Origin of the sequence: Bradyrhizobium sp. R2.2-H, assembly GCF_004346455.1 — a bacterium.
In the GTDB taxonomy this organism is placed as follows: Bacteria; Pseudomonadota; Alphaproteobacteria; order Rhizobiales; family Xanthobacteraceae; genus Bradyrhizobium; species Bradyrhizobium diversitatis.
Genome location: NZ_SMBR01000002.1, coordinates 503,385 through 560,466, shown reverse-complemented (window position 1 = coordinate 560,466; position 57,082 = coordinate 503,385). Strand labels below are relative to the sequence as shown.

Here is a 57,082-nt window from a genome sequence, read left to right as displayed (position 1 = left end):
GCTTTGCGCTGCACCAACGGTGGCTTGCTGCGATCTCGCGGTTGATTGCAGATTGAGTGCCAACAACTCTTGTGAGAGACTTTCGGAGATCGGTCGCGCAAGCAATGACGCGCCGACGACAAAATACATGGGAGCGAGCGATGTCCGGGACGAAAGATTTCTCGACGACGAGGCGCGATCTTCTCCAGGCGGCAGCGACCGCCGGCGCCGCAACTGCCATCCTCGGCAGCATGGGCATAAACCCCGCACTGGCAGCCGCGGTCGGACGCAGCGAGAAGCCGCTGAAGGCGGCGTTCTCTAACGCGGGCCTGCAGGCGACCTGGTGCGCGCAAGGCAAGCAGGCCGCGGAATTCTGGGGCAAGCTGTTCAACGTAGAGGTGACCTGGTTCGACGGCCAGCTCGACGCCGTGAAGCAACGCGCGGCGATCGACAATATGGCCTCGCAGAAATGGGATTTCGTCGCGATCCAGGCCTTCGGCATCGGCACCCTCACCCAGCCGGTGCAGAAGATGATCGACGCCGGCACGCCGGTGATCGACATGGACACGCTGATCGCGCCGCTCGACCAGATCAACGTGCACTCCTTCCTCGCGCCCGACAACGAGTTCATGGGCGCCTCGGTGACGCAGGCGCTGTGCAACGCCATGGGCGGCAAGGGCAAGATCATCATGACGCAGGGCGCGCTCGGGCATACCGGCGCACAAGGACGGGCCAAGGGCTTCAACTCGGTGGTCAAGCAGTTCCCCGGCATCGAGGTGCTCGACACCCAGCCGGCCGACTGGGACGTCTCCAAGACCGCCCGCCTCTGGGAAACCTACCTGACGAAATATCCGCAGATCGACGCGGCCTTCTTCCACAATGACGACATGGCGCTCGCCGCCGCCAACATCATGAAGGCGCGGGGCCGCACCAACATCCTGATCGGCGGCGTCGACGCCATGCCGCCGGCGATCCAGGCGGTGAGCGAGGGCCGCATGTTCGCCACGGTGCGCAATCCCTCCTGCCGCATCCATGGCGGCGCCATCATTGCAGGCGTGTCGGCCGTGGTCGGCGGCGAGAAGAGCGGACAGGGTATCCCGAAGAACGTCGTCACCGACGGCCCGGTCGTGACCAAGGCCAACGCCGCCGGCATGCAGTGGATGCAGGATCACTTCCTGATCTGAGCCTCCAGATTTTTCATGAGCGTGGGACAAAAGCCCATCCTGGAACTGCAGGGCATCACGAAGAGCTTCGGCGGGGTCGAAGCGCTTCGTGGTGTCGACTTCGCGCTTTATCCCGGCGAGATCCATGGTCTCGTCGGCGAGAACGGCGCCGGGAAAAGCACGCTGATGAAGATCATCGCCGGCGTGCACACCGAATTCTCCGGCCGCTTCCTAGTCGACGGGAAGGAGATGCATTTCCGCTCGGCCCGCGATGCGCACGCCGCCGGCATCGCCATGGTGCATCAGGAGCTCAGCGTTGCGCCCGACCTGACGGTCGCGGAGAACGTCTTCCTGGGCAACCAGCCGACCAACGCACTTGGCCTCGTGCAATGGCGGCGGATGGCGCGGGAAGCGGGCGAGCAGCTCGCCCGTTTCGGCATCGACGTCGACCCGATGGCGCGGCTCGGCGATCTCCCGATCGGGCTGCAGCAGTTGATCGAGATCGCACGCGTGCTGTTCTCCGGCGCGCGCATCGTCATCCTGGACGAGCCGACCTCCGCCCTCTCCCCGCCCGAGGTCGAGCGGCTGTTCGCCACGCTCAAGCGGCTGCGCGAGGGCGGCACTGCCATCGTCTTCATCTCGCATTTCATCGAGGATATCTTGCGCGTCTCCGACACGGTGACCGTGTTCCGCAACGGGCGGAAGGTTGCGGAGACGGCGAGCGCCGCGACCAGCAAGGGCGCGCTGATCGAGGCCATGATCGGCCGCGGCGGCGAGGCGCTCGAGCATAGCTACACCGACGATCTGATGCTGCCGCAGCCGAGCGACGGCAAGGTCGTTCTCAAGGTCGATCAGCTGTCGCTGTCCCGCAGCCTTCAGGACATCTCGTTCGAAGCGCGCGCCGGCGAGGTGCTCGGCATCTACGGCTTCATGGGCTGCGGCCAGCAGGAGCTGTCGCGTATCCTGTTCGGCAAGCTGAAGCCGGACGGCGGCACGCTTGCCGTCGAGGGCACGCCCAAGTCCTTCGCCAGCACGGCAGCAGCGCGGCGCGCCGGCGTGGCGCTGGTGCCGGAGAGCCGGCGCGACATGCTGTTTCACCAGGAGCCGGTCTACAAGAACATCTCGATCAGCATTCTCGATCGCATCTCGACGCTGCTGCTCAAGCCGGCGCGGGAGCGCGACATCGCCAAGCGCCAGGTCGAGCAATTGCAGATCCGGCCGCCGGTGGTCGGCCTCGATCTCGGCATGCTCTCGGGCGGCAACCAGCAGAAGGTCGCCCTCGCAAAATGGCTGACCTATCCGCCCAAGCTCCTGGTGCTGTGCGAGCCGACCCGCGGCATGGATGTCGGCGCCAAGAACGACGTCATCAACATCGTCCGCGACCTCCGCGCCAGGGGGCTCGCCATCATCGTGCTGTCGACCGAGCCGGAAACGGTGCTGTCGCTGGCCGATCGCATCCTCGTGCTCAAGCGCGGCACAGTGGTGCGGGAATTCAAGAACGAGCCGGTCAGCAAGGACCGCCTGCTGGAAGCGGCGTGACGGAGAAGCACATGAGCAGCGAGACGGCTTTGGCGGCGGGACGGAGGGCGCGGGGCCTTGCACCCTTCCTGCGCTCGCAGATGCGCAACATCGCCCCCTTCCTGACGCTGATCTTCCTGACCGCCTTCTTCGCCTTCGCCAGCCCCTCCTTCGCGACGCTCGACAATCTCGGCAACATCCTCACGCAGGTGTCGATCACCGGCATCATCGCCGTGGGCCTCACTTTCGTGATCCTCTGCGCCGAGATCGACCTGTCGATCGCCGCCATCGCCAACGTCACCGGCATCGCGGTCGCCTACTTCACGCTGCAGGAGTCCTACGTCAACATCGCCAACGTCCCGCTGCCCGGCGCGGTCGCGATCATCCTGTCGATCCTGCTCTGCGCCCTGCTCGGCCTCGTCAACGCGCTGGGGCTGACCGTGATCGGCATCCCCTCCTTCATCATGACCCTGGCGATGATGCAGATCGCCGCCGGCATCTCGGCGCTGCTGGTGCGCGGCCAGATCGCCTACAAGGTGCCGAGCCTGATCACGACGCTCGGCTCGGGCTCGATCGGTGGCATCCCCTGGATCGTCATCGTCGCAGCCATCATGCTGCTCGGCGGCCATCTGGTGCTGACCTACACGCGCTTCGGCCGCTACGTCTACATGGTCGGGGGCAACCGCGAGGCGGCGGAATATTCCGGCCTCAACGTCAAGCTCATCCTTGGCGCCGTCATGGTGATCTCCGCGGTGTGCTCCGGCATCGGCGGCATGCTCGGCGTCGCCCATTTCGGCAGCGCGCAGCAGAACGAGTTCGACACCTATCTGCTCGACTCCATCGCCGCCGTCGTCGTCGGCGGCACCAGCCTGTTCGGCGGCCGCGGCGGCATCGGCAACACCATCGTCGGCCTGTTCGTGCTAGGCGTCCTCAACAACGGCCTCGACCACGTCAACATCGACAGCTTCCTGAAGATCCTGATCCGCGGCCTGATCCTGCTGGCCGCGCTGGTCATCAACGTCTACGCGCAGCGCTTGAGGGAAAAAGCGGCGGAGTAGACGGCCGCCAAAGCAAAAATACGAAAACAACCCCATGCACAGTAGCCGGGGCCAGCGGAATCAATGGCTTATCGGTGACCTCGCAAAATTACGGATTTTGCGAAGTCAATTTTGACTCGTCGGGCAAAACAGGGGTATGTTGACATGATGGCGGCGGCGTCGATCGGTCGCCGCTTCCCCCTCATTGCTGACCAACGTATTGCGAGTGTTCGACCGCCTCGTCCAACATGTCCCTTCACTCCGATTTCCAGCATCGCGCCTTATTGCATTTAGGAACCACTTGGTCTATATTGCCTGAATGATGGCTACCAATTCTCAACTCCCCGTCGGTCGCCCCCGTGAGTTCGATCTCGACGATGCGGTAAGGCGCGCGATGCAGGTCTTCTGGGATCGCGGCTATCACGATGCATCGTTGTCCGACCTCCTTGCCGGAATGGAGCTTTCGAAGGGCAGCTTCTACAAGGCTTTCGGCGACAAGAAATCTGTCTTCCTGCACGCCCTCAAGCTCTATACCGACGAGGGTGTGCGGAACGTCCAGGAGGTTCTTCGATCGGATCCTTCGCCAAAGGAGGCAATCCGCAACGCTCTCGTACGGTATGCGGATTTGTCTTCTGGAAGCAAAGGTATTCGCGGGTGTTTCGCTGTCTTGACCGCCGCTGAGATGTTGCCGGGAGATCCGGAGATCGCAGACCTGATCAAGCGTCTTTTCGCCAGGCTTCAAGATCTGTTCGCCGCCACCGTCGCGAAAGGGCAAGCTGCCGGCGAAATCAGGGATGGTCGCGACCCCCGTGTTATCGCGCACTTCATCGTCGCCCATGCGCAGGGCATGAGGGTTCTTGGAAAAGTTGGATCACGTCGCGACGACATGCTGAAAAATATCGATCTCCTGATGGAGACCGTTTTTTAAAGCCAAATAGGGAACCGATCGGTTCCTATCGCAGTTATACCGAAGGCCCGCTTTGCGACCTAGGAGGTTCAATGCTCGAAGATCTCGAGAGCCGCCGGCCCGACCGCGGCACTGGCTCGAGCCGATTGGGATTTTGCCGGGCGTGTATTTGTCACAACCGGATTCCGTATCGTCAACTTGGCTTTGCCTTCCTTTCGAGAGGATTTCGAAGCTTCGGCGTTGCTCATGCAGCTCGTCATATCCGGTCAGACGGGCATAGGTTCAGGAATTGATATGACGAACTCACACGCAAGGCACTTTGCACGCATCGCAGTGATCGGCGCAATAACAGTCCTGCTGTCGGGTTGCGCCAGCAACAGGGGTCTGGTTCAGGCAGATTTCAGCCGCACGCCTGCCGAGTACACGCAGCTAACCGACGGACTTCACACAATACCAGCAGTCGACATATCCGCCATTGATCCAGAAATGTTGCGCCAGCGCGTGGACTACCCGACGGGTGAGCCGGTCGGAACGATCGTCGTAGATACGGCAGCTCGTCATCTCTACTTGGTGGAGGGAGACGGGAAGGCGATGCGTTACGGCATTGGCGTTGGCAAAGAGGGTCTTGCCTTTGCGGGCACGGCCATCATCAAGCGAAAGGCAGAATGGCCGCATGGGAGCCCAACCAAGAACATGATGGATCGGGAACCTGCGCGGTATCGACATCTCGCCAGCGGGATGGTGGGCGGCCTTGGCAATCCGCTCGGTCCCCGCGCTCTATACCTCTATCAGGGCGATCGGGACACATTGTTCCGGATTCATGGAACGACTGAGCCTGAGACAATCGGCGGCGCCGTTTCAAGCGGATGCATTCGACTGATCAACCAAGACATCATCGATCTCTATAGCCGCGTCAAGATTGGAAGTCGTGTCGTCGTGATTCAGCGCAGCCGGGGGTTGGATTCTTGAGCGCGACTTCGACAGCAAAGACTTGGCCTGACCATCAGGCATCAGGTCGGGGTGGCTCGTCGCCAACCGTTGCCCCGATCTTGTCGAGGACGGCTGTGCCGATCCAGCCGACGGGACCGCTCCAACGAGGACTTCGAAGATGATTACGATGCTGGTGACCTATGCGGGCGATGAGCAAACGCCGTTCGACCGCGACCATTGGACTGAATTGCACTTGCCGCTCGTGCGCGAAAGCTGGGGACCTTATGGGCTGGTCAGCGCCGGCGGGTTTTTTCCGCGAGGCGATGGCGCTGGGCTCATCGCGGTTGCTGTCGTCAACTTTCGCGACGAAGCCGCCATGGAAGCGGCGCTCAATTCGCCGGAGACCGCACGGGTCATGGCTGACGTCGACATCGTCACCGCCGTTAAGCCGCAGCGCAGCATCGTGAAGCCGCTCTGACGGATTCGTGGCGGCAATAGCTTGGCATCCTGAGAGGCAACCCGGAGAAAAGCTCATGAAAACTTGGCTCATCACAGGCTGCTCGAGCGGCTTCGGCCAGCGGCTCGCGCTCGCTGCAGCACAGCGCGGCGATCGGGTCATCGCGACGGCCCGCAATGTCAAGACAATCGAGGACATGGCCGAGCCTTTCGGCGGCCGCATGATCACTTTGCCACTCGACGTGACCGATGGGGCGGCAGCCAAGGCGGCGGTCGCAAAGGCGGTCGAGACCTTTGGAGGGTTTGACGTGCTCGTGAACAATGCCGGCTACGGACTGTTCGGCGCGATCGAGGAAGGCACGCCCGAGGAATACCGGCCGATGTTCGAGGTGAACGTCTTCGGTCTGATCGAAACCACCAGAGCCGCTCTGCCCGTCCTGCGACGTTCGGGCGGAACGATCGTCAACATGTCGTCCGGCGCGGGCATCGCGGGTGGCGGCGGCGGAGGTTATTACAACGCCGCCAAGTTTGCCGTGGAAGGGATTTCCGAAGCGCTCGCCGGCGAGCTGCAGCCCTTTGGCATACGCGTGCTGATCGTCGAACCCGGGCCGTTTCGCACCGATTTCCTCGGCCGTTCGATCACGATGGCGGCCAACGAGATGCCGGAATACGCCACGAGCTCGCGCAGGCATTATCGCGAAACCAACAACGGCAGTCAGGCGGGCGATCCCGACAAGGCGATCGCGGTCATCCTGCAGGCCGTCGACGCCGATGACGCCCCGCTTCATCTGCCTCTCGGCCCGGTCGCGCACGCGATCGCCGAGCGAAAGCTGGCTGCCTTCCGCAGCGATATCGACGCCTGGCGTGACGTCTCGATCGCCACCGATTTCGACCAGCCCTGAACGCTGGAAGCGAGCTCTGTCTGAACGTCAACATCCGACTGGAAAGCGATCATGATCGCAACTTTGAAGGGGTTTACCCAGCAGCTGGTGCCGGTGAACGGCATCAAGATCAACGCCGTCACGGGGGGGTCAGGCCCGCCAATCCTTCTGCTTCACGGCTGGCCTGAAACATGGTGGGAATGGCACAAGGTGATGCCGCTGCTGGCCGGGCATTTCAGCGTGGTGGCCATGGACCTGCGCGGCGCGGGCTTTTCCGACTGCCCGCAGAGCGGATATGACAAGGCGACGATGGCGCGCGACGCGCACGACGTGATGGTTGCCCTTGGGCATGAACGCTACGCCGTGTGCGGACACGACATCGGCGGAATGGTCGCCTTGCCGCAGTCCGCCATCTATCGGGAGGCTGTTACCCACTTGGCCGTCCTCGACGTTCCGCTTCCCGGTTGGACCGGATGGGAGGCGACGGCCGCAAGACTCTGGCACTTCGGCTTCCATATGAACCGGGACCTACCCGAGCGCCTGATTCATGGCCGCGAATATGACTATGTTTCGACCTTCATGGCCGAACGGTTCTACGATCACAGCAGCTTCAATCCGGCGGACATCGAGATCTACGCCAAGGCAATGGCGCTTCCTGGCCGCACGCGCGGCGGCATGGAATGGTATCGCGCCTTCACCGCCGATCATGCGACTGCGCTCGAGTACAAGAAGCAACCGCTCGAGATACCGGTGCTTGGCCTGGGTGGGGAGCATCGTTTCGGTGCACAGATGGTGCCGATGCTCAAGGAGTTCGCCACCCATGTGAGGGGCGGCTCGATCGCGCGGTGCAGCCACTATGTCGCGGACGAGCAGCCAGATGAAGTCGCAGCCGCGCTGATCGAGTTCCTCGAGGCCAATTGAAACTCCGCGCCCGCGCCGTCGCAGGTCCGGCGGCTTGCGAGGGTGCGGGCGATTGCGCCGCAGAAGCGCGATGAATCGAACAAACAGCAAAGGAGACTGTCATGACCACACCCGTCATTCGCGGCGTCAATCATATCGGCATCACCGTGCCCGACATCGAGGCAGCAAAATCGTTCCTGGTGGAAGCTTTCGGCGGCCAGGTGATCTACCAGTCCTTCGGACCGCAGGATCCGCCGCGGCAGGGACCCGAATTCGAACGGGCCGTCGGCGCTTTTCCCGGAACGGTCGTGCGTGCGCAGGCGATGGTCAAGATCGGAACCGGACCCGATATCGAGCTCTTCGAGATGCACAGTCCCGAGCAAGCCGAGCCAATCCGTGCCAGTGACTTCGGCATCACGCACTTTGCTCTCTGCACCGACGACATCGACGCATCGGTCGCGCGCTTCGAGAAGGCGGGAGGCACACCCCTCACCGCGCCGCGCGCCATTCCCTATGCAACCGAGAAAGGTCCTGGAAACAAGGTCTGCTACTGCCGCATGCCCTGGGGCACGACGATGGAATTCATCACCACGCCGGACCGCATGGCCTATCATGACCAGACGGATCTGCGCAGGTGGCAGGACGAGGACTGAGCAGGGCGCGAAAAAGAATGCGCGTCAGTTAAGTCGCGGCGTCGGGCCGCAGCCGCGAGAAGCGGAAATTGCAGTGGCTGGCGCCGCCGGCCAGCGTCTGTGTCCTTTCCAGGCGGATGCCTCGCGCGGCGTAGGCGACGAAGTCGAGGCCGCAGATGTTCGGCAGGATCTCCGTGTCGCCGCGGCGCGCCGCGAGCTTACAGAAGCCGCAGGCCTTGTAGTCGACGCCGAATTCGAAGCTGTCTTGCGGACCCGGCTCGACGAAATCGTAGACGAAATCTTCCGGAAACTCGGTTTGGTGAGCCTTTGTCACGCTCCTTGCCGCCTGTTCGCGCATCAGGGCCCGGTTCTCCGGCGACATGAACTGACGCCCTGCGGCGAGACGCTCGGCTTCGGGAATCGTCAGCAGTTGCGCCTTGTAGGTTTCCCGCTCGATCTCGCCGATCACGGGCACCGGCACGCCGTGGCGCCGCAGCACGCGACTGATGGCCATGAAGCCGGTCAACCGCATGAAGAAATCGCTCATTCGGCTTGCGGCGCCGCCGACATAGGGCATCTGAGTGAGGACGACCGCGAATTCGTCCATCACCTCCCGCCTGATTGCGTCGATATCGGAAAGATGCGCACGCTCACGGAGCATCGCTTCGGCAAGGTCTATTCGCTCGTGCATGGCGGCTTCCATCGCTTGCCGGTAGGTCTGGTAGAACGGATGAATTGCGGCCATTGGACACCCGATATGATTGGCTCATTGCAACGTCGACGACGCCGCTCATTCCGCGGCGATCGCCTCGATCTCCAGCAGCCATTTGCTGTCGACGGTCTCGACGACGACAACGGTCAGCGCCGGCTGATGCTCCCCGAGCACTGCGCGCCGTATGACGCGGTTGGCGACAACTTGACTGCGGTCGGTCAGGAAGGTGTTGACCTTGACCAGGTGCTCGATCCCGAGACCTGTCGCGGCGAGCACTTCCCTGACATTGCGCCAGGCCTGCTCGCATTGCGCCTCGAAGCCGTCAGGCACGGTGCCGTCGGGCTTTTGAGGCACCTGGCCGCTGATGAACAGCAGGCGGCGATGCTGCTGCAGCTCGAGTCCCATGCAGTAGCCGCCGGCGGGCGGGTGAACCGTTGCGGGATTGTGGCTGACGATGTGAGCTGGTGACATGGCGTTCCTCCGGATTTGCGCGCAGACCGTAGCCGGCGGCATCACGCTAGCGCAAAGCATCATTGCTGCGGTTCAGCCCAAGAAAATCTATTGCAAGGGCGCGGCCTATCGGTGTCAAAGTGCAGTTGCGATGACCTACGCCCTTCCCCCGCTCAACGCGCTCCGCGCCTTCGAGGCCGCCGCGCGCCATCTCAGCTTCAAGCTCGCCGCGCACGAACTGCACGTCACGCCCGCGGCGGTGGGGCAGCAAGTGAAAGCGCTGGAGGCGCGGCTCGGCGTGCAGCTGTTCGAGCGGCTGCATAAACAGCTCATCCTGACCGAGGCCGGCCAAGCCTATCTGCCCGGGGTCTCCGAAGGCTTTCGCCACATTGCCGAGGCGACCTCGCAGCTGAAGCCGGCGGGTGCGGTGCTGTTGCAAGCGGGGGTCCACGGCAGCATCGACCTGCGCCGCCTCGAACTTGCGGCGTTTCGCAGCGCACATGCAGAGATTGGTTTGCGCGTGCTGCAACCGGCCGGCCTGCACGAGCTCGTCGAGGGCAAGGTGGACGTGCTGATCGCCCGCGGCGAAACCGCTCGCAAATCGCCGCCCGCGTCTGGTCGGCGACGTCGGGAGTTGACGGGCCCAACATTGCGGGCCGAGGCCCAAGGCTGCGTTCAACTCACCGCATCCTTACCCGTACAGAGAAAAATCGTGGTGAACTTCCAGGGCGCGTCATCGTAAACTCGCGCCCCAGTTGGAACGCGGATGAGGTCCGCTCAGCTCCCGATAGCCGCGCAGAAGCCGGCCTCACCAGACGTCGGAGTTGGGCCAAGAGCTGACATCTTGCGTAAGCACGTCTGGTAGCACATAACGTGATGAAACGTCTCTTGGTTGCGCGCGGAGATTGAGTTAGCCTAACCCGGGATCGCCGAATGGGTAGTTCGGGTCATGCCGCAAATCGCTTCAAGCCTTGCGATAGCAATCGGGGTATTGGTCGCGGCCTTGACGGCGATCGATTGGTTTCTCCTGAAGCACCACAAAGAATGGATCAGAGGAAAAGCCAGCACATTGTGGATTTGGCTTTCGTATCAACAAGCTCTTCCGATGCTGAGGCATATAGAGAGCAATCGAACATTCGTCGGAGCGGCAATTCTTGGCTTCTGCCTACCTATAGTCGGCAACGTCCTCCTCCTTATCCTTTTAGAAGTAGACCCGACTTTCGCAGTAACATTTCTCATAGTCGGGACAATTGGATGTGGGGTATTATTCCTAATATTCAGAGGCGTGATTTTCGCCATTTGGAATCGGTTGTTTACCGATGGACAAACGGGCAAGTATATCCTGAGGGCAATAGTCTGCGCTGCCATTTCGTTTGGTGCGGCTTTTCTGCTTTCCGAGATATTGGCTGATCAGATAGAAAAAGCTTCGAGAAGGCCGCTTTTCGAAGGCCTTTGGTTCCTTCTCATTGCAATGATCGGGGACTATATTGCAGTTACATTGGCATGGATGGCAGTCGTGGTACTGCTGTACGCTGCGTTTATCTACTCGCTGATAGTCTGTTATAAAATATTGCAATTCATCACGCTGAGGATAGTTGAGAAGGAAAATGGTCCGGTCTTAGCACTAGCTGGCCTTCTGACAGCGCTCGGCGCAATCGCCAAGGCTCTTATGCCAGCTTCGCCTTGAGGTCACGTTGCAATGTCGAGTTCGGCTTCGGGTCATTAGCGGCGGTCAGCGCAACCCTGATGCCATGTCCGCTGTCCCGTAGAAAGCCGATATGCCGGCGACTCGTCTCTGGTCAGCTTGGGGCACATCCGAAGTAATGGTTTGGGCTGTTCGGCGCAACTGGACGCCGGTTGATCTGATCCGATGGTTCGCGGCGGCTGAGAAATCAACCAACGCGAGTCGCCTCCTATCCCCCGGCCAACTTAGCTTTCTGTGCCTCTTCGATATGCCGCCGCTGATCGAGAAACGCCTGGCTGGACCGCGTCTTGTACAAATCCAGATTCTCGGTCTCGTCGGCCTGCAGCGTGATCGCCGCATCGACATAGGCGAGCCGGTGCGGATCCGACTTGACCTTGCGCGCCAGCCGGTGGAGGCGCAGCGCGAGCGAGGCCCATTGTACGGCCTTCACGGCGGTGTCCGCGGCAAAGCGAGGATAAAACGACCAGGCCGGCTCGACCGGCAGATGCGGACGGCGCTCGTCGCGGCTCTTGAGCCGCAGCACTCCCCCTTCGAGCGGGTGGACGCGCTCGATGGGATGGTAGCCTTTGAAATAGAGCGCGTAGGTGCCGATCTTGCCGACATTATTGCCCGTCGCCGCGGCACGCCGCATCAGCGTCTCGATGTGCTCCCAGCTGTAATAGGTGCTCCAGGCGAGCTCGTAGGCCCGCTCCCAGTCCGCCTTGGACATGGCGAGGTGGTCCGTCGTGACGTGATCCAGGTCGTATTTGTTGAGGTCCGCATCCATCGCGACACCCTTCAAATAGAGCGTCTTGTGGTCTTCCGAGCCCGGCAGCGGCGTCAGGAAGAAGAACTCCAGCATGTCGATCGGCAGCTCATGCTTGATGATCTCGATGTCGCGGACGATCGATTCCGGTGTGTCGTTGGGAAAGCCAATAATGTAGCCGCCGATGGTCATGATCCTGGCCCTCTTCCAGGCCAGCATCATCTCGCGATAGTCGGTGATCTTGTTCTGCCGCTTCTTGGCGCCGAGCAGACTGTCCGGGTTGATGTTTTCGAGGCCGATGAAGCATCGCCGGACGCCGGCCTTGGCGCATTTCTCGATGAAGTTGGGCAGCTTGTGGCAGAGCGTGTCGACCTGGATCGTGAAACGGAGGTCCCAGCCCTCCTTCTCGCGCAGCGCGATGATCCGGTCGAGCAAACTTTCCCAATCCTTGTTGCGCGCAAAATTGTCGTCGGTGAGAAAGAAGGCGAAGACGCCCTGAGCGACGTTGGCCCGGATCACGGCCTCGATGTCGTCGGCGCTGCGGCGTCGCGACTTGCGGCCCTGCACGTTGATGATGGTGCAGAACGAGCACTGGAACGGGCAGCCGCGCCCCGCGTCGAAGCTTGTGGTGTGGCCGATGACCCGTCCGATCTGCTGGCGGGGAATGATCGGCAAAGGCTGGCTCTCCAGGTCCGGCAGATCGTCGATGTAGTTGTAGAGAGGCTGCAATCGCCCGGCGACCGCATCCTGCAACAGCCCATCGAGCCGTCCCTCGGCTTCGCCTGCGAAGACCGACACACCGAGGTCCATCATCTCCTGAACGCCGGCATCGCGCTCCGGCAACATCGAGAGTGTGCCGGACACATGGAAGCCGCCGATCGCAACTTGGATTCCGAGCTTGCGAAACTGTCTCGCCAGATCGAGCGATCGGGGAAACTGGTTGGACTGGACCCCGACCAGCATCACCATGCCGGCCTCCGCGGCCTTGATCGCGCGCGCCAGATCCGCGACACGCACCTTCCAGTTGGTCTCATCGATGGCGTCGATCTCGATGTTGCAATCGGGCCCGAGAACCCCGCGTTCACGACAATCGAGCGCGATGCCGTAAAGGCAGGCTAGTGAATTCGAAGGCAGGCCGCCGCGCCACCATCGAATGACATAGCCTTCGTCGTCGTAATGTGACGGCTTGATCAGAACAAGCCGGAAAGTCTTGCTCTTCCTCATGAGCAAGGGTAGCTTGATCTCGGTCAAAGGCCAACCGGTTTCCGTCAGCTCCTCGCAAAAGACGACGAGCTGTGGCACGAAAACATCCGGTCAGCTAACCGCAGACGGGCGCTATAGCATGTTCGGCACAAATGGGGCTGCATCCTCGCCAGCTAAAGCATGATCCGGAAAAGTGCGAAGCGGTTTTCCGGAAAGATCATGCGTAAACAACAACCTGAAGCGCGATGACGATTCATCCAAATGTCATCGCGCTTTAGTGCGCAAGACGTCCGCTCCGGGGCACGTGCGATAATGCTCTGATTGATCCCAAGATTCCCCTGACATATTCGCCTTTTGTGAGTACACGCCGTGGTGGAATAGACGCGACTTTCCCCTTTGGCGCATCAGCCCGGCGCCCGGGCGCATCGAGCGAGCATGCCGACGGGACCCCTGATGGGCCCGGAGAAGCTCCGTCTCAGCCGGACAATTCCGGCTGCCAATCCCGCAATTTTCGCGCAGCGCCGGTGACGTCGGCGATCGTCCGAAACGCTGCCGTCTCCACCATCATCGCCCGCGCCAGCCGCACGGCACGCGCCTCGCTCATTGCGCGCCTCCGCGGGTCCTCGATCAGCTCGAAGTCGATGTTGTGGGCGAGGCCGAAGATGCGGCGGATGATCTTGGCGGCGGCGAAGCCGACCATGTCGGCGAACAGGCGCTGCATGTAGGCGTGGCGCTCGGCCTCGAGACGTGCGGCGCCCTGCTCACCGGCGAAGAGGGAGACGGGATAGGCGTCGCCGGCGGCCCCACCGCGCCAGAGGTCGAGGAATTTGCGCGCGAACTCATTCCAGACCTGCGCGACCGTCTCCAGCATCCAGCCTTCGAATGCCTGCCGCTCGCCCGGTGCGCGCTCATGACCGGCGGATGCAAAGTAGGCCATCAAGAGGTTGGCCAGCACCGCGCCGGCGTCGAATCCCATCGGACCGTAGAAAGCAAACTCCGGGTCGATCACCCGCGTCTCGTTCTCCGTCACCATGATCGAGCCGGTGTGGAGATCGCCGTGGATCAGCGCCTCGGGGCTCGCCATGAACTTCAGCTTCAGCCGCGAGATCGCGACGTGAAGGTCAAGGTCCTCGCGCAAGGCCGCGGCCAGACCATCGAGATATGGCTCGGTCCAGCGGTTCTGCTCCGCGATGCGGTAGGGATCTGTGAAGATCAGATCCTCCGTGATCTTGCACAGGGCGTGGTTGCCGGCAAAGGCCGCGATGCCCTCCTTCTTCTGGGCGGCGGAGAGCGCGAGGTCGGAGGTGAAGAACAAGGTCCTTGCCATGAACGTGGTGATGTCGTCCACGAAGCGCGGATATCGCGTTCCGGCGACCAGCCCCTTGCGCATGATGATGTGAGGTTCGAGCAGCTCCATCACCGTCAGCGCCAGCCCGTCGTTGTGATGCAGCACGGCCGGCACGAGGCTGGGCGCGAGTTCAGCCTGCCGCGTCAGCGCGAGATATTCGTAGTGAGCGCGGGACAGCGGCAGCGGCCAGCTTTCTCCGACGAGACGGACATAGGGCAGCGCCTGCTTCACCGCGATGCCGCCGCGCGCACCCTTCACGATGAAGACGAGATTGAGATTGCCGTCGCCAACCTCGGTGATCGCCCAGGAGGACGGTTCACCACCAAGTCCGGCCGCAAGCGCGGGAACTCGGGCGACGTAATCCCGCAGGTCGGGTTCATGGAGAATTCGATAGTCTCCCTGCCCCGGATCAGCCAATGGTCGGTGCGCTGAACTCATGCCGGTCCCCCCGTGCCGGCGCTGGAGCAGTTGTCCACTCCCGTTTCAGGAACTCAAGCCGGCCTGTTCTTTGACCGCCATCTTATCCATAAGGGGCGACCGGCCGCTAGCGCGACTCCTGCCGCGACTTGCCGCAGCGTCTCAAAGGCGCTGCGCCAGCCAGATGGTGTGCCCACCGCAATCGGGGTCCTCGACCACATGCGACACGACGCGGAATCCATTCCGATCCAGCAGCGAACGATATTCGGCCGGATCGAGGCTGGCATGATACAGCGGCTCGCCGCCGAACGCTCCGATCGCCTCGCCCTGGGCCGGGCCGCTCGTGAACATCAGCGCCGCATCCGGCCTCGCATGGTCGCGAAAGATCGGGAACATGCGGCGCTGGTCGTCAAAACAGAGGTGGAAGAAGCTGTCCCAGGCAAGGATGCCGCCAAATTGCCGTCCCAACGCAAGCCGGCGCATATCGGCAACGATCCATTCCAGCTTCGGAAAACGCTGTCGGCACGCATCGATCATCGCCGGCGAGGAATCCACCCCCGTCACGGCATGATCGAGCCCGATCAGGTATCCCGCCATTGGCTCTGCCGAGCCGCAGCCGAGATCGAGGACGGAGCCGGCAGGCGGCAGCAGCGCACGGAAACGGTCGAGCCAGGCCTGCTCGAACAGCCCGCTCCGGGCACGGCTCTCGATCCAGTCCGATGCCTTGCGCTGATAGAGATCGATGATGTGGTCGGCGGCGTCCGATGCCATTCGAGAACTCACGCGCTTCGCTCGCGACTGGAGCATGATCCGGAAAAGTGTGCAGCGGTTTTCCGAAAAGATCGTGCTCAAACAACAACATAAAGCGCGATGACGATTCATCCCAATCGCATCGCGCTTTAGAAGGTTTCCCGCTCCAGGAAGCTGGAGCCGATGTCGGCCTTCCTTTTGATCGGATCGAAATCACAATAGACGCCGTCCGCCACCAGTGTGTAGCTGGCGCTGACGTTGTATTTATCGAGCTTGACCGAACTCAGGCCGATCACCGAGGTGCTCTTGCCTCCGTTCCACCTGAACGGCGTCGAGCTCTTGGCCTGCTCGCAGGCCATCACCGCTTCGTTGAAGACAGAGCCCTCGACGAACGCCTTCAGGGTGCGGACCTGCACGGCCATCCTCCATTCGAAATAGCCGACGGCACCAAGGCCGGCGACGATCAGCACCAGAAGCGCGACGACAATACGTTGAAAAGTCATTCGATGTCCCCCCGGGCGCACCCCAATCACGGATGTTCTGCAAAGCACAAAAGGGTAGCAGAAATCCAGCCTGCTGCCAGACCGCTGCACAAGGGAGACAAATCCCAGGGGGCGCGCCGACGCGGCGTGCCCCCTTGGCTGCACTGTTCACCGGGGCACGAGGCCCCTCTATCCGCTCACGCCGCGTGCGGGAGGAAGAGTTGAGGCTGAGCCTGATCTACGGGATTGGTGATGATCGAGCCACCGTGGCCATCCGCCGCAAGCGCGAAATCCGCGGCACTGTACTGTCCGAGTAGCTGCAGCGACGCGCTATGGATGCCGTCGGTGATCGTCAGCGTGCCCCCGGTGTTGCCTTCGTTGGCGGTGTAGCCAAGGGAAGTCGCTTCGCTGAAGGCGATGTCGCCGAGCTCGAGCTCCACGCCATCCTGCCATCCCGAGATGGTCCCGCTGAATGCCGACGACTGGTCGAGAACGAGCTTTCCGGAAGCGCCACCGAACGTCACGTCGGTGAGCGTACCGCCAGTATGGACGTATTCGAGCCCGTGCGCACCGATCATGGTGCGAACAGCATTGCCTCCTGCGCCGACATGCTGCGTGCCGGACACGATGGTGGTGTCGCTCGCTGTGCCCCACACATACTGCGCGCCGCCATCGATGATCGTACCGGTGGCGTTGCCCCAATCGATCTGCACGCTGCCGGCCTTGAGGATGGTGCCGCTCACCAGGCCGCCTGCGTAGACGAGTTGCTCGCCGCCATCGTTCACGGTGGTGTGCGAGGCTGTGCCATGGACGGCTTGCACCCCGCCACTGCCGATCACGGTCAGGTCGGCGCTGCCATCATAGACGATCTGCTTCCCGCCCTCAATCGAGGTGCCGGCAACGGTCCCACCGGTGTAGATGTCCTGTTCGCCGCCCGCGAGGATCGTGGTCGTCATGGCGGTGCCGCCGTTTCCGATCACCTGGAGACCTGCGATCCTGGAGCCGCTGGCCGTGCCGTAGACGTAATCCGAAGCGCCGCTCGCCACGGTGCTGCCCTGCTCCGTCCCCCAGTTGATCTGCGCACTGCCGGCCTCAAGCCTGATGTCGACGACCGTGCCGCCCGCGTAGACTTGCATCTGCGCGCCGCTTCCGATGACGTAGTCCGTCGCCGTCCCGTAGACGTATTGATGGCTGCCGGCGTCAAACGTCCGTCCCCCCGCAGACCCGAACACGTAGTTCGACACGCCGGTGTTGCCGGCCGCATCGGTGACTACGAGATCGACGGCGGTGTTGAATTGCTCCCAGGACAGGCCAGCGCTCCAGGCACCGCTGCTGTCGACCGTCGTCGTCGTGCTCCAGCCGCCTGCCGACGTTCCGTCGCGCAGCGTGAGAGTCTGGCCCGCCGCGTCGGCATCCACCGAGCCGGTGACTGTGGCAGTCCACGGGCTCGCCGACGACACGGCTGACAACACCGGCACCGGCCTGATGGTATCGACCGAGAAGACCTGCGCCTTGACTTCGGCGCCGCTGGCGTCCTGCCAGGTCACGACGAAGCGACCATCGGCATATCCGGCGATCGAGGGATGCGACTGATCGGAGGCCGTGCTGGTGTTTACCAGTTGTTCGCTTCCGACCTTCCGCCCATCCGCGGTGAACACCTGCAACTTGATGCTGCTGCCGCTGGCGTCCCCGCCCGTACCGCTCCAATCCTGCCAAGCGATGGCAAAGTCGCCGTTGCTGAGAGCGGTAACCGTCGGCGTGAACTGCGAGTTGGCGGTCGTCGTGTTGACGAGGAACTCGCCCCCGATCTTGCTGCCCTCGGCGGTGTAGAGCTGCGCCTTGATGGCGCCGCCGCTGCTGTCGCCGCCCACCTGGCTGAAATCGTACCAGGTCACGACGAAGCCGCCGTTGGGCAGCGCGGAGATCGTTGGCTTCAACTGGTCAGAAGCGGTCGCCGTATTGACCAGTTGTTCGGAGCCGACCTTGCTTCCATCCGCCGCGAAGATCTGAGCCTTGATGCTGGTGCCGGCGGCGTCGCCCAGCGTGCCGCTGGAATCTTCCCACGTCACCACGAAGCCGCCATTGGCGAGACCGGTCACCGTCGCATTGGCCTGATCGCCGCCGGTCTCGGAATTGACGAGCAATTCGGGACCCGACTTGCTCCCATCGGCCGCGAAGACCTGCAGCTTGATGCTGGTGCCTTCGTCGTCCCCGCCCTCACCGCTGTCGTCTGTCCAGGCGACGGCGAAGCCGCCATTGGCCAGTGCGGACACAGTCGGCGAGAACTGCGAATAGGCCGTCGCGGTATTGACGAGCGTCTCCGATCCAACCTGCGCACCGTCGGCGCCAAACACCTGGGCCTTGATGCTGGTGCCCTCGCCGTCGCCGAGCGTCTGGCTGTTGTCGAACCAGGACACGACGAACCCGCCGGTAGACAGGCCCGTGATCACGGGCGCGAGCTGGTCTGCGTCGGTCTCGGTGTTGATGCGGAATTCGGACCCGATCTTGCTGCCGTCGGCGGCATAGATCTGCGCCTTGATGCTGGTGCCACTGGTATCTCCCAGCACCCCGCTGGAATCATCCCAGGTCACCACGAAGCCGCCGTTGACGAGGCCGGTGACGGTGGGCGCCTGCTGGGCGCCGGTCGCGTTGGTGTTCACAGAGAATTCGGAGCCGACTTTTACAACGGGAGCAGCCATAGGACTGGATCGCTTTCATTCAAACGGGGCCGGCTGCGGACAACGCAGCGCGGCAACAGGTTGCGAGAGCGTTCGTATTGCATCGCAGCTTATCATATTTTTGATGATATGTTATGTTTTGTGTGAACAAGTCGTCGTCGTCCAAGACCGCGCCGGATTCTGACTTCAGCTCGTACGATTGGCGCGAGAGACGGAGACGCCGCCATTTTTCGCGAGCCGCGTCCTTTCCAGGAAAATCAAAGGCCGCGCTCCGACGGCGGAATCGCCGTCGAAAGACGCGGCCCTGCGAAGCGGAGTTCGCACCAGCGAACTCCGCGCAGTGACGGCTCGAGATGGTGTCGTCAGGTCCGCCGAGCGGTCAGCCATTCGCTGCGCTCGATCGGACGGTAGACCATGCGGATCTCGCCGACAGCACCGAAGAAGCCGTCGGCCAGAACGCCGTTCCACCAGCCTGCACCGAGGATCCAGGGCTGAGGCGAGTTCTGCGAGCGCAAGCCGATCGCCGCGTTGCCCACGTTGCGCAGCACCGGCGCGCCGTCGATGTACATCGTGGTGGTGAGCGTGGCGGGATCGTTCACGATCGCGAGGTGATACCAGGTATCGCGAATGATCTCGCCCGACCAGTTCGTCTGCGCATAATGCGAGACGGAGGCAGGCACCACCTCCCACTGCACTTCACGCAGGTTCGAAATGGCGAACAGAACGCTCGACGCCTCCGGATCTCCGCCCCAATAATTGCCGGGAACGTTGCCGCGGTTCCCGACGCGGCCGAGGATGTTGCCCCATTTGTGCAGGTTCGCGGTCCACCCGGCCGGTATCTTCACGAAGGCCTCGACCGTATAGCCGTTCCAGAAGCTCCGGCCGTTCAGCGATGCACCTGCCGCCGTAAGGAAGGCGTTGAAGCGACCGACCGTATTGTCGGTGTTGAGAAACACCACGCTGCCCGCGGCCGAGGACAGACGATGCTTGTCGGTGGTCCACACGACGTCGCCGAGTTGCGCCGAGGCGATGAGCGCGGCGCGGGCCAGATTGTTGCCGCCCGCCACGTCGGGGATGATCCCACCGACCGGAATGGCCTGTCCGTCGACGATCGTGGACGGGACGCGCCAGTGCGCCACCGTGTCGGCGACATGCGGATAGTCCTCGGTGTCCGCAGGCGGCACCACGGCGGGCGTCGGCGGTTCGACATAGCCGGCCAGCAGGTCGGCGCGCACGGTGGGCAGAATTGCCGGACCAGTCAGCGTCTTGCTCGGACTGAACCGGGTGAATTTGGCGAAACGGTTCTTGAAGTTGATCGGGATGGAGAAGCTGTTGTTCACGCTCGTGAGTTCGGCATGATCGAACTGGTTGAGCGTGTTCTTCGGCTTCTGCACCACCCAGGGCGAAAACGACATCACGTCGATCTTGTTGTTGGTGAAATCGACCTCGTACAGGCGCATCATGGCGTTGCCGCCCTGATAGTCCATCTGATAGTCGACGACCATCTGGTGGACCGGATTGCCGAAATTGTTGATCTTCGCAAGATACGCAGCGCCATGGTGATGGCCGTTCAGCGTCATGAAGATCTGGTCCTTGTCGCGGATCAGCTTTTCCCACAGCATCTTGCCGTAGTCGGTCTCCAGCGGGGAAAGGCCGTCGCTGTCAATGGCAAGCAGCTGGTGGTTCGACAGAATCACGGGCAGCGTCGGATTGCGATCGATCACGTCGCGGGCCCAGGCGATGGCGCCGTCCGATGCGCGCCAGGACAGCGAGAGCACCATGAACTTCACGCCGTTGGCCTGGAAGATGTGATACTCGTGAAATCCGCTGCTGTCGCGCTCGCGGAACGTCGACTGCTGCGCGGCCCTGCTGCTCGGGAACCACTTCAGATAGGGTTCGGCATTGAGGCTGCGCTGGGCATCGGTGCCTGAGTTCTGGTCCCACGGATTGTGATAGTCGTAGTCGGCAACGACGTCGTGATTGCCGGCGAGGATCGAATACGGCACTTTTGCGTTTTCGAGTTTCGTCATCGCGGCGTCGGCGACAATCCACTGGTTCGGCTTGCCCTGCTGGTCGACCACGTCACCGAGATGGATGACGAAGCGGATGCCGTATTTCGCCGCATTGTCGGCGATCCACTGGGTCTGGGCGTCGAAGGGCGTCGAACCGTAGGTCTTCTGGAATTGCTGGCTCTCGTCGGTCGTCGCATAGCGCGAATAGAACTGCGTGTCGGGCAACACGGCAATCGAGAAGCTGTTCAATGACGGAGTGGTCGTCTGCGCCTTTGCCGCGCCCATGGCCAGCATGGAAAGGCCCGCGGCGCCCTGCAGGACCGCGCGACGGTCGATCAAATGGCGCGAGGAATTGTTGCTGCCGGAATGATCGTTCCCGGCGTCGATATCGTCATTGCTCATCGGAGAGTGCCTGTTGCTACGGTCGCGACTGCGACGGTGGCCGGTCTTTAGCGATCTCGATTAACATTTAAATTAAGAAAATGTATCATTACATATGTTAACATCGAAGCCGCCCGGCGAACGCCGAAGCAGGGCTGCGGCGCGCATCGAAAGACACCCGGAGGCGCAAAGACGCGCAGCGTTTCGGATAAGGATGTGTGTGCCGGCGCACGCGCTCAGATCGGGATGCACAGGCATCCGCGCGCAAGTTCGGAGACGGCCACTCCGGACAACCGCGGCATCTTTATCCCGAGCTGCCCCGAGAGTTAGAACGGCATGCCCATCAACTTGGTCAGGCGTTCAAGCTGGAAATATCCGGCATGATAGGCCGCCAAGCCGAGGCCGTAGATCACCGCCGAGATGATCGTGGTCCAGATCAGCTTACGCCCCATCCGCGTCAGGATCGGCGCGCCGGGGTCGGTGCCGGGTGCACCGACGCCATCCTCGTGCTGGCTGCGCACGCCGAAGGGCAGCGTCAGGAACAGCGCGACCCACCAGATGACGAAGTAGATCGCAAGCGCGGTCGAGATCTGAATGGCCATGGGGCGGCCTTACGCCTGCTCGATCTCGACCAGCGCGCCGGAAAAGTCCTTCGGGTGCAGGAACAGCACCGGCTTGCCGTGAGCGCCGATTTTCGGCACGCCGTCGCCCAGCACCCGCGCACCCTCCTTCACCAGCGTGTCGCGCGAAGCGATGATGTCGACGACCTCGTAGCAGACATGGTGGATGCCGCCGTCGGCGTTGCGTTCGAGGAACTTCGCAATCGGCGAGGCCTCGCCAAGCGGCTCGATGAACTCGATCTTGGTGTTGGGCAAGGTCGCGAACACGGTGGTGACGCCGTGCTCGGGCAGCGGAACGGCTTCCGAGATCTCGGCCCCGAACGCCGCTCCGTAAATCTTTGCGGCCTTGACCGCGTCCCTGGTCGCGATCGCGACATGGTTGAGGCGACCCAGCATGGTTTCTTCTCCCTCAGCGCGTGATCCGGACAGGCGGCGGGCCGCCTCCCCGAAGATGCTGACACAATTACACCGTCAGTACGTGTACCAGACAGGGAGGCTTTTTGCCCCAATGTTCGTTGATCACGGCCCGGACCGCGCGTCGCACCGACTCGCCCAAGGCGTCGGCATCGCGGCGGCGCGCCTTCGGCAGGCCCTCGATGGTGGACATCACGGCATCGAAGACGATGTCGTCGAAGAGCTCGCCGGCCCTGTTCTTCTCTGGGATGCCGACGAGATCGACTTCCGGATCGTCGGCCAGTTCGCCCTGCGCCGTCATGGCGATGGCGACGAAGGCGCAGCCGGAAAAGGCCATGCGGCGACGCTCGATCACCGCGCGGGACTTGGAGTCCTCCAGGATCGTGCCGTCCTTGTAGAGACGCCCCGACGGCACCTCGCCGACGATGCCGGGATCGCCGGGGCCCAGCTTGACGAGGTCACCGTCGCGGCAGACCAGCACGCGCGGCACGCCGGCAGCGCGCGCGAGCTTGGCATGCTCGTGCAGATGCAAGGCCTCGCCATGGACGGGAATCAGGAGTTGCGGCTTCACCCAGGAGATCAGGTCGCGCAGCTCGTCGCGGCGGGGATGCCCGGAGACGTGGACCAGAGCGTCGCGGTCGGTGATGATCTCGATGCCCTGGAGCACGAGATTGTTGACGATCGAGCTGACAGCCTTCTCGTTGCCTGGGATGGTGCGCGAGGAGAAGATGACGCTGTCGCCGCGGTTGAGCGTGATCTCGGGATGGTCGTCGTTGGCGATGCGTGCCAGCGCCGCACGCGACTCGCCCTGGCTGCCGGTGCACAGGGCCAGCACCTTGTCCGGCGGAAGGTGGCCGTAGACCTCGGGCGAACGGAAATTCTGCACGCCGTCGAGATAGCCGGTCTCGCGGGCGACCTGCACCACGCGCTCCATGGCGCGGCCGACCACGACGACCTCGCGGTCGGCAGCCTTCGCCGCCTCGGCAACCGCCTTGATGCGGGCGACGTTGGAGGCGAAGGTCGTGACCGCGACGCGGCCCTTGGCTGACTTGACGAGGTCGATGATGGTCCGGGCGACCTCGGCTTCCGACGGCGAGCGGCCATCGCGCACGGCGTTGGTGGAATCGCCGATCAAGGCGAGCACGCCCTGCTCGCCCAATTCGCGCAGCCGCTTCTCGTCGGTCGGCGCTCCAAGGGTCGGAGTCGGGTCGATCTTCCAGTCGCCGGTATGCAGCACGATGCCGGCTTCGGTGTGGATCGCCAGCGCATGCGCTTCCGGAATCGAATGCGCGACGGGAATGAACTCGACGTTGAACGGGCCGATATCGACGCGTCCGCCGGACGGGACCACGGTGACGGGGATCTCAGGCGCATTGCGCTCGGCAGCGCATTTCGCCTCGAACAGTGCCGCGCTGAATTTGGTGGCGTAGATCGGGCATTTCAATTTCGGCCAGAGATCGAGGATGGCGCCGAAATGATCCTCATGGGCGTGGGTCAGCACGAGGCCCATCAGGTTCTTGCGCTCCTTCTCCAGGAAGCTGATGTCGGGCATGATCAGGTCGATGCCCGGCAGATGCTCCTCGTCGCCGAAGGACACGCCGAGATCGACCGCGAGCCAGGCGCGCTGGTGGCGGTTGCCGAGGCCGTAGATCGACAGGTTCATGCCGATCTCGCCGACGCCGCCGAGGGGCGCAAACACCAGTTCGTCGGGCCTTGCCATCACGCAGCTCCCACGGAGGCGACGGGGCCGAAGAACACCTCGCCCGCGGCCACAGGCACAAGGCGGCCCTCCGCGGTGCGAACGATCAGGCAGCCGGTGTCGTCGATGGTGTCAAAAATGCCTTCCAGCGTCGTCGCTCCCGTGTGGATCGCGACCTTCTCCCCGAGGCCGGCAGCGCGCTCGAGCCAGAGCTTCCGGATCTCGGCAAAGCCGCGGCCATTGTCCCAGATGCCGCGGAACTCGACCCAGGCGTCCGAGAGAGCCGAGAACAGCTCCTCGGCGCTGATCTGGACGCCGAGCGCCGCCAGCGACACCGCGGGCGTCGGGGTGCCCTCGGGCGCTGCAACCACGTTGGTGCCGATGCCGACGACGATGGCGAGACCGTTGTCGACGGCCTCGGCCTCGAGCCCAATGCCGACCAGCTTCTGGCCGCCGGCGAGCACATCGTTCGGCCATTTCAGGGCGTAGCGGGGGCGGCCCTCGCCGAGGCGGAGCGCGGCCTCGAGGCTCACCTTCTCCAGGGCAGCCTCCTCCGCCAACCCGGCGGCAAAGCCCAGCGTGGCGGCGACGGCGGGGGCGACGTCCATGACTTCGAGGATGCTGGCCGCGAGATTGCCGCGCGGCGCGATCCAGGCGCGCTGGCGCCGGCCGCGGCCAGCTGTCTGTTCCGAGGTCACGAACCACATCGGGCCACGCTCGCCAGCCCTGGCGCGCTCGATCGCCTCGGTATTGGTCGAGCCGGTCCGCTCGAAAGCTGCGAGCTTGTAGCCCGCCGACAGTGCGCGAGGACCGAGCGTGAAAGCCATCCTAGAACAGCGACTTTGCCGCGGCGGAGGCGACGCTCACCACGGGACCTGCGAACAGCGCAAACAGGATGTTGAACAAGCCCGCGACCGCCAGCACCGTCCGCACTTCGATGCGCACCGGATCGACCTGGCCGGCCGGCTCGTCGAAGTACATCGTCTTGACGATGGCGAGGTAGTAATAGGCACCCACCACGCTGGTCAGCACGCCGATGACGGCGAGCGTGAACAGGTTCGCCTTGATGGCGGCGACGAAGACGTACCATTTGGCGAAGAAGCCGGCGAGCGGCGGGATGCCGGCGAGCGAGAACAACAGCATCGCGAACATGAAGGCGAGCAGCGGATTGGTCCGCGACAGGCCGGCGAAATCGCTGATCTGCTCCACCGCCTGGCCGTTGCGCCTCATGGCGAGGATGATCGAGAACGAGCCGAGCGTCATCGCGACATAGATCACGATGTACATCAGGACGCCCTGCGCGCCCTCGACCGTGCCGGAGGCGAGGCCGACCAGCGCGAAGCCCATGTGGCCGATCGACGAATAGGCCATCAGGCGCTTGATGTTGGTCTGGCCGATCGCGGCGAACGAGCCGAGCGCCATCGAGGCGATCGACACGAACACCAGGATCTGCTGCCACTGCGAGACGATGCCGGGGAACGCGGTCAGCGTCACGCGGGTGAAGACGGCGAGCGCGGCCACCTTCGGCGCCGAGGCGAAGAAGGCGGTGACCGGGGTCGGAGCGCCCTCATAGACGTCGGGCGTCCACATGTGGAACGGCACCGCCGAGACCTTGAAGCAGAGGCCGACGAGCAGGAAAACGAGGCCGAACAGAAGGCCGACATTCGAGACCGTGGCGGTCGCGGCGATCCCGGTGAAGCTCACCGTGCCGGTGAAGCCGTAGACCAGCGAGGAGCCGTAGAGCAGCATGCCCGAGGACAGCGCGCCGAGCACGAAATATTTCAAGCCGGCTTCGGTCGACTTGGCATTGTCGCGGTTCGAGGCGGCGACGACGTAGAGCGCGAGCGACATCAGCTCGAGGCCGAGATAGAGCGAGATCAGGTCGCCGGCCGAGATCAGCACCATCATGCCGAGCGTCGAGAGCAGCACCAGGATCGAATATTCGAAGATGCGGCGCGACGGGTCGGACAGGAATTCGGTCGACAGGACCAGCGTCACCGCCGAGCCGATCAGGGCCAGGATCTTCATGAAGCGGGCGAAGTCGTCGACGATGAAGCTGCCGCCGAAAGTCACCTGCTTGCCCGCGGGCTGCATGTAGACCAGCGCGCCGACCACGATCAGGAGCACCACCGCCAGCGACGTGACCGTCCTGGTCGTCTCCTGCCCGCGATAGGCGCCCAGCATCAGAAGCGCCATCGCGCCGACCGCGAGCACGAGCTCGGGCAGTACCGGCGCCAGTTGATAACCTGCAGTCTCAAAGCTCATGGCGATATCCTGACCTGCCCGATCACTGGAGCAGTGCGGCGGCCTTCATGGCCGTCACAGCGGTGTTGTAGTTGTTGACGAGTTGCTGGACCGAGGCGGCCGACATGTCGAGCACCGGCTTCGGATAGACGCCGAACAGGATCGTCAGCGCGATCATCGGGAACAGAATCACGCACTCGCGCAAGGTGAGATCCTTCATGCTCGCCAGCGACGGCTTGGCCAGCGCCCCGAACACGACCTTGCGGTAGAGCCACAGCGCATAGGCCGCCGACAGGATCACGCCGAAGCTGGCGAAGAACGCGGTCGGGATCGAGACCTTGAAGGTGCCGAGCAGCGTCATGAACTCGCCGACGAAGCCGCTCGTGCCGGGCAGACCGACAATGGCCATGGTGAAGACCATGAACGTCATCGCATAGAGCGGCATCCGGTTGACGAGGCCGCCATAGGCCGCGATCTCGCGGGTGTGCAGACGGTCGTAGACGACGCCGACGCAGAGGAACAGCGCGCCGGAAACGATGCCGTGCGAGATCATCTGGAACACGCCGCCGGCGACACCCTGCATGGTGCCGGCGAAGATGCCCATCGTGACGAAGCCCATATGCGCCACCGACGAGTACGCGATCAGCTTCTTCATGTCCTCCTGCATCAGCGCCACCAGCGAGGTGTAGATGATGGCGATGGCCGAGAGCGTAAAGATCAGCGGCGCGAAGTCGTGCGAGGCCAGCGGGAACATCGGCAGCGAGAAGCGCAGGAAGCCGTAGCCGCCCATCTTCAGCAGGATCGCGGCGAGCACCACCGAGCCCGCGGTCGGCGCTTCGACGTGCGCGTCGGGCAGCCAGGTGTGCACCGGCCACATCGGCATCTTCACCGCGAACGAGGCGAAGAAGGCGAGCCACGCCCAGGTCTGCAGGGACCGAGGCACGGCCGTGTGCATCAGCGTCGGGATGTCGGTGGTGCCGCCGTTCCAGTACAGCGCCATGATGGCGAGCAGCATCAGGACCGAGCCGAGCAGCGTGTAGAGGAAGAACTTGAACGAGGCGTAGACCCGGCGCGGACCGCCCCAGACGCCGATGATCAGGAACATCGGGATCAGGCCGCCCTCGAAGAACAGGTAGAACAGCACGAGATCGAGCGCCGAGAAGGTGCCGATCATGAGCGTCTCCAGGATCAGGAACGCCATCATGTATTCGCGGACGCGGCTCGTGATCGCCTTCCAGCTCGCGATGATGCAGAACGGCATCACGGCGGTGGTGAGGATCACCAGCGGCAGCGAGATGCCGTCGACGCCCATGTGATAGGTGATGCCGGTGGCGAGCCAGTTCGCCTTCTCGACGAACTGGAAGTCGGGGTTGCTGGGGTCGAAACGCATGACCAGGATCACCGACACCGCGAAGGTGATCAGCGTGGTCCACAGCGCGATCCAGCGCGAATTGCGCCGGGCCGCCTCGTCATCGCCGCGGCTGAGATAGACGATCAGCGCGCCGACCAACGGCAGGAACGTCGTGACCGAAAGTATGGGCCAGGTTGTCATTTACTGGCCTCCAAAGCCGAACATGAACCAGGTGATCAGGCCGGCGGCGCCGATCAGCATGGCGAATGCGTAGTGATAGAGATAGCCGGTCTGGATCTTCACGACGTTGCGGGTGACGTCCAGCACGCGGGCCGAGACGCCGTCGGGGCCGAAGCCGTCGATGATGAAGCCGTCGCCCTTCTTCCAGAGCTGGTAGCCGATCCACTTCGCCGGACGGACGAAGATGAGGTCGTAGAGCTCGTCGAAGTACCATTTGTTGAGCAGGAACTGGTACAGCATCGGCTGCGTCTTCGCGAGCTCGACCGGCAGATAAGGCCGGCGGATGTAGAACAGGTACGAGACCAGGAAGCCCAGCACCATCATCACCGTCGGCAGGAAGGCGATGGTCTGGGGGATGTGGTGCATCTCCTCGATGATGTGCGGGTTCATCTTCACGGATTCGCGGAAGAACTCCTCGATGCCGTGACCTGCGAACAGCTCCTTGAACGGCAGCCCCGCGACGAACGAGCCGACCGCGAGCACGCCGATCGGGATCAGCATCCAGATCGGAGCCTCATGCGCGGCCTCGTAGTGATGCTCGTCATGCGGCTCGCCGTGGAAGGTCTTGAAGATCAGGCGCCAGGAATAGAACGAGGTCAGGCCGGCGGCCACGACCGTCATCAGGAAGCCGTACACCGCGAACGGATTGTGCGAGGCGTAGGCGGACTCGATGATCGCGTCCTTCGAGAAGTAGCCGGCAGTGAGCGGGAAGCCGGTGAGCGCCAGCGTGCCGACCACCATCACCGCATAGGTGTAGGGGATCTTCTTCCAGAGGCCGCCCATGTTGCGGATGTCCTGCTCGTGGTGCATCGCGTAGATCACCGAGCCGCTCCCTAAGAACAGCAGCGCCTTGAAGAAGGCGTGCGTGAACAGGTGGAACATGCCGACCGAGTAGGCCCCCGCTCCCATCGCCACGAACATGTAGCCGAGCTGCGAACAGGTCGAATAGGCGACGATGCGCTTGATGTCGTTCTGAACGAGGCCGATGGTCGCGGCGAAGAACGCGGTGGTGGCGCCGAAGAACATCACGACGGCCTGGGCATTCGGGGCGAGCTCGAACAGCGGCGACAGGCGCGCCACCATGAAGACGCCGGCGGTGACCATGGTCGCGGCATGGATCAGCGCCGAGACCGGGGTCGGGCCTTCCATCGCGTCCGGCAACCAGGTGTGCAGCAGGAACTGCGCCGACTTGCCCATCGCGCCCATGAACAGCAACAGGCAGGTCAGGGTCAGCGCATCGGCGTGCCAGCCGAGGAAGTTGACGGTCTTGCCGGTGAGGCCGGGCGCCGCGTGGAAGATGGTCTCGAAATCGGTCGAGCCGACCAGCATGAAGATCGCGAAGATGCCGAGCGCGAAGCCGAAATCGCCGACGCGGTTGACCACGAAGGCCTTGATCGCGGCCGCGTTCGCCGACGGCTTCTGGTACCAGAAGCCGATCAGCAGGTAGCTCGCCAGGCCCACGCCTTCCCAGCCGAAGAACAGCTGCACGAGGTTGTCCGCCGTCACCAGCATCAGCATGGCGAAGGTGAACAGGCTGAGATAGCCGAAGAACCGCGGCCGGTTCGGGTCCTCGTCCATGTAGCCGATGGAATAGAGGTGCACGAGCGAGGACACGGTGGTCACCACCACCAGCATCACGGCGGTGAGCGTGTCGACGCGCAGCGTCCACCAGACCTGGAGGTCGCCGGAGAAGATCCAGGGCAGCAGCTGGATCCTGTAGTCGTGGTGCATGAAGCCGACATCGACCAGCGTCATCCAGGACAACGCCGCCGAGACAAACAGCAGCGCCGTCGTGATCAGCTCGGCCGCGCGCGAGCCCGCCGCGGCAGGCTCGGTCGGGCCGTGATCGTCGTGGGCATGGTCGTCATGGCCATGGTCGTCATGGGCCGCCGAGGCGTGAGCGTCGCCGTGGCCATGCCCGTGGTCGCCGTGATGCTCGACCTCGTCGCCCGAGGGGTTGCGGGCATGCGCGCCGAACAGCGCAATCAGGCCGGCCAGAATGGCGCCCAGCAGAGGCAGGAAAACGATTGCCTGAACCATTTGAGAGCTCAGCCCTTCATCAGATTGACGTCCTCAACCGCGATCGAGCCGCGGTTGCGGAAATAGACCACCAGGATGGCGAGACCGATCGCAGCTTCAGCAGCCGCAACCGTCAGCACCAGCAGCGCGAAGACCTGGCCGACGATGTCGCCGAGGAAGGTCGAGAACGCCACGAGGTTGATGTTGACCGAGAGCAGGATCAGCTCGATCGACATCAGGATGACGATGATGTTCTTGCGGTTCAGGAAGATGCCGAGGATGCCGAGCGTGAACAGGATCGCGCCGACCGCCAGATAATGTCCGAGCCCGATCGTCATTTCACCCACTCCGCCGCATCGGCGTCCGAGAGCCCCTGCCCCGGCGCCACCTTGCGCATCGCCATCGCCATCTCGGGCGTGCGTGCGTTCTGAACGTTGATGTCCTGCCGCTTGACCTTCGCCTTATGGCGCAGCGTCAGCACGATGGCGCCGATCATGGCGACCAGCAGCACCATGCCCGAGAGCTGGAAGTAGTGGATGTACTTCGTATAGAGCACGAGCCCGAGCGCCTCGGTGTTGGAGACGTTGGCCGGGATCGCCGCCGTGATCGTCTTGGAGACGCCGGGATTGATGACCCAGAAGCCGACCGTGAGCAGCAACTCGAACAGGAAGATGCCGCCGATCACGAGGCCGACCGGCAGGTACTCGATGAAGCCCTCGCGCAGCTCGAGGAAGTCGACATCGAGCATCATGATCACGAACAGGAACAGCACCGCGACCGCGCCGACATAGACGACGATCAGCATCATGCCGAGGAACTCGGCGCCCATCAGCACGAACAGGCCGGAGGCGTTGACGAAGGCCAGGATCAGGTACAGCACGGAGTGCACGGGATTGCGCGAGACAATCACCATCACGGCCGAGGCGACGCAGACGCCGGCGAACAGATAGAAGAACAGCGCGGGAAGGATCATCGAGAAACTCCCGTCATTCCGGGGCGCGCGCCAGCGCGAACCCGGAATCCAGAGGTTGTGGCGCGAGATTCCGGGTTCGCGCTTCGCGCGCCCCGGAATGACGAGGAGATGGCGGGAAGGATCATGCCCTCACCTCACCGGTACGGCGCGTCGAGCTCGATCGCCTTCGCGATCTCGCGTTCCCAGCGGTCGCCGTTGGCGAGCAGCTTGGCCTTGTCATAGAACAGTTCCTCGCGGGTCTCGGTCGCGAACTCGAAGTTCGGGCCTTCGACGATGGCGTCCACAGGACAGGCCTCCTGGCAGAGGCCGCAATAGATGCACTTCACCATGTCGATGTCGTAGCGCACGGTGCGGCGGGTGCCGTCGTTGCGGCGCGGGCCGGCCTCGATGGTGATGGCCTGCGCCGGGCAGACCGCTTCGCACAGCTTGCAGGCGATGCAGCGCTCTTCGCCGTTCGGATAGCGGCGCAGCGCGTGCTCGCCGCGGAAGCGCGGCGAGATCGGGCCCTTCTCGAACGGATAGTTCAGCGTCGGCTTCGGCTGGAAGAAATAGCGCATGGCGAGGAAGAACGCCGAGACGAACTCCGACAGCAGAAGCGAGCGTGCAGTGGCGTTGACGTTGATACCCATGACGGCCCTCACTTCGGCGCGATGCCGGCGAAATGCAGCACGCCGGCCACCACGATCACCATCACCAGCGACAGCGGCAGGAACACCTTCCAGCCGAGGCGCATCAGTTGATCGTAGCGGTAGCGGGGCACGATCGCCTTCGCCATCGCGAACAGGAAGAACATGAAGAACAGTTTCAGCGAGAACCAGATGATCCCCGGCACCCAGTTGAAGGGCGGCAGGTCCACCGGCGGCAGCCAGCCCCCGAGGAACAGGATCGTCGCCAGCGCGCACATCGTGACGATCGCGACATACTCGCCGAGCATGAACAGCAAATATGGCGTCGAGCCGTATTCGACCATGAAGCCGGCGACGAGCTCGGATTCGGCTTCGACGAGGTCGAAGGGCGGACGGTTGGTTTCCGCCAGCGCCGAGACGTAGAACACCACGAACATCGGGAACAGCGGCCAGACATACCAGTTCAGGATGGTGAGCTGCGGCAGCCCGATCAGGCTGGCGAGGCCGCGCGCGTGCTGGGCCTCGACCACGGCCGACAGGTTCAGCGTGCCGGCGCAGAGCAGCACCGTGATGATGACGAAGCCGATCGAGACTTCGTACGACACCATCTGCGCCGCCGAGCGCAGCGCGGCCAGGAACGGATACTTCGAGTTCGACGACCAGCCGGCCATGATGATGCCGTAGATCGACAGCGACGAGATCGCGAAGATGAAGAGGACGCCGACATTGATGTCGGCGATCACCCAGCCGAGATTGGTCGGGATCACCGCCCAGGCGGCGAGCGCGAGCACGCAGGACACCAGCGGCGCCAGCAGGAATACGCCCTTGTTGGCGCCGGCCGGAATGATCGGCTCCTTCAGCACGAACTTCAAAAGGTCGGCGAAGGATTGCAGCAGGCCCCACGGGCCGACCACGTTCGGGCCGCGACGGATCTGCACCGCCGCCCAGATCTTGCGGTCGGCGAGCAGGATGTAGGCGATCGCGACCAGGAGGACGACGAGCACCAGGACGCTCTGCGCGACCATGATGATCAGCGGCCAGAGGAAACCGGTCCAGAATGCGCTTTCGAAGAATTCCATCAGATCACGCTCACTCCGCTGCGGTCAGCATATGCCCGGAGGCGAGGCGCGAGCATTCCGCCATCACGGCGGATGCACGCGCGATTGGGTTGGTCAGATAGAAGTCCTCGACCAGGGGCTTGAACGGCGCCTTCTCGGGCGAGCCGCCCTTCCCCGCCAGCTTCTTGATCTGGTCGGCGGAGCCGGCCTCAATCTGGTCGAGACGGATCAGATGCGGCACGGCCTTGAACATCGCCTGGCGCAAGGCTTGAAGCGAGTCATAGCCGAGCTTCTTGCCGACCGCCTCGGACAGGGCGCGGATGATCGCCCAATCCTCGCGGGCTTCGCCCGGCGGGAACGCGGCGCGGCCGGTCATCTGCACGCGGCCTTCGGTGTTGACGTAGATCGCGGACTTCTCGGTGTAGGCCGCGGCCGGCAGGATGACGTCGGCACGGTGTGCGCCGCGATCGCCATGGGTGCCGATATAGACGACGAAGGTGCCGTCCGGCGCCTTGATCTCGTCGGCTCCCAGCAGGAACAGCAAGTCGAGCGTGCCGAACGTCGTCATCTGCGCCGCGTTGAGCCCGCCCGCCGTGGCGGAGAAGCCGATGTCGAGCGCACCAACGCGCGAGGCGGTCTCGTGCAGCACGCCGAAACCGTTCCAGCCGTCCTTCACCGCGCCGACATTGAGCGCAAGCTTGGCGGCGGCAGCGAGGATGGCAGCGCCGTCGTGACGGGCGGCCGCGCCCGCACCGACCAGGATGATCGGATTCTTGGCGTTCTTCAGCACGTCCGTGAAGGAGTGCTTGCCGGCCGCGAGCTCGCCGAGCGTCTCGGTGCCCGCGCCGAGATGGTCATAGTCGTAAGTGAGGTCGGCCTTGGCGCCGATCACGCCGACCTTGAAGCCGCCGGCACGCCAGCGCTTGCGGATGCGGGCGTTGAACACGGCCGCCTCTTTCCGCGGGTTGGCGCCGATGATGAGCAGCGCATCCGCCTGCTCCACGCCCGCCAGCGTCGGGTTGAAGATGTAGGAGCCGCGGCCGAGCGCGGGATCGAACGCATCGCCGCCCTGCACCGCCAGATTGCTCGAGCCGAACCTGGCGAGCAGGTCCTTCAGCGCGAACATCTCCTCGACGCCGGCGAGGTCTCCGGCGATCGCGCCGATGCGCTTGCCGTCGGTGCGCGCCGCCTTGGCGGCGATCGCGGCAAAAGCCTCGGTCCAGCTCGCCGCGCGCAGCTTGCCGGCCTCGCGGATATAGGGCCGGTCGAGCCGCTGGGTGCGCAGGCCGTCGACCACGTGACGGGTCTTGTCGGAGATCCACTCCTCGTTCACGGCCTCGTTGATGCGCGGCAGAATACGCATCACCTCACGGCCGCGGGTGTCGACGCGGATCGCCGATCCCAAGCCGTCCATGACGTCGATCGACTGGGTCTTGCCGAGCTCCCACGGACGCGCCGCGAACGCATAGGGCTTCGAGGTCAGCGCGCCGACCGGGCAGATGTCGACGAGGTTGCCCTGCAGTTCCGACGTCAGCGCGTGCTCGAGATAGGTCGTGATCTCCATGTCCTCGCCGCGGCCGGTCGCGCCCATCTCGGGGGCGCCGGCGACTTCCGCCGAGAAGCGGACGCAACGCGTGCACTGGATGCAGCGGTTCATCGAGGTCTTGACCAGCGCGCCGAGATATTTGTCCTCGACCGCACGCTTGTTCTCGGCGAAGCGGCTGGTATCGACACCATAGCCCATCGCCTGGTCCTGGAGGTCGCACTCACCGCCCTGATCGCAGATCGGGCAGTCCAGCGGATGGTTGATGAGAAGGAATTCCATCACGCCTTCGCGCGCCTTCTTCACCATCGGCGAACGGGTGGAAATCTCCGGCGGCTCGCCCTTGGGGCCCGGACGGCAGTCGCGCACGCCCCAGGCGCAGCTGGCGACCGGCTTCGGGCCGCCCTTCACCTCGACGAGGCACATCCGGCAATTGCCGGCGATCGACAGCCGCTCGTGATAGCAGAAGCGCGGAATCTCGGCACCGGCCGCCTCGCACGCCTGGAGCAGCGTGTATTCGGCGGGGACATCGATCTCCTTGCCGTCGATGATGAGCTTGGTCATGTCTCTTACTCCGCCGCGACCATGTTCACGGGATCGCGCACGCCGATATCGTCGATGTCGGCCTTGTGCGAATACTGGTCGATGCGCGCTTCGATCTCGTGACGGAAATGCGTGATCAGGCCCTGGATCGGCCATGCCGCCGCGTCGCCGAGCGCGCAGATGGTGTGGCCTTCGACCTGCTTCGTCACTTCAAGCAGCATGTCGATCTCGCGCTTGTGGGCGCGGCCCTCGGCCATGCGGGTCAGCACCCGCCACATCCAGCCGGTGCCCTCGCGGCACGGCGTGCACTGGCCGCAGCTCTCGTGCTTGTAGAAATAGGAGATGCGGGCGATGGCGCGGATCAGATCGGTGGACTTGTCCATCACGATCACGGCAGCGGTGCCGAGGCCCGAGCGCAGCTTGCTCAAGCTATCGAAATCCATCGGCGTGTCGATGATCTGCTCGGCCGGCACCATGCGCACCGACGAGCCGCCGGGGATCACGGCCTTGAGGTTGTCCCAGCCACCGCGAATGCCGCCGCAATGCTTCTCGATCAGCTCGCGGAACGGAATGCCCATGGCTTCTTCGACGTTGCAGGGCCGCTCGACATGGCCGGAGATGCAGAACAGTTTGGTGCCGACGTTGTTCGGACGGCCGATGCCGGCGAACCACGCCGCGCCGCGGCGCAGGATATCAGGCGCAACGGCGATCGACTCGACGTTGTTGACGGTGGTCGGGCAGCCGAACAGACCGACGTTCGCCGGGAACGGCGGCTTCAGGCGCGGCTGGCCCTTCTTGCCTTCGAGGCTTTCGAGCAGCGCGGTTTCCTCGCCGCAGATATAGGCTCCGGCGCCGTGGGCGACGTAGATGTCGAACGGCCAGCCGTTGACGTTATCCTTGCCGACCAGCTTGGCGTCGTAGGCCTGGTCGATCGCAGCCTGCAGGTGCTCACGCTCGCGGATGAACTCGCCGCGGACATAGATGTAGCACGTGTGCGCGTTCATCGCGCAGCTCGCGATCAGGCAGCCCTCGATCAGGAGATGCGGATCGTGCCGCATGATCTCGCGATCCTTGCAGGTACCAGGCTCGGACTCGTCGGCGTTGACGACGAGATAGCTCGGCCGGCCATCGGTCGATTCCTTCGGCATGAACGACCATTTCAGACCGGTCGGGAAGCCTGCGCCGCCGCGGCCGCGGAGCCCCGAGGCCTTCATCTCGTTGATGATCCAGTCGCGGCCCTTGTCGATGATGTTCTTCGTGCCGTCCCAGGCGCCGCGGCGCCGCGCGCCCTCGAGCCCCCAATCGTGGAGGCCGTAGAGGTTCTTGAAGATGCGGTCCTTGTCCTCGAGCATATCAGTGCTTTCCGATCAACGATTGGACTGCTTGTAGGCAAGTCCGGCGGCGCAAATACCAAACGTCAGCGCCCAGAGCGAAGCCGATTCCAGCGATGCGTTCAGGCCGAAGCGCTGCAGCAGGAAGATGAAGGCGGCTGCCACCACGGCATGCATCGCGATGAAGCCCCACTTCTTCATGGCACCGCTCCCCTGCATTGCCGGCGACGAGAGATCACGCATCAGGTGGTCTCCTTCAGCGTGGTCGGTCCGGTGATCGGCGCCGAGAACTGGCGGCCGTTCTGCGGACCCGGCTTGGGCGGGTTGCCCGAAGCAAAACCGTCGAGCACCTTGCCGAAGCTTTCCTTGGTCAGGTCCTCGTAAGTATCCTTGCCGATCAGCACCATCGGCGCATTCACGCAGGCGCCCAGGCACTCCACCTCTTCCCAGCTGAAATTGCCGTCCTTGGAGAGATGGAAGGGCTCGTGATGGATGCGGTGCTCGCAGACGTGGATCAGATCCTCGGCGCCGCGCAGGCGGCACGGCGTGGTGCCGCAGACCTGGACATGGGCCTTCTTGCCGACCGGGGCGAGCTGGAACATGGTGTAGAAGGTCGCGACCTCAAGCACGCGGATATAGGGCATGTCGAGCATGTCGGCGATGACGCGGATCGCGGCTTCCGAGACCCAACCGTCGTGCTGCTCCTGCGCGCGCCAGAGGATGGCGATGACGGCGGAAGCCTGGCGTCCGGCCGGATATTTCGCGATCTGCTGCTTGGCGAATGCGAGGTTCTCCTCCGTGAACGCAAAGCTCGCGGGCTGGACTTCCTTCGGTGCTAATCGGCGAACGGACATCTCTCATCTCTCACTGCATACGGCGCGCGGTTTTCGCATTCAGGGCATCAATCCTGTCCTGCCAGAATGCGCTTGCGGTGCCGAAAACGTTGTAGCCGACGTGGGTCGAGACCTTGATGCGGTCGAGGATCGACAGCTCGGTCACGGTCTCCATGCGGTTGCTGCGCGGATCGAACACGATCAGCTTCAGCGGGGTCTGTTCGAGGATGAAGCGCGACACGGCATGAGAGCGGTCGCTGCCGTGTTCCTCGCACATGATGACGCTGTCGGCCTCGAGCAGCCGGGCGCCGCCCTTGATCGCCTCGATCTCGACGCCCTCGACGTCGAGCTTGATCAGGTATTTGCCGGTGGCCGCGACCTTGCCGTCATCGATGAGGTTGTCGAGCGCGATCACGGACACTTCTTCACCGCCCGCCGACGGATCGCCGGCGATGCTGAAGGCCTCGTGCTTGGTGCCGGACAACCGCGCGGTGCCCCGGGTCGCGCCGATGGCGCATTTCATCGTCTCGAAGCGGTTGCCGTTGATGCGGGCGTTGTTGGCGAGCTTCGGATAGTTCTGCCCCGACGGCTCGATCGCGATCGCCTTGTGCGAACCAAACGGCTTGCTCGACACCAGCACCGACCAGTAGCCGTAATTGGCGCCGCAATCGAGCAGCGTGTAGTCGACGTCGATGGAGTCGGCGAACAGCAGCTCGAGCTCGTCCTCGTAATTGTAGGAGCGGTTGAGCAGCTTGCTCCAATAGCCGTCGCCGTAGGGGAATTCGAACACGGCATCGGGATTGAGCCTGATCGCGATGTTGCGCTCCGGCAGCGTCCTGCGCAGCAGATTCGCGCAGGCTATGTAGCCCATGTGCGAGAAATGCGAGGAGATCTTCGATCCCGTCACCAGCGCCAAGGCAGCCGTCCGCTCCCACAGGTTGGCCCCTTCAAGGGCCCCCGAGGCACGGTCGAACTGGATTGGCGCCTGCTGCCCCATCACCGATCGACCTCTCCGAACACGATGTCGAGCGAGCCGAGGATCGCCGAGACGTCGGCGAGCAGATGGCCGCGGCAGATGTGGTCCATGGCCTGCAGATGCGCGAAGCCCGGCGCGCGGATCTTGCACTTGTAGGGCTTGTTGGTGCCGTCGGAGACGAGATAGACGCCGAACTCGCCCTTGGGCGCTTCGACCGCGGCGTAGACTTCGCCGGCCGGCACGTGGACGCCCTCGGTGTAGAGCTTGAAGTGATGGATCAGCGCTTCCATCGAGCGCTTCATCTCGCCACGGCGCGGCGGCGCGACCTTGTTGTCCTCGACGACGACGGGGCCCTTGCCCTCAGGCGCGTTCAGCTTCTGGATGCACTGCTTCATGATGCGCACGGACTGGCGCATCTCTTCCATGCGGATCAGATAGCGGTCGTAGCAATCGCCGTTCTTGCCGATCGGAATGTCGAAATCCATCTCGGCATAGCACTCGTAGGGCTGCGACTTGCGCAGGTCCCAGGCCGCGCCGGAGCCGCGCACCATCACGCCGGAGAAGCCCCACTCCCAGGCCTCCTTGAGCGGCACCACGCCGATGTCGACATTGCGCTGCTTGAAGATGCGGTTGGCGGTGAGCAGCCGGTCGAGGTCATCCACGACCTTGAGGAACGGATCGCACCAGGCCTCGATGTCGTCGACCAGCTTCTGCGGCAGGTCCTGGTGCACGCCGCCGACGCGGAAGAAGGCTGCGTGCATGCGGCTGCCCGAGGCACGCTCGTAGAACACCATCAGCTTCTCGCGTTCTTCGAAGCCCCACAGCGGCGGGGTCAGCGCGCCGACGTCCATCGCCTGCGTGGTGACGTTGAGCAGATGCGACAGGATACGGCCGATCTCGCAATAGAGCACGCGGATCAGCTGGCCGCGGCGCGGCACCTCGATGCCGAGCAGCTTTTCGGCCGCGAGGCAGAAGGCGTGCTCCTGGTTCATCGGCGCGACGTAGTCGAGCCGGTCGAAATACGGGATCGCCTGGAGATAAGTCTTCTGCTCGATCAGCTTTTCGGTGCCGCGGTGAAGCAGCCCGATATGCGGATCGACGCGCTCGACCACTTCGCCGTCGAGCTCCAGCACCAGGCGCAACACGCCGTGCGCAGCCGGATGCTGGGGGCCGAAATTGATGGTGAAGTTACGGAGATTCTCGGGTTGCTCGTTCATGATCAGACCTTCGGCCCCGCCTTCTCGTCACCGGGCAGCGGATAGTCCGCCCCTTCCCACGGCGAGAGGAAATCGAACTTGCGGAATTCCTGATTGAGCCGGACTGGCTCGTACACCACCCGCTTCTCCTGGTCGTCGTAGCGGACCTCGACGAAACCGGTCGTCGGGAAATCCTTGCGCAGCGGATGGCCCTCGAAGCCGTAATCGGTAAGGAGGCGGCGCATGTCGGGATGACCGACGAAGAACACGCCATAGAGGTCGTAGGCCTCGCGTTCGAACCAGTCCGCACCCGGGAATACGTCGATCAGCGACGGCACCTGCGTGGTCTCGTCCGCCTGGGCCCGGAGCCGGATCCGCGTGTTCAGCGTCGGCGACAGGAAGTGATAGATCACGTCGAAACGCTTCTCACGATCGGGATAGTCCACCGCCGTGATGTCAGTGATGTTGACGAAACGGCAGTTCGGATCATCGCGGAGGTACTTGACCACCTCGACGATCTTGACGGCCTCGACATCAACCGTGAGCTGGTTGAAGGCCACCGTATGACCGGTGGCGGCGCCCGGAAGCGCGCTAACGATCGTCTGCCCCAGGGCGTCGAGCTTGGCGTCGTCCATGACGTAAAACCTTAGCGTTCGATGGTGCCGGTGCGCCGGATCTTCTTCTGCAGCAGCAGCACGCCGTAAAGCAGCGCTTCCGCCGTGGGCGGGCAGCCCGGCACATAGATGTCGATCGGCACGATACGGTCGCAGCCGCGCACGACCGAGTAGGAATAGTGATAGTAGCCGCCGCCATTGGCGCAGGAGCCCATCGAGATGACGTAGCGCGGCTCGGGCATCTGGTCGTAGACCTTGCGCAGCGCCGGCGCCATCTTGTTCGTCAGGGTTCCCGCCACGATCATCACGTCGGACTGGCGCGGCGAGGCGCGCGGCGCGAAGCCGAAACGCTCGACGTCGTAGCGCGGCATCGACACCTGCATCATCTCGACCGCGCAGCAGGCAAGGCCGAAGGTCATCCACATCAGGGAGCCGGTGCGCGCCCAGGTGATGAGGTCGTCGGTTGCTGCCACGAAGAAGCCCTTGTCGGACAGCTCGGAATTGACCTCGAGGAAGAACGGATCATTGGCCCCGACCGGCTTGCCGGTCGACGGATCCAGGATGCCTTTCGGGGCCGGCGCAACAACCGGACCGGCGGACGGTGCAGGGGTCAATCCCATTCCAGTGCTCCCTTTTTCCACTCATAGGCGAACCCGACCGTCAGCACGGCGAGGAACACCACCATGGACCAGAAGCCGGTCGCGCCAAGCTTTCCGAACGCCACCGCCCAAGGAAACAGGAACGCCACCTCGAGGTCGAAGATGATGAAGAGGATGGCGACCAGATAGAAGCGGACGTCGAACTTCATGCGGGCGTCGTCGAAGGCGTTGAAACCGCACTCATACGCCGACAGCTTTTCCGGGTCCGGCTGCTGAAACGCCACGATGAAGGGCGCGATCAGCAGCACCAGGCCAATGAGGCCCGCTACCCCTATAAAGACGACGAGTGGTAGATAGTTCTGAAGAATGCCGCTCATTGACGAGCCCTTTTTTCCGCAGCCTCGGGACAGCCACGGATTCGTCCGATTTGGAATTATTCTGAGCCTTAGCGCAGTGCACCAATGGGCGCAAGACACGCTCTTTTCAGGCCCTTTGCCGCTCCCAGAACGGTGAAAATCCCGGAATCACCCCGCGGCTGGTATGGAGCAGATCGCCTGCCCCAGCAAGGGCGGTCACGGTTTCGCAGGTCAGCAGTTCTGAGATCGCGGCGCTCGGGCCGGGACAGCTATGCGCGATGCGCTGACGACCAAAATGCTCGGCTTTCTTGGTACGGAAGCACACTCAAATCCCGGCAATGACTGCCGCAAGGCCCCACCGCCGCCGCAGCAGCAGATTTTGCCGACGGTCTTCCAGAGCAGCGCAGCCAAGGGAGCCGATCATGACGCCGGCCGCGATCAGGACAGGCGCCGCGGAAGACACTATCCACAGCTGCGAGCGATGGGAAGAGCCATGCGTCACGACGAGGCCGGGTCTCGTCTGGCGAATGCGTCGGCCCGCGCTCCCATTCCGGACCGGCCGCGAGCGCGGCGGCGGCGACCCGGTCGGTCGCTCGCGCCGCGCCCGGATGAGCTTCGGGCTGGGGGGCATAGCCCGCAGGCTCATCGATCTCCGGACGGAAGATCGGCGATCGGACGGCTGGACGGAGTAGAAGGACGATCGCGATCGGCTGGTCCAATTCTCGGAGCCTGCCGCCACAACGTCCCGCCCCCGCCTGACCTCACCACTTGTAGGAGACGCTGGCGGTGATGCGCCGGCGATCGCCGTAGAAGCAGGACGTGGACGATGCACAGCTCGCGACATAGATCTTGTCGGTCAGGTTGACCACGTTCAGCGCCGTGCGCCAGTTCTGCCATTCATAATGGAGCGCGAGGTCGCCGAGCACGACTGCGGGAACCTCGAGCGTATTGGCTGTGTCCGCCCAAGACGAGCCGATGTAGCGTACGCCACCGCCGAAGCCGAACCCCGCGAGCGGCCCGTCCTTGAAGGTGTAGTCGGCCCAGCCCGACACCAGGAGTTCAGGCGTGTTGGTCGGCGTCTTGCCGACGAGCGCCGGATTGAGATCCTTGCTGGTAAAGAGATCATAGGCCGTGAAGGCACCGATCAGCTTCAGCTCCTTCGTGGCGTTGGCCACCGCTTCGAGCTCGATGCCGCGCGAGGTCACTTCGCCCGTCTGGTTCTGCAGCGTGGTGATCACCGGATCGGTGGTCGGCACATTCTGGCGTTTCAGATCGAACACCGAGGCGGTGAAGTAGCCGTCAAATCCCTTCGGCGCGACCTTCACGCCGATCTCGACCTGCTTGCCGGTCTCCGGCACGAACAGCTGGTTCTGTGCATTGAGACCGATGATCGGGTTGTAGCTGGTGGCATAGGAGACGTAGGGCGCGATGCCGTTGTCGAAATTGTAGATCAAGCCTGCGCGACCGCTGAAGCGGCTGTCGTTGTTGCTGGCGAGCGTTGCGCCTGTGTCGCGGGCGACCTGCGTCGTCTCGACCCAGTCATTGCGACCGCTCAGGACCAGCGTGAAGTTGCCGAGCTTCATCTGGTCCTGAAGATAGGCGCCCGCCTGCTTCTGCGTGATCTGGAAGTTGCGGAACGGTGCGCCCGCGAGCGGGATGTTGATACCATAGGCCGGATTGAAAACATTGATCGACGGAACAGTGCCGAAGTTGAAGGCCTGGTAGTCGTCGATCTGATAACCCTTCAGATCGACGCCAAACAGCATCGTGTGCCTGATCGGGCCGCTGTTGAAACGATACTCCAGCTGGTTGTCGAGATTGGCCTGGTTCGCGGTGTTCTTCGCATACCAGTTATAGCGGCCCATCGTCGCCGTATTGATGTTGTCCCAGCCGTTGCCGATGTAACCGCGATAGGTCAGGTCGATATGCGCAAATCGCGCATTCTGCCGGAATGTCAGATCGTCGGTGAGATTGCGCTCGAACTGGTAACCGAGCATCTCCTGCTCGCGCGTGAACTTGTCCACGCTGGGATCGCCGACGAAGAAGCTGGTCGGAATCTTTCCGAACGGCGCGTTGGTCACCGTGCCCTGGTAGGGCAGGAAGTTGATACCGCGGGTGTCCGTCTTCGACGCCGACGCAAGGACCGTGAAGGTCGTATCGGCATCAGGCTTCCAGGTGAATGACGGTGCGATGAAGTAGTTGTTATCAGGCGTGAAGTCCACCTGCGTCCCGCCGTTCCTGACCTCGCCTACGACGCGGTAGAACAGCTTTCCGTCCTGGGGCTGCGTTGCCACGGGGCCGCCGACATCGAAGCCGACATAGGCGTTGCCGAAGTTGTTGACGCCGGTCTCGATGTAACGGATCGGCTCGGCCGGCGGCATCTTGCTGATGACGTTGACGATGCCGCTCGGGCTCGATCCGCCATAAAGCACGGCGGACGGGCCGCGCAGCACCTCGACGCGCTCCATGTTGGACGGCGGCAGCCGCCAGCTCGCATAGGACGTGTAGAACAGTTGCAGGCCGTCGAGGAACAGCCCGATGTCGTCGGACTTGAAGCCGCGGATCAGCCACCAGTCGTTGCGGGTGTCCGCGCCGAATGTCCCTGCCCGCACGCCCGCGGTGTAGCGCAGGGTTTCGTCGAGCTTCATCGGCTTCTGGTCGCGGATCTGCTCGGCGCTGATCACCGACACGGACTGCGGCGTCTCCATGATCGGCGTGTTGGTCTTGGTGCCGGACGAGCTGCGACCGGCGACGTAGCCGTTCACCGGGCCCCGCGGCGTCTCGACGAAACCGACATTGCGCTGCGGCTGCTGCGGTCTGTTTCGAGTGGCGACCTGTTCCGACGCCCGCGGCAGACGGCGCTGAGGGGTTGCGGCCGCGCGGCGACGCGCTTCCGGCGCGGTGACGGTCACCGCCGGCAGGTTCTGCGCGCCACTCTGCGAGGAAGATTGTGCGAGCGATGCCTGCGGCATCAGGACCCAAGCGGATGCGGTCGCCAACACGGCAGACCGCAGCATTCCAAGACTGTTCAACGCGCCACCCCAAAGCTGCATGTGTGAAGCAACATGCCGCCTGTCCCGAAACGGCATGCGCTTGCGGTGACGCTTATGTGAGAGCGCGCGGAATCCCTAATTGAAAGCTTCTTAGAGAAACTCTTAGAAGTGCTCCAACATTTCCCGTTATTGCAGCGAGATCAGCGCGCATTCTCCTCGCTCTCGAGCATCCCGGCGGCGATCGCCGTGAGCTCATCGACCTGTCGCAGCACTGCAGGGAGTTCGGTGCGCTTGATGCCACCGCGATCAGGGAGGTCAGGTTCTCGCCGCAACTTCGGACTTCGGATTTCACGATCAGCTTGCGCGGCAACGGATCTGCGAATGTGGGGCTGATCTGTTCCTGTCCTGGCCGACGGCCTCGAAGCCGCTGTTCGTCCGGCCCCGCTTCCGGTCCCCGGACGAAACCGGCCGGGCGGAGAGATGAAACCATTTTGCGGAACCCGCGAAACGATCCGGAAACAGATCGTCCTTAAGACAGAGCCATAGACGGCGGCAAAGCCCGTCGGGAGGCTCAGATGAACCACTCAATTCACTCCGCTGATCGTGCGACCCACCTGAAAATCGTGGTGGTGGCGCTGGTAGCCGGTATCGTCGTGGCCGGCTTCGGGATCGCAGCCCGCACCCACGCCGATTACGGCCAGACGGCACAGTCGACGCCTGTGATCAAGGCCGGCAAGCCGGTGGCGGTCACGAGCGCGGGGACGTCGGAGATCCGCTGATACGTCCCTCTTCCGGGCTGACCAATGGCCGCCCCCGGGCGGCCTTTCTGTTTTCCAGGGCAATGCTTAGCCGAGGCAAGCTGGTAAAGCGCAACGTCCTTGACTTCACCATGTCCCCCCTTTAAGTCCCCCCTCGTTCCGCGCGCGTCGAGCGAACCACGCGGGAGTAGCTCAGTTGGTTAGAGCGCCGGCCTGTCACGCCGGAGGTCGCGGGTTCGAGCCCCGTCTCTCGCGCCATTTTGGCAATCCCTTCATAGCCTTAGCCCGAATTTCTCGACGCCTGTCGCATCTGCCGGCGTCCGGCGGGAACTCTCGGCATAGTCAGCCCACGTCCGAATCGTCTACGCCTTCCGAGACTTGGAGGGATCCCCGCGCGTTTCCGGCTTTTCCGGGGCTTCCTGTGGAATCGAGGAGGCCAGTCATGGCTAAGAAGGATTCGGCGAAGAAGGCAGCCGCTCCCGCGACCATCACGCTCAAGCACCTCGCCGCCGACATCGCGGAGCGCCAGGACCTCTCGAAAAAGCACGCCGAAGCCGTCCTGACCGATATGGTCGACCTGATCACCAAGCACCTCAAGAAGGGCGACCGTGTCCGTATCGTGGGCCTTGGCATCCTCCAGGTCCGCAAGCGCGCCGCCCGCACCGGGCGCAATCCCGCCACCGGCGAAGCGATCCACATCAAGGCCAGCCGGAAAGTCGCATTCCGCCCGGTGAAGGAACTGAAAGAGGCGATCTAGCGCTTACGATTCATTAGGCCTGATCGGAGCTCGTTCGGGCCGCATCGTGGCCGGCTTTTCTGATATACCGCCTGCTTCCCTCAATCTCGGCGGTTCGACCAGAAATGTCCTCTCTCACCTTTTCGCACACCGTGACCGAGCGCTTCCTGCGCTATGTCACCATCGACACCCAGTCCGATCCGGAATCCCCCAGCTCCCCCTCGACCGAGAAGCAGAAGGATCTCGGCCGCGTGCTCGCCGCCGAGTTGAAGGCCATGGGGGTCGAGGACGCCCATCTCGACGAATACGGCTATGTCTACGGCACCATCCCGGCCAACACTGACAAGAAGGTGCCGGTGATCTGCTTCTGCTCGCACATGGACACATCGCCCGACGTCACCGGCAAGGACGTCAAGCCGCAAATGGTGAAGAACTATCGCGGCGGCGACATCGTGCTGCCCGGCGACACCAGCCAGGTGATCCGCCTTGCCGAGCACCCGGCGCTGAAGAACCAGATCGGCAACGACATCATCACCACCGACGGCACCACGCTGCTGGGGGCCGACAACAAGGCCGGTGTCGCCGAGATCATGGATGCCGCGCATTTCTTCATCAACAACCCCGATGTGAAGCACGGCACCATCAGGATCCTGTTCACGCCGGACGAGGAGATCGGCCGCGGCGTCGACAATGTCGACATGAAGAAGCTGGGCGCCGATTTCGGCTACACCATGGACGGCGAAAGCGCCGGCTGCGTCGAGGACGAGACCTTCTCGGCCGACGGCGCCACCATCACCATCAACGGCGTCAGCGCCCATCCCGGCTACGCCAAGGGCAAGATGGAGCACGCGATCAAGATCGCCGCCGCCATCGTCGAGCGGCTGCCGAAGGAAGGATGCTCACCGGAGACGACCTCGGGCAAGCAGGGCTTCCTGCATCCGATCGGCATCGAGGGCGCGCTGGAACAGGCGACGCTCTCCTTCATCGTTCGCGACTTCACCGAGGAAGGACTGAAGGAGAAGGAGGCCCTGCTCGAGGGCATCGTCAGGGACGTGATGAAGGACTATCCGCGCTCGGCCTACAAGTTCGAGGTCAAGGAGCAGTACCGCAACATGAAGCAGGTGATCGATCGTCACCCGCACGTTGTCGAATACGCCGTCGAGGCCATCCGCCGCGCCGGCCTGCGTCCGATGCGCACCGCCATCCGCGGCGGCACCGACGGCTCCCGCCTGTCCTTCATGGGCCTGCCCTGCCCCAACATCTTCGCCGGCGAGCACGCGTTTCACTCGCGGCTCGAATGGGTCAGCCGGCAGGACATGGAAAAGGCGGTGCAGACCATCGTCCACCTCGCCATGATCTGGGAGGAACGGGCCTAGCGCCCCTCACCGTCGTAAATATTGAAATGGCCGGGCTATGCCCGGCCATTTGCATTGAGACTACGGCACCGGCATCGCGCGCGGAGTGCGGTGGAAGCGATTTGAACTCGCCATCCAGTTCGGCAACGGTGCGCCGTCGCGGTGCCGCCCACCGGCGGCGGCCGCCGCCCACGCCACCACCGCTCCGATCAGGGTCGCGGCTGCGACCGAGAACGCGACGATGATCGAGTTGCGCCGCGCCCGGTTGATGGCCGTCCTGGACTCCGCGATCAGCGCATCGACCCGTTTTTCGGAATCGGGCGCCGCAAGACCCGTGAGCGCGGCCACCTGCTGCACGAGATAGGCCCTGTCGTCGCTGGTGACGCCGCTGTGGCTGGACGACGTCATCAGGATGCGTCCCGCTTCGGCGCGCGGTTCATGAAGGTCGGTGTTGGGCGGGCGACGCGGGGCGCGGAACAGCTTGTCGAGCTCATAGCTCAACAGGGGCTCGGCCGCGGACGTGTTGCCGGCCGAGCTGCGCAACGGCGAACGGTCAACCACCGATGCGCCAAGCAGCGCGAGCAGAGCCGCTCCGAGCAGTACCGCAAGCGCCCAGGACGTCAGCCCATGCAGCCCGTCCCGCCGCTCGCCGTCGTCGTCGATGGTCGCCAGCGCGGGTGCCGGCCGCGTTGTTCGTCCGGCGATGTAGCCGCCGAAGCCGAAGCTGATGACCGTCTGGATGATCAGATACAGTCCGGAGAGCAGCGCCAGCGCAGCGGAGGCATCGCGCCAGGTCGGCGAGGCCGAACTGACACCAAGGCCGATCGCAACACCAAAGCTCAGCAGGATGAACGACATTGCGCCCGCCGCAAGCGCACCTGCGAACACCGAACTCCACTGGACGGTTCGGGGAGCCTCGTCCTCCAGCCCGCCTTCCATGATCTCTTCGCGCACAAGAGTTTCGACCGTCATCGCGGCGCTCTCAGCGCAGGCCGAAGAACGACAGGATCGCCATGATGACCACGATCAAGCCGATCAAGTAAATCAGTCCGTCCATTGTTGGTCCTCCTCGTTTCTTCCGGTCGCTAATCGCGAGGTGCGAGGAACGTTCCTAATTGGACAGAGCGGCGGGAACGAACTGCGGAATGGATGGTTATCGGCTCAAGTCCCAAGGATAGAGATTGTGAGCACACAAGGCCTCAGCCCGTTCGTTCGGGCTGGGGCCTTTTCGCGTTGCAACCAGCTTGCTCATGCCTGTCCTATGTTAACGACGAAGGGGCCGGGATCATCAAAGATGCGATCGGGGCGGACCCTCCAGATCAGGAGCACCGCGTGGATCGCAGAACCGCGTGCCTGCATCAGGCGAATGCATTCCGGGAGAAGGCCCTCGCCGATCCCGAGCACCACGACCAATGGATCGACGAAGCCATCAAATGGCTGGAACGGGCGATGGAAGCGAGTTGTCACGCCGTGATTACCGTGACGGCGGACGACGTTCCGGAGGCGGCCACCGAAGCCATGTCCCCGCATCCGCGCGTCGTGACGCGCCAATAGATGTGCCGGCGACGTAAGCGCGCTGCGGCAATTGTTCCAGTGACGTAACAATGTTGCGGGTCGACACTGTTCCCGCGCTTATGCTAGGCCGGGCACAGACCGCAACCAGAGAGACGTCGTGCTCGCAAACCGCCAGCCCTCAGGATCCCGCCGCCCGCGCAACTGGCGCGGGCTGCTGTCCGTGCTGATCGCGGCCGTCTATCTGTTCGCGAGCGCGCTGCACGGCTCGCATGACATCGACGTCACCACGCCCGGCGGCGGATCGGAGATCGTGGCGGCCCTGGATGGCCCCGCTGGCCACAGCGACCACAAGGTCATCGGCAGCCATCATTGTCATGGCTGCTTCTCGCTCACGGTGACACAGCCGGCACCGTCGACCGCATCGGTCGCGCTTGTTTCCGCACCGAGCCCGCAACGTGCGCCCCGGCTCGCCGGAATTGTCCTCGACACCGACTCGCCGCCTCCCAAACATATGGCCTGAACGGATTGGTCGGGCGTCCCGCGCCCATTGGGTTCATCCTTTGCAGGTCGGCTTGATGTTGTTCAGAGGAATGGCCGCGCGCCTGGCGTGCGCGGCGGCGTGTCTGATTGCCGGACTCGCGATTGCGCCGTCTCACGCCCAGACTTTGACGATGCGGAGCGCGTTGTCGCGCGCGCTGGCCGCAAGCCCGCGCCTGACGGCGGCCGAGCGCGACGTCGGCATCGCCACGGGACAGCGCATCCAGGCGGGTGCCCTCTTCAACCCGGAACTGTCCTACGAACAGGACGATTCCTTCGGCTCCGGCAAATATCGCGGGACGCGATCGGCCGAGACCACGCTGCAGATCAGCCAGGCCTTCGAGCTGTTCGGCAAGCGCGATGCGCGGATTGCCGCAGGCGTCGCCGGCGTCGAAGTGGCCGCGATCCAGCGCAAGGCCGTCAGGCTGGAGGTGCTGTCGGAGACCGCGATCGCCTTCCTCAGCGTGCTCGGCGCGCAGCGGCGTATTCAGATCCTCGACGAGCAGATTGCCGCCATCGACCGCCTGACGCCGCTGTTGCGCCGCCGCGTCGAGGCCGGCGCCTCCTCGCCCGCCGAGACCGGCCGTGCCGAGGTCGCCTCCGCTCTGGTGAAAGCCGACCGCGAGCGCCTCAAGGCGACGCTGGCCAGCGCCCGGCGCGAGCTTGCGGTGCTGATGGGCGATCCAGCCGCGAAATTCGGCGAAGTGTCCGGTCGGCTTGACACCACGGGACGCCCGCCTTCGTTTCGAGCGGTGGTTGCCGCCATCGATGCCAATCCGCAACTGGTGCGCTGGACCGCCGTTTACGCGCAGCGCAATGCCGAGCTGCTGCTGGCGCGGCTCAAACCCTATCCCGACGTGCGGATCGCCGCCGGCTGGCGCCACTTCAACGAAACGGGCGACGATGCGGCGCGCCTGACCGTCTCCGTGCCGATCCCCGTGTTCGACCAGAACCAGGGCAACATCCTCTCGGCGCAGGAAAGCCTTGCCAAGACCAGGGCCGAGCGCGAGGCCAACCGCAACACGCTGATCGTGATTGCCGGCCGCGCCTATGACTCGCTCCAGGGCTCGCTGCGCGAGCTCGCCGTGCTGCGTGAGACCGCGATCCCCAAGGCCGTCGAGGCGTCCGAGGCGATCTCGCAAGGTTACGGCCAGGGCCGCTTCACCCTGCTCGAAGTGCTCGACGCCCAGGCCAGCGTCACCCAGGCGCGGCTGCGCGAGCAGGAGGCGTTGCAGAATTTCCATGCCGGCGTTGCGATCATCGAAGGCCTCGTCGGCAATCCCTTCACGCTGGCGCGGGAGAGCGCACGATGAGGACCTTCTCCACCCTTCTCGTCGCCATCGTTGCCGCCGCGCTCGGCGCTTACGGCTATTCCCTGCTCGCCCCGGCCAAGCTCGCACACTCCGAGCATGCCGAGCATTCCGAAAAGAAGCCGAACGACCATGTCGAGCAGGACGAGCACGGCGCCGACCGCATCCGGATCTCCGACGTCAAGCTCGCGGCCGCGGGCGTCACGCTGGCCGAAGCCGCGGGCGCCACGCTGACCGACACCCTCGCCTTCAACGGCATCCTGCGCGCCAACCAGGAAGCGGTGGTGCAGGTGACGCCGCGCTTTCCGGGCGTCGTCAAATCCATCCTGAAGCGCATCGGCGACAAGGTCGCCAAGGACGATCTGCTCGCAGCGATCGAGAGCAACCAGAGCCTCACCGTCTATGAGCTCAAGGCGCCGTTCGCCGGCACCATCATCGAGCGGCAGATCTCGCTCGGCGAATACGCCTCCGAGCAGAAGCCGGCCTTCGTCGTCGCCGACCTCTCCACCATCTGGGTCGATCTGTCGATCTACCGGCAGGACTTGAGGCGCGTCCGCATCAACGACGAGGTGCTGATCGATCCCGACGACGGCCGCGGCGAGATCAAGGGCACGATCTCCTACATGGCGCCGATCGGCAGCAGCGAGACCCAGACCGCGCTGGCGCGCGTGGTGCTGCAAAATCCGGACGGGCGTCTGCGTCCCGGCCTGTTCGTCACGGCGCGGCTGATCCTCGCGGCCCGCAACGTCGCCGTTGCCGTGCGCCGCAGCGCGATCCAGACGCTGGAGAACAGGACCATCGTGTTCGTGCGCGAGGACGGCGACAAGATCGAGGCGCGCCCGGTCGAAACAGGGGATTCCGATCCGAGGTTCGTCGAGATCAAGGCCGGGCTCGCGGCCGGCGAGCACTATGTCGCGGAGAACAGCTTCGTCGTGAAGGCGGAGATGGGCAAGGGCGAGGCCGAACATGATTGAGCGCCTCATCGCCGCCTCGCTGCATCAGCGCTGGCTGGTCCTCCTGCTCGCGCTCGGCGCCGTCGCCTTCGGGGCCTGGAATTTCCAGCGCCTGCCGATCGACGCCGTGCCCGACATCACCAACGTCCAGGTCCAGATCAACACCCGCGCGCCCGGCTATTCACCGCTCGAGACCGAGCAGCGCATCACCTTCCCGGTCGAGACCGCCATGAGCGGGCTGCCGAAGCTCGACTATACCCGCTCGCTGTCGCGCTACGGCCTCAGCCAGGTGACGATCGTCTTCAAGGACGGCACCGACATCTATTTCGCCCGCCAGCTCGTGGGCGAACGCATCCAGCAGGTGAAGGACCAACTCCCGGCGGGCGTCGAGGTCGCGATGGGACCGGTCTCGACCGGCCTCGGCGAAATCTTCATGTATACCGTCGAGGCCAAAGCGGGCGCCAGGACGCAAGGCGGCCACGACTATTCGCTGACCGATCTGCGCACCGTGCAGGACTGGATCATCCGGCCGCAGCTCCGCAACGTGCCGGGCGTGGTCGAGGTGAACACCATCGGCGGCTTCGAGCGGCAATTCCACGTGCTGCCGGACCCCGGCAAGCTGATGGCCTACCGGCTCGGCTTTCGCGACGTCATGACGGCGCTGGCCGCCAATAACGCCAATGTCGGTGCCGGCTATATCGAGCGCAATGGCGAGCAATATCTGGTGCGCTCGCCGGGGCAGGTCGGCAACATCGCCGAAATCCAGGACATCGTGATCGGCTCGCGCGGCGGCAATCCCGTCAGGATCAGGGACGTCGCGACCGTGATCGAAGGCCGCGATCTGCGCACGGGCGCGGCGACGCGAGACGGCGAGGAAACCGTGCTCGGCACCGCCATGCTGCTGATCGGCGAGAACAGCCGAAGCGTCGCGCGCCGGGTCGCAGCCCGCATCGAGGACATCGCCAAATCGCTGCCCGAAGGGGTCGTGACGCGGACTGTCTACGATCGCACCGATCTGGTCGAGGCCACCATCCGGACGGTCAGGAACAATCTGCTCGAAGGCGCGGCGCTGGTGGTGGCCGTGCTGTTCCTGATCCTCGGAAACATCCGCGCCGCACTGGTCACCGCCTGTGTCATTCCGCTCTCGATGGCGATGACGATCACCGGCATGGTCGAGACCAAGGTCAGCGCGAACCTGATGAGCCTGGGTGCGATCGACTTCGGCATCATCGTCGACGGCGCCGTCATCATCGTCGAGAATTGCCTGCGCATGCTGGCCGAGGCCCAGCGCGAGAAAGGCCGCCTGCTCACGCTCCCGGAGCGGCTGCGGGCGATCCAGCGCGGGTCGAGCGAGGTCATCAAGCCGAGCCTGTTCGGAACACTGATCATCGCCGTGGTCTACCTGCCCGTGCTGACGCTGACCGGCGTCGAAGGCAAGATGTTCACGCCGATGGCGCTGACCGTGCTGATGGCGCTCGGTGCCGCCGTGCTGTTCTCCATCACCTTCGTGCCGGCAGCCGTTGCCATCTTCGTCACCGGCAAGGTGTCCGAACACGAAAACCTGTTCATGCGGGTCGCCAAGCGCGCTTATCTCCCCCTGCTCCGCTTTGCCATCGACAACCGGGCCGCGGTCGCCGTCATGGCCGTGGTCATCGTGGTTGCGAGCGGCATCGCCGCTTCGCGCATGGGCGGCGAGTTCATCCCAAGCCTCGACGAAGGCGACGTCGCGCTGGCGTCGATCCGGATTCCCGGCACCAGCCTCACCCAGTCGCTGGACCTGCAGAAGGCCTTGGAGAAGCGCATCAAGCAGATCCCGGAGGTGAAGGAGTTCTTCACCCGCATCGGCACCGCGGAGATCGCGACCGACCCGATGTCGCCGGCGCAAACCGACGGCTACATCATGCTCAAGCCGCGCGCCGAATGGCCCGACCCGGACAAGCCGAAAGCCGAAGTGATCGAGGCGATCGATCATGCTGCTGACGAGATTCCGGGTAGCGCCTATGAGATCTCCCAGCCGATCCAATTCCGTGTCAACGAGCTGATTTCCGGCGTGCGCAGCGATGTCGGCATCAAGGTCTTCGGTGATGACCTCGACATCCTCCAGGGCGCCGCAAAACAGGTGGAGGCCGCGATCCGGGGCATCCGCGGCGCCAGCGACGTCAAGATCGAGCAGGTCGCGGGCCTGCCGATCCTCACCGTGCGGCTCGACCGCCGGGCGCTCGCCCGCTACGGCCTCAGCGTCGCCGAGGTGCAGGGCATCGTCGAGATCGCGGTCGGCGGGAAGTCTGCCGGAAAGCTGTTCGAGGGCGACCGCCGCTTCGACATCGTCGTGCGCCTGCCCGAGCATCTGCGCGGCAATCTCGAGGCGATCCGGGCGATCCCGATCCCGCTGCCGCCCGGAGAGGAGGCCGCGGCCAACACGCCGCTCCGAACGGCATTATCCGCCTCTTCCGTCACCCCGATGCGCTATGTGCCGCTGTCGTCGGTCGCAACCGTCGATGCGACGCCCGGGCCCAACCAGATCAGCCGCGAAAACGGCAAACGGCGCATCGTCGTCACCGCCAATGTCCGCGCCCGCGACCTCGGCTCCTTCGTGGCCGAGGCCGAGGCGGCTGTGGCCGAGAAGGTCAAGCTGCCGCCGGGCTACTTCATCGGCTGGGGCGGACAGTTCGAGCAGTTGGTCTCCGCGACCAAGCGGCTCACCATCGTCGTGCCGGTGGCGTTGCTACTGGTGTTTCTGCTGCTGTTCATGGGCATGGGATCGGCGGCGGATGCGGCGCTGGTGTTTTCAGGGGTGCCGCTGGCGCTGACCGGCGGCGTCGCGGCGCTGCTGCTGCGCGACATTCCCTTGTCCATCAGCGCCGGCGTCGGCTTCATCGCGCTGTCGGGCGTCGCCGTGCTCAACGGGCTCGTGATCATCGCCTTCATCGAGCGTCTGCGCAGCGAAGGGCACTCCGTCGTGGACGCGGTCCGCGAAGGCGCACTGACGCGGCTGCGGCCCGTGCTGATGACGGCGCTCGTCGCCTCCCTCGGCTTCGTGCCGATGGCGCTGGCCACCGGCGCCGGCGCCGAGGTGCAGCGGCCGCTCGCGACCGTGGTGATCGGCGGCATCATCTCCTCGACCATGCTGACGCTCCTGGTGCTGCCGGCGCTCTACGTGCTGTTCCGCCGTGACGCAGTCGCCGAAGCGTCTAAAATGGCGGCTGATTTGGCGGGTTCCGGGGAGCGCTAGGCTTGGGCAGTCACGATCACGGTCATCACCACCACGATCACGGCGGCCATGCTCATGAGTATGGCCACGCCCATGTCCATGCGCCCGCCAGTTTCGGCAAGGCGTTCGCGATCGGCATCTCGCTCAACACCGCGCTGGTCGTGGCCGAGGCAATCTACGGCTATATCGGCAACTCCACCGCCCTGCTCGCGGACGCCGGTCACAATCTTTCCGACGTGCTCGGCCTGGTGGTGGCCTGGGGCGCCTCGATCGCAGCGCGCCGCGCCCCGAGCGGCCGCTTCACCTACGGCCTGCGCGCCTCCACGATTCTAGCGGCACTTGCGAACGCGGTGTTCCTGCTGGTCGCGACCGGCGCGATCGGCTGGGAGGCCATCCTGCGCCTGCAGCAGCCGGAGCCCGTCGCAGGCGTTACGGTGATGGTGGTCGCCGGCATCGGCATCCTCATCAACGCGTTTACCGCCATGCTGTTCGCGAGCGGCCGCAAGGAAGACATCAACATCGAAGGCGCGTACCTGCACATGGCGGCCGACGCCGCGGTGTCGCTCGGCGTCGTTGTCTCGGCGGCGCTGATCATCTGGACGGGCTGGCTCTGGCTCGATCCCGTCACCAGCCTCGTCATCTGCGCGGTAATCCTCTGGAGCACGACGAGCCTCTTGCGCGGCTCGATCGACATGTCGATGGCGGCCGCGCCCAAAGGCACCGACCTCGCCGCGATCAGGGCCTTCCTGCTGGCGCGGCCCGGCGTGTCAGGGATCCACGACCTCCACGTCTGGCCGATCTCCACCACCGAGACCGCGCTGACCTGCCACCTCGTCATGCCAACAGGCGCGGACGACGCATTCCTGATGCAGACGGCGCAATTGCTCAAGACATCCTTCCGCATCGGCCACACCACGCTTCAGGTCGAGACGCATCCCGACAACGGCTGCGCGCTGGCGCCGGATGACGTGGTGTAGGATCGCAAATCCATCCACGTCGTCTTCGTCGCTTCGCTCCTCGCAATGACGGGCGTGGAGAGAGCGCCGAGCCCTACCTCGCCTTCGCCGTCACGATCCAGATCGCACCTTGCAACTCGACGCTCTGCCCGTTCAGGAACGGCGCGAGCGTCTCGCGGATCGAGGCTTTTGCGGCCTCATGCGTCTCCGGCGGATGGCCCTGGAGCGCGCGGCTGGCCGGACCGATCTGCAGCGAGCCGTCGACGGCCGCATCGAGGCCGCCGCCGATCGCGATGTCCATGGCGAGATTGTGCGGCTCCATCGCCACATCGACGAAGCCCGCGCCCTTGAGGATGCGCATCACGCGCTCCTCCGAAGCGAAGGCGAACGGGCCCGGCTCCTCCGGCCCGACCGGAGGCATTTTCGGCACGTGCTTGTAGACCGCCATCAGCGGCGCCATCATCCAGGGATTTTCCTTCGGCTCGCGCCAGCAGGCGAAGGCGAGCCGCCCGGATGGCTTCAGCGCACGGCGCAGATTGGTGAAGGATGCGATTGGATCGGCGAAGAACATCACGCCGAAGCGCGAGGCCAGCAGATCGAAGCTCGCCGGCTCGAACGGATAGACGGTCGCATCCGCCAGCACGAAATCGAGCGGCAGGCCCTTCGGCGCAAACGCGCGCGCCTGCGACAGCATCGGCTCCGACACGTCGAGGCCGAGCGCAAAGCCATCCGGCGCCACGGCCTTCGCGAACGCCACCGTCGTCGCACCGGATCCGCAGCCGACGTCGAGAACGCGCTCGCCGGGCCTCGGCCTGGCGCGGTCGATCAGCACGTCGGCAATGGGGCCGAGCAGGTTCTCCTGCGCCGCATGGCGGTCGGCCCAGCGCTGCCCGCTCGGCCCGTTCCAATAGGCGATCTGGTCGGCGTTTTGCTCGTGTCCGCTTGGCTGTTCCATTGGGGCCTCCATCGCTGCGCTGCGAGGTCATACCACGCCGGAAACAGGTCAGGCGGTCAACTGAGGTCGGGGCGCAATGTCACCGCCCCCTTGCTCCAACACCCGTGGCAAGGCTAAAGAGGCGCCGTGGGGCGGTTAGCTCAGCTGGTTAGAGCATCTCGTTTACACCGAGAGGGTCCGCGGTTCGAATCCGTGACCGCCCACCAAGCTTCCCTCTTCGTCCGCTACGGCTCAGAAAGCCCGACCTCAATCCCCCGGCCTTCCCGGCAGCAGCGGCACGGCGTCGATCCACACCGCCGCCGATTGGCACCAGATCTGCCTGACGGGGCGCAATTTGTCGCGCTGGCGGATGCTGCCCCAGCGGACGCCCCAATCGTCGGCCTGGTCGCCCTCGCCGCTGGTGAACAGCGGGGAACCGCAATCGGCGCAGAAATGCTGGAAGCGCATCCGGCCGTTGTCGCCGCGCTTGCCGTAGATCTTTGGCGTGCCGGCGGTCAGGCGGACATCGGCCGCGGAACAGATCACGGTAACCCGGAACGGCGAGCCCGTCAGCGTCTGACAGTCCCGGCAATGGCAGACCGAGACGGCCTCGGGGTCGATCTCGGCTTCAAAGGTGATCTGCCCGCAATGGCATTGCCCGTCGACGTGCATTGCCTCCTCCCCTTCCCCCAAAACAAAAACGGCGCCCGAAGGCGCCGTTTTATCATCTTTCACTGAACCTCAGTGCGCGGTCAGGCCGCCGGCGGCCTCGTCGCCATCAGGCTTCACCGTCACCTTGGTGTCCTCTTCCCAAACGATCGGCACCGGCTTCCTCACCAGCGCCTTGGCGATGACGTCGTCGAGACGCGAGACCGGGATGATCTCCATGCCGCCCTTGATCGCATCGGAAATCTCCGTGAGATCCTTGGCGTTGTCCTCGGGGATCAGCACCGTCTTGATGCCGCCGCGGGCCGCAGCCAGCAGCTTCTCCTTCAGGCCGCCGATCGGCAGCACGCGACCGCGCAGCGTGATCTCGCCGGTCATCGCAACATCGTGGCGGACCGGGATGCCGGTCATGACCGAGATGATCGCGGTGGCCATGGCGACACCGGCGGACGGACCGTCCTTCGGCGTCGCGCCCTCCGGCACGTGCACGTGGATGTCGCGCCGGTCGAACAGCGGCGGCTCGACGCCGTAGTTGATCGCGCGCGAGCGGACGTAGGACGCCGCCGCCGAAATCGACTCCTTCATCACGTCACGCAGATTGCCGGTGACCGTCATCTTGCCCTTGCCGGGCATCATG

The 57,082-nt window shown here is 64.1% G+C and carries 53 protein-coding genes and 2 tRNA genes (1 of these 55 running past the window's edge); 22 read left to right on the top strand and 33 right to left on the bottom strand.

The features are described from left to right. Window positions 1-140 precede the first annotated feature (140 nt). From EDE08_RS06770 to EDE08_RS06730, 9 genes are all read left to right on the top strand, one after another. Window positions 141-1,163, top strand: a complete 1,023-nt coding sequence (locus EDE08_RS06770) for a sugar ABC transporter substrate-binding protein (RefSeq protein WP_028177658.1) — start codon at window positions 141-143, stop codon at window positions 1,161-1,163. 15 nt (window positions 1,164-1,178) lie between these two features. Next, on the top strand, window positions 1,179-2,681 hold the full coding sequence (locus EDE08_RS06765) for a sugar ABC transporter ATP-binding protein (RefSeq protein WP_131868176.1): 1,503 nt from the start codon (window positions 1,179-1,181) through the stop codon (window positions 2,679-2,681). 11 nt (window positions 2,682-2,692) lie between these two features. Further along, window positions 2,693-3,718: an ABC transporter permease gene (locus EDE08_RS06760; RefSeq protein ID WP_131868175.1), complete on the top strand. Its 1,026-nt coding sequence runs from the start codon at window positions 2,693-2,695 to the stop codon at window positions 3,716-3,718. A 298-nt stretch (window positions 3,719-4,016) separates the two neighbouring features. Beyond that, window positions 4,017-4,625 carry a TetR/AcrR family transcriptional regulator gene (locus EDE08_RS06755; protein ID WP_131868174.1) on the top strand — a complete coding sequence of 203 codons (609 nt, stop codon included), beginning with the start codon at window positions 4,017-4,019 and terminating at the stop codon, window positions 4,623-4,625. A 273-nt stretch (window positions 4,626-4,898) separates the two neighbouring features. Then, on the top strand, window positions 4,899-5,573 hold the full coding sequence (locus tag EDE08_RS06750; protein WP_131868332.1) for a L,D-transpeptidase: 675 nt from the start codon (window positions 4,899-4,901) through the stop codon (window positions 5,571-5,573). A gap of 148 nt (window positions 5,574-5,721) precedes the next feature. Beyond that, window positions 5,722-6,012, top strand: coding sequence for an EthD family reductase (locus tag EDE08_RS06745; protein ID WP_245524714.1), 291 nt, complete (start codon window positions 5,722-5,724; stop codon window positions 6,010-6,012). A gap of 55 nt (window positions 6,013-6,067) precedes the next feature. Further along, the gene (locus EDE08_RS06740; RefSeq protein ID WP_131868172.1) at window positions 6,068-6,892 is read left to right on the top strand and encodes an oxidoreductase; all 825 of its coding nucleotides are present in this window, start codon (window positions 6,068-6,070) and stop codon (window positions 6,890-6,892) included. Between the two features lie 51 nt (window positions 6,893-6,943). Beyond that, complete coding sequence (locus EDE08_RS06735; protein WP_131868171.1) at window positions 6,944-7,792, top strand: alpha/beta fold hydrolase; 849 nt, start codon at window positions 6,944-6,946, stop codon at window positions 7,790-7,792. Window positions 7,793-7,893: 101 nt separating this feature from the next. Beyond that, window positions 7,894-8,424: a VOC family protein gene (locus tag EDE08_RS06730; protein ID WP_131868170.1), complete on the top strand. Its 531-nt coding sequence runs from the start codon at window positions 7,894-7,896 to the stop codon at window positions 8,422-8,424. A 28-nt stretch (window positions 8,425-8,452) separates the two neighbouring features. Here EDE08_RS06730 and EDE08_RS06725 read toward each other — a convergent pair whose 3' ends face one another. Beyond that, window positions 8,453-9,148, bottom strand: coding sequence for an L-2-amino-thiazoline-4-carboxylic acid hydrolase (locus tag EDE08_RS06725; RefSeq protein WP_131868169.1), 696 nt, complete (start codon window positions 9,146-9,148; stop codon window positions 8,453-8,455). A gap of 45 nt (window positions 9,149-9,193) precedes the next feature. Continuing rightward, window positions 9,194-9,586 carry a RidA family protein gene (locus EDE08_RS06720; RefSeq protein WP_131868168.1) on the bottom strand — a complete coding sequence of 131 codons (393 nt, stop codon included), beginning with the start codon at window positions 9,584-9,586 and terminating at the stop codon, window positions 9,194-9,196. Between the two features lie 130 nt (window positions 9,587-9,716). On the opposite strand from EDE08_RS06720, the gene EDE08_RS06715 reads away from it, so the two are divergent. Further along, window positions 9,717-10,307: a LysR family transcriptional regulator gene (locus tag EDE08_RS06715; protein WP_245524726.1), complete on the top strand. Its 591-nt coding sequence runs from the start codon at window positions 9,717-9,719 to the stop codon at window positions 10,305-10,307. A gap of 207 nt (window positions 10,308-10,514) precedes the next feature. Beyond that, a complete protein-coding gene (locus EDE08_RS06710) occupies window positions 10,515-11,252 on the top strand; it encodes a hypothetical protein (protein WP_131868167.1) in 738 nt (245 codons plus the stop codon). Between the two features lie 226 nt (window positions 11,253-11,478). Here EDE08_RS06710 and EDE08_RS06705 read toward each other — a convergent pair whose 3' ends face one another. The 27 genes from EDE08_RS06705 to EDE08_RS06575 form a co-directional block, all read right to left on the bottom strand. Further along, on the bottom strand, window positions 11,479-13,239 hold the full coding sequence (locus EDE08_RS06705; RefSeq protein WP_131868331.1) for a radical SAM protein: 1,761 nt from the start codon (window positions 13,237-13,239) through the stop codon (window positions 11,479-11,481). 454 nt (window positions 13,240-13,693) lie between these two features. Continuing rightward, window positions 13,694-15,004, bottom strand: coding sequence for an S-methyl-5-thioribose kinase (gene mtnK, locus EDE08_RS06700; RefSeq protein ID WP_131868166.1), 1,311 nt, complete (start codon window positions 15,002-15,004; stop codon window positions 13,694-13,696). Between the two features lie 141 nt (window positions 15,005-15,145). Further along, entirely contained in the window at window positions 15,146-15,754 is a 609-nt protein-coding gene (locus EDE08_RS06695; RefSeq protein WP_131868165.1) for a class I SAM-dependent methyltransferase, read from the bottom strand. 128 nt (window positions 15,755-15,882) lie between these two features. Continuing rightward, window positions 15,883-16,236, bottom strand: a complete 354-nt coding sequence (locus EDE08_RS06690; RefSeq protein WP_061877851.1) for a hypothetical protein — start codon at window positions 16,234-16,236, stop codon at window positions 15,883-15,885. A gap of 176 nt (window positions 16,237-16,412) precedes the next feature. Further along, entirely contained in the window at window positions 16,413-18,914 is a 2,502-nt protein-coding gene (locus EDE08_RS06685; protein ID WP_131868164.1) for a hypothetical protein, read from the bottom strand. Window positions 18,915-19,255: 341 nt separating this feature from the next. Further along, a complete protein-coding gene (locus tag EDE08_RS06680) occupies window positions 19,256-21,307 on the bottom strand; it encodes a metallophosphoesterase (protein ID WP_131868163.1) in 2,052 nt (683 codons plus the stop codon). Between the two features lie 305 nt (window positions 21,308-21,612). Beyond that, window positions 21,613-21,888, bottom strand: a complete 276-nt coding sequence (locus tag EDE08_RS06675) for a DUF1467 family protein (protein WP_131868162.1) — start codon at window positions 21,886-21,888, stop codon at window positions 21,613-21,615. Between the two features lie 9 nt (window positions 21,889-21,897). Then, a complete protein-coding gene (gene mce / locus EDE08_RS06670; protein ID WP_131868161.1) occupies window positions 21,898-22,302 on the bottom strand; it encodes a methylmalonyl-CoA epimerase in 405 nt (134 codons plus the stop codon). Between the two features lie 67 nt (window positions 22,303-22,369). Then, window positions 22,370-24,040, bottom strand: a complete 1,671-nt coding sequence (locus EDE08_RS06665; RefSeq protein WP_131868160.1) for a ribonuclease J — start codon at window positions 24,038-24,040, stop codon at window positions 22,370-22,372. Next, window positions 24,040-24,846, bottom strand: coding sequence for a biotin--[acetyl-CoA-carboxylase] ligase (locus tag EDE08_RS06660; protein ID WP_131868159.1), 807 nt, complete (start codon window positions 24,844-24,846; stop codon window positions 24,040-24,042). Before EDE08_RS06660 ends, EDE08_RS06665 begins: the two co-directional genes overlap by 1 nt. Before the next feature lies 1 nt (window position 24,847). After that, window positions 24,848-26,284 (bottom strand): NADH-quinone oxidoreductase subunit NuoN, encoded by a 1,437-nt coding sequence (nuoN, locus tag EDE08_RS06655; protein ID WP_131868158.1) that lies wholly within the window; start codon window positions 26,282-26,284, stop codon window positions 24,848-24,850. Window positions 26,285-26,306: 22 nt separating this feature from the next. After that, entirely contained in the window at window positions 26,307-27,815 is a 1,509-nt protein-coding gene (locus EDE08_RS06650) for an NADH-quinone oxidoreductase subunit M (RefSeq protein ID WP_131868157.1), read from the bottom strand. After that, window positions 27,816-29,894, bottom strand: coding sequence for an NADH-quinone oxidoreductase subunit L (gene nuoL / locus EDE08_RS06645; protein WP_131868156.1), 2,079 nt, complete (start codon window positions 29,892-29,894; stop codon window positions 27,816-27,818). Window positions 29,895-29,902: 8 nt separating this feature from the next. Beyond that, on the bottom strand, window positions 29,903-30,211 hold the full coding sequence (gene nuoK, locus EDE08_RS06640; protein WP_008547737.1) for an NADH-quinone oxidoreductase subunit NuoK: 309 nt from the start codon (window positions 30,209-30,211) through the stop codon (window positions 29,903-29,905). Continuing rightward, window positions 30,208-30,846, bottom strand: coding sequence for an NADH-quinone oxidoreductase subunit J (locus EDE08_RS06635; RefSeq protein ID WP_061877843.1), 639 nt, complete (start codon window positions 30,844-30,846; stop codon window positions 30,208-30,210). The genes nuoK and EDE08_RS06635 overlap by 4 nt, the downstream gene beginning before the upstream one ends. Before the next feature lie 134 nt (window positions 30,847-30,980). Continuing rightward, a complete protein-coding gene (gene nuoI / locus EDE08_RS06630; protein ID WP_191093171.1) occupies window positions 30,981-31,475 on the bottom strand; it encodes an NADH-quinone oxidoreductase subunit NuoI in 495 nt (164 codons plus the stop codon). Between the two features lie 8 nt (window positions 31,476-31,483). Further along, window positions 31,484-32,551, bottom strand: a complete 1,068-nt coding sequence (gene nuoH / locus EDE08_RS06625; protein ID WP_131868155.1) for an NADH-quinone oxidoreductase subunit NuoH — start codon at window positions 32,549-32,551, stop codon at window positions 31,484-31,486. A gap of 10 nt (window positions 32,552-32,561) precedes the next feature. Next, window positions 32,562-34,637: an NADH-quinone oxidoreductase subunit NuoG gene (nuoG, locus tag EDE08_RS06620; protein ID WP_131868154.1), complete on the bottom strand. Its 2,076-nt coding sequence runs from the start codon at window positions 34,635-34,637 to the stop codon at window positions 32,562-32,564. Window positions 34,638-34,642: 5 nt separating this feature from the next. Beyond that, window positions 34,643-35,968 (bottom strand): NADH-quinone oxidoreductase subunit NuoF, encoded by a 1,326-nt coding sequence (nuoF, locus tag EDE08_RS06615; protein WP_131868153.1) that lies wholly within the window; start codon window positions 35,966-35,968, stop codon window positions 34,643-34,645. A 15-nt stretch (window positions 35,969-35,983) separates the two neighbouring features. Beyond that, window positions 35,984-36,190 (bottom strand): hypothetical protein, encoded by a 207-nt coding sequence (locus EDE08_RS06610; protein ID WP_131868152.1) that lies wholly within the window; start codon window positions 36,188-36,190, stop codon window positions 35,984-35,986. After that, window positions 36,190-36,801: an NADH-quinone oxidoreductase subunit NuoE gene (gene nuoE, locus EDE08_RS06605; protein ID WP_131868151.1), complete on the bottom strand. Its 612-nt coding sequence runs from the start codon at window positions 36,799-36,801 to the stop codon at window positions 36,190-36,192. The genes EDE08_RS06610 and nuoE overlap by 1 nt, the downstream gene beginning before the upstream one ends. A 10-nt stretch (window positions 36,802-36,811) precedes the next feature. Continuing rightward, window positions 36,812-37,777, bottom strand: coding sequence for an FkbM family methyltransferase (locus EDE08_RS06600; protein ID WP_131868330.1), 966 nt, complete (start codon window positions 37,775-37,777; stop codon window positions 36,812-36,814). After that, entirely contained in the window at window positions 37,777-38,973 is a 1,197-nt protein-coding gene (locus EDE08_RS06595; RefSeq protein ID WP_131868150.1) for an NADH-quinone oxidoreductase subunit D, read from the bottom strand. The genes EDE08_RS06600 and EDE08_RS06595 overlap by 1 nt, the downstream gene beginning before the upstream one ends. A 2-nt stretch (window positions 38,974-38,975) precedes the next feature. Further along, the gene (locus EDE08_RS06590) at window positions 38,976-39,587 is read right to left on the bottom strand and encodes an NADH-quinone oxidoreductase subunit C (protein ID WP_061877836.1); all 612 of its coding nucleotides are present in this window, start codon (window positions 39,585-39,587) and stop codon (window positions 38,976-38,978) included. A gap of 11 nt (window positions 39,588-39,598) precedes the next feature. Then, entirely contained in the window at window positions 39,599-40,180 is a 582-nt protein-coding gene (locus EDE08_RS06585; RefSeq protein WP_207912909.1) for a NuoB/complex I 20 kDa subunit family protein, read from the bottom strand. Then, window positions 40,177-40,542, bottom strand: a complete 366-nt coding sequence (locus EDE08_RS06580; RefSeq protein WP_008136158.1) for an NADH-quinone oxidoreductase subunit A — start codon at window positions 40,540-40,542, stop codon at window positions 40,177-40,179. Before EDE08_RS06580 ends, EDE08_RS06585 begins: the two co-directional genes overlap by 4 nt. A gap of 740 nt (window positions 40,543-41,282) precedes the next feature. Further along, complete coding sequence (locus EDE08_RS06575; RefSeq protein WP_165935741.1) at window positions 41,283-43,538, bottom strand: TonB-dependent siderophore receptor; 2,256 nt, start codon at window positions 43,536-43,538, stop codon at window positions 41,283-41,285. Window positions 43,539-44,089: 551 nt separating this feature from the next. Here EDE08_RS06575 and EDE08_RS06570 point away from each other — a divergent pair. From EDE08_RS06570 to pepT, 4 genes are all read left to right on the top strand, one after another. After that, window positions 44,090-44,293: a hypothetical protein gene (locus EDE08_RS06570; RefSeq protein ID WP_061877859.1), complete on the top strand. Its 204-nt coding sequence runs from the start codon at window positions 44,090-44,092 to the stop codon at window positions 44,291-44,293. A 160-nt stretch (window positions 44,294-44,453) separates the two neighbouring features. Continuing rightward, window positions 44,454-44,530 (top strand) — tRNA-Asp (locus EDE08_RS06565). A gap of 184 nt (window positions 44,531-44,714) precedes the next feature. Continuing rightward, window positions 44,715-45,029 carry an HU family DNA-binding protein gene (locus tag EDE08_RS06560; RefSeq protein WP_131868147.1) on the top strand — a complete coding sequence of 105 codons (315 nt, stop codon included), beginning with the start codon at window positions 44,715-44,717 and terminating at the stop codon, window positions 45,027-45,029. Between the two features lie 104 nt (window positions 45,030-45,133). After that, window positions 45,134-46,384 carry a peptidase T gene (gene pepT, locus EDE08_RS06555; RefSeq protein ID WP_131868146.1) on the top strand — a complete coding sequence of 417 codons (1,251 nt, stop codon included), beginning with the start codon at window positions 45,134-45,136 and terminating at the stop codon, window positions 46,382-46,384. A 60-nt stretch (window positions 46,385-46,444) separates the two neighbouring features. Here pepT and EDE08_RS06550 read toward each other — a convergent pair whose 3' ends face one another. Then, complete coding sequence (locus EDE08_RS06550; RefSeq protein ID WP_131868145.1) at window positions 46,445-47,335, bottom strand: phage holin family protein; 891 nt, start codon at window positions 47,333-47,335, stop codon at window positions 46,445-46,447. Window positions 47,336-47,695: 360 nt separating this feature from the next. On the opposite strand from EDE08_RS06550, the gene EDE08_RS06545 reads away from it, so the two are divergent. The 6 genes from EDE08_RS06545 (at window position 47,696) to EDE08_RS06520 (ending at window position 54,866) form a co-directional block, all read left to right on the top strand. Next, on the top strand, window positions 47,696-47,917 hold the full coding sequence (locus tag EDE08_RS06545) for a hypothetical protein (RefSeq protein ID WP_131868144.1): 222 nt from the start codon (window positions 47,696-47,698) through the stop codon (window positions 47,915-47,917). Window positions 47,918-48,035: 118 nt separating this feature from the next. Further along, window positions 48,036-48,398 carry a hypothetical protein gene (locus EDE08_RS06540; RefSeq protein WP_131868143.1) on the top strand — a complete coding sequence of 121 codons (363 nt, stop codon included), beginning with the start codon at window positions 48,036-48,038 and terminating at the stop codon, window positions 48,396-48,398. A 55-nt stretch (window positions 48,399-48,453) separates the two neighbouring features. Next, window positions 48,454-49,728: a divalent metal ion exporter subunit IhpA gene (gene ihpA / locus EDE08_RS06535; protein ID WP_131868142.1), complete on the top strand. Its 1,275-nt coding sequence runs from the start codon at window positions 48,454-48,456 to the stop codon at window positions 49,726-49,728. Further along, on the top strand, window positions 49,725-50,699 hold the full coding sequence (gene ihpB, locus EDE08_RS06530; RefSeq protein ID WP_131868141.1) for a divalent metal ion exporter adaptor subunit IhpB: 975 nt from the start codon (window positions 49,725-49,727) through the stop codon (window positions 50,697-50,699). Before ihpA ends, ihpB begins: the two co-directional genes overlap by 4 nt. Then, window positions 50,692-53,910 carry an efflux RND transporter permease subunit gene (locus tag EDE08_RS06525; protein ID WP_131868140.1) on the top strand — a complete coding sequence of 1,073 codons (3,219 nt, stop codon included), beginning with the start codon at window positions 50,692-50,694 and terminating at the stop codon, window positions 53,908-53,910. The genes ihpB and EDE08_RS06525 overlap by 8 nt, the downstream gene beginning before the upstream one ends. A gap of 2 nt (window positions 53,911-53,912) precedes the next feature. Next, window positions 53,913-54,866, top strand: coding sequence for a cation diffusion facilitator family transporter (locus EDE08_RS06520; protein ID WP_165935742.1), 954 nt, complete (start codon window positions 53,913-53,915; stop codon window positions 54,864-54,866). 73 nt (window positions 54,867-54,939) lie between these two features. On the opposite strand, the gene EDE08_RS06515 is transcribed toward EDE08_RS06520, so the two are convergent. Further along, window positions 54,940-55,800, bottom strand: a complete 861-nt coding sequence (locus tag EDE08_RS06515) for a class I SAM-dependent methyltransferase (protein WP_165935743.1) — start codon at window positions 55,798-55,800, stop codon at window positions 54,940-54,942. 129 nt (window positions 55,801-55,929) lie between these two features. Here EDE08_RS06515 and EDE08_RS06510 point away from each other — a divergent pair. Then, a tRNA-Val gene (locus EDE08_RS06510) sits at window positions 55,930-56,006 on the top strand. Between the two features lie 40 nt (window positions 56,007-56,046). Here the strand turns inward: EDE08_RS06510 and EDE08_RS06505 are convergent. Both EDE08_RS06505 and lon read right to left on the bottom strand, forming a co-directional pair. Next, a complete protein-coding gene (locus EDE08_RS06505; RefSeq protein WP_131868138.1) occupies window positions 56,047-56,451 on the bottom strand; it encodes a GFA family protein in 405 nt (134 codons plus the stop codon). 69 nt (window positions 56,452-56,520) lie between these two features. Then, window positions 56,521-57,082: the end of an endopeptidase La gene (lon, locus tag EDE08_RS06500; RefSeq protein WP_028181341.1), read on the bottom strand. 1,862 nt of this gene lie beyond the right edge of the window; the window shows 562 of its 2,424 coding nt (coding positions 1,863-2,424); the start codon falls outside the window, past its right edge; its stop codon occupies window positions 56,521-56,523.

Bases quoted from the DNA above. Each gene is read 5' to 3' on its own strand.
- EDE08_RS06770 (WP_028177658.1), top strand. From the start codon at position 141: ATGTCCGGGACGAAAGATTTCTCGACGACGAGGCGCGATCTTCTCCAG.
- EDE08_RS06765 (WP_131868176.1), top strand. From the start codon at position 1,179: ATGAGCGTGGGACAAAAGCCCATCCTGGAACTGCAGGGCATCACGAAG.
- EDE08_RS06760 (WP_131868175.1), top strand. From the start codon at position 2,693: ATGAGCAGCGAGACGGCTTTGGCGGCGGGACGGAGGGCGCGGGGCCTT.
- EDE08_RS06755 (WP_131868174.1), top strand. From the start codon at position 4,017: ATGATGGCTACCAATTCTCAACTCCCCGTCGGTCGCCCCCGTGAGTTC.
- EDE08_RS06750 (WP_131868332.1), top strand. From the start codon at position 4,899: ATGACGAACTCACACGCAAGGCACTTTGCACGCATCGCAGTGATCGGC.
- EDE08_RS06745 (WP_245524714.1), top strand. From the start codon at position 5,722: ATGCTGGTGACCTATGCGGGCGATGAGCAAACGCCGTTCGACCGCGAC.
- EDE08_RS06740 (WP_131868172.1), top strand. From the start codon at position 6,068: ATGAAAACTTGGCTCATCACAGGCTGCTCGAGCGGCTTCGGCCAGCGG.
- EDE08_RS06735 (WP_131868171.1), top strand. From the start codon at position 6,944: ATGATCGCAACTTTGAAGGGGTTTACCCAGCAGCTGGTGCCGGTGAAC.
- EDE08_RS06730 (WP_131868170.1), top strand. From the start codon at position 7,894: ATGACCACACCCGTCATTCGCGGCGTCAATCATATCGGCATCACCGTG.
- EDE08_RS06725 (WP_131868169.1), bottom strand. From the start codon at position 9,148: ATGGCCGCAATTCATCCGTTCTACCAGACCTACCGGCAAGCGATGGAA.
- EDE08_RS06720 (WP_131868168.1), bottom strand. From the start codon at position 9,586: ATGTCACCAGCTCACATCGTCAGCCACAATCCCGCAACGGTTCACCCG.
- EDE08_RS06715 (WP_245524726.1), top strand. From the start codon at position 9,717: ATGACCTACGCCCTTCCCCCGCTCAACGCGCTCCGCGCCTTCGAGGCC.
- EDE08_RS06710 (WP_131868167.1), top strand. From the start codon at position 10,515: ATGCCGCAAATCGCTTCAAGCCTTGCGATAGCAATCGGGGTATTGGTC.
- EDE08_RS06705 (WP_131868331.1), bottom strand. From the start codon at position 13,239: ATGAGGAAGAGCAAGACTTTCCGGCTTGTTCTGATCAAGCCGTCACAT.
- mtnK (WP_131868166.1), bottom strand. From the start codon at position 15,004: ATGAGTTCAGCGCACCGACCATTGGCTGATCCGGGGCAGGGAGACTAT.
- EDE08_RS06695 (WP_131868165.1), bottom strand. From the start codon at position 15,754: ATGGCATCGGACGCCGCCGACCACATCATCGATCTCTATCAGCGCAAG.
- EDE08_RS06690 (WP_061877851.1), bottom strand. From the start codon at position 16,236: ATGACTTTTCAACGTATTGTCGTCGCGCTTCTGGTGCTGATCGTCGCC.
- EDE08_RS06685 (WP_131868164.1), bottom strand. From the start codon at position 18,914: ATGGCTGCTCCCGTTGTAAAAGTCGGCTCCGAATTCTCTGTGAACACC.
- EDE08_RS06680 (WP_131868163.1), bottom strand. From the start codon at position 21,307: ATGAGCAATGACGATATCGACGCCGGGAACGATCATTCCGGCAGCAAC.
- EDE08_RS06675 (WP_131868162.1), bottom strand. From the start codon at position 21,888: ATGGCCATTCAGATCTCGACCGCGCTTGCGATCTACTTCGTCATCTGG.
- mce (WP_131868161.1), bottom strand. From the start codon at position 22,302: ATGCTGGGTCGCCTCAACCATGTCGCGATCGCGACCAGGGACGCGGTC.
- EDE08_RS06665 (WP_131868160.1), bottom strand. From the start codon at position 24,040: ATGGCAAGGCCCGACGAACTGGTGTTTGCGCCCCTCGGCGGCGTCGGC.
- EDE08_RS06660 (WP_131868159.1), bottom strand. From the start codon at position 24,846: ATGGCTTTCACGCTCGGTCCTCGCGCACTGTCGGCGGGCTACAAGCTC.
- nuoN (WP_131868158.1), bottom strand. From the start codon at position 26,284: ATGAGCTTTGAGACTGCAGGTTATCAACTGGCGCCGGTACTGCCCGAG.
- EDE08_RS06650 (WP_131868157.1), bottom strand. From the start codon at position 27,815: ATGACAACCTGGCCCATACTTTCGGTCACGACGTTCCTGCCGTTGGTC.
- nuoL (WP_131868156.1), bottom strand. From the start codon at position 29,894: ATGGTTCAGGCAATCGTTTTCCTGCCTCTGCTGGGCGCCATTCTGGCC.
- nuoK (WP_008547737.1), bottom strand. From the start codon at position 30,211: ATGACGATCGGGCTCGGACATTATCTGGCGGTCGGCGCGATCCTGTTC.
- EDE08_RS06635 (WP_061877843.1), bottom strand. From the start codon at position 30,846: ATGATCCTTCCCGCGCTGTTCTTCTATCTGTTCGCCGGCGTCTGCGTC.
- nuoI (WP_191093171.1), bottom strand. From the start codon at position 31,475: ATGGGTATCAACGTCAACGCCACTGCACGCTCGCTTCTGCTGTCGGAG.
- nuoH (WP_131868155.1), bottom strand. From the start codon at position 32,551: ATGGAATTCTTCGAAAGCGCATTCTGGACCGGTTTCCTCTGGCCGCTG.
- nuoG (WP_131868154.1), bottom strand. From the start codon at position 34,637: ATGACCAAGCTCATCATCGACGGCAAGGAGATCGATGTCCCCGCCGAA.
- nuoF (WP_131868153.1), bottom strand. From the start codon at position 35,968: ATGCTCGAGGACAAGGACCGCATCTTCAAGAACCTCTACGGCCTCCAC.
- EDE08_RS06610 (WP_131868152.1), bottom strand. From the start codon at position 36,190: ATGCGTGATCTCTCGTCGCCGGCAATGCAGGGGAGCGGTGCCATGAAG.
- nuoE (WP_131868151.1), bottom strand. From the start codon at position 36,801: ATGTCCGTTCGCCGATTAGCACCGAAGGAAGTCCAGCCCGCGAGCTTT.
- EDE08_RS06600 (WP_131868330.1), bottom strand. From the start codon at position 37,777: ATGGGGCAGCAGGCGCCAATCCAGTTCGACCGTGCCTCGGGGGCCCTT.
- EDE08_RS06595 (WP_131868150.1), bottom strand. From the start codon at position 38,973: ATGAACGAGCAACCCGAGAATCTCCGTAACTTCACCATCAATTTCGGC.
- EDE08_RS06590 (WP_061877836.1), bottom strand. From the start codon at position 39,587: ATGGACGACGCCAAGCTCGACGCCCTGGGGCAGACGATCGTTAGCGCG.
- EDE08_RS06580 (WP_008136158.1), bottom strand. From the start codon at position 40,542: ATGAGCGGCATTCTTCAGAACTATCTACCACTCGTCGTCTTTATAGGG.
- EDE08_RS06575 (WP_165935741.1), bottom strand. From the start codon at position 43,538: ATGCTGCGGTCTGCCGTGTTGGCGACCGCATCCGCTTGGGTCCTGATG.
- EDE08_RS06570 (WP_061877859.1), top strand. From the start codon at position 44,090: ATGAACCACTCAATTCACTCCGCTGATCGTGCGACCCACCTGAAAATC.
- EDE08_RS06560 (WP_131868147.1), top strand. From the start codon at position 44,715: ATGGCTAAGAAGGATTCGGCGAAGAAGGCAGCCGCTCCCGCGACCATC.
- pepT (WP_131868146.1), top strand. From the start codon at position 45,134: ATGTCCTCTCTCACCTTTTCGCACACCGTGACCGAGCGCTTCCTGCGC.
- EDE08_RS06550 (WP_131868145.1), bottom strand. From the start codon at position 47,335: ATGACGGTCGAAACTCTTGTGCGCGAAGAGATCATGGAAGGCGGGCTG.
- ihpA (WP_131868142.1), top strand. From the start codon at position 48,454: ATGTTGTTCAGAGGAATGGCCGCGCGCCTGGCGTGCGCGGCGGCGTGT.
- ihpB (WP_131868141.1), top strand. From the start codon at position 49,725: ATGAGGACCTTCTCCACCCTTCTCGTCGCCATCGTTGCCGCCGCGCTC.
- EDE08_RS06525 (WP_131868140.1), top strand. From the start codon at position 50,692: ATGATTGAGCGCCTCATCGCCGCCTCGCTGCATCAGCGCTGGCTGGTC.
- EDE08_RS06515 (WP_165935743.1), bottom strand. From the start codon at position 55,800: ATGGAACAGCCAAGCGGACACGAGCAAAACGCCGACCAGATCGCCTAT.
- EDE08_RS06505 (WP_131868138.1), bottom strand. From the start codon at position 56,451: ATGCACGTCGACGGGCAATGCCATTGCGGGCAGATCACCTTTGAAGCC.